Source organism: Collinsella sp. AF15-51, from assembly GCF_003462845.1.
In the GTDB taxonomy this organism is placed as follows: Bacteria; Actinomycetota; Coriobacteriia; order Coriobacteriales; family Coriobacteriaceae; genus Collinsella.
Genome location: NZ_QRYG01000002.1, coordinates 173015 through 230685, shown reverse-complemented (window position 1 = coordinate 230685; position 57671 = coordinate 173015). Strand labels below are relative to the sequence as shown.

The window sequence follows — 57671 nt, the reverse complement described above, 5'->3', positions numbered from 1 at the left end:
TGGGCCGGAGCCCAGGCGTTGATGCGCGACTACCTCGATTCCGTTTCGCTCGGCGACATCGTCGCTCACCGCCAGTTCCCGGCCGTCGATCCCAAGTTCGCCGACCGCGAAGCGTTTCCCGAGTACGCCACCTGCGCGTGCGCTTGCCGGGAGGAATAGCGCCGCATAAGGAGCATAGCCATGATTCAGGACCCCTTTCGTTCGATGATTCGTTCGGAAGGGGTCCTGCGTTATCGCGACCTTCCGTGGCGCCGCACACGCGATCCGTACATCATTTGGCTTTCTGAGGTCATGCTGCAGCAAACGCAGGTGCCGCGCGTGGAGGCGCGCATGCCGGTGTGGCTCGATCGTTTTCCGACTGTGCAGGCGCTTGCCCAGGCCGCGCCTTCCGATGTTTTGGACGCTTGGCAGGGGATGGGCTACAACCGACGCGCTCTGGCGCTCCACAAGGCCGCCCAGCGCGTTATAGAGGACTGGGACGGGGAGTTTCCGCACGAGACACGTGACTTGGTCGCTCTTCCTGGTATTGGCCCGGCAACGGCGCAGGGTATCCGGTCGTTTGCGTTTGATCTTCCGGGCGTGTATCTGGAGACCAACGTGCGCACGGTCTTTCTGCATCACTTCTTTCCCGATATGCCGGCTGTTCCCGATCGCGAGCTGGTGCCGCTGATCCAAGCCGCCTGTCCGGCGGCCCCCGGTGCGGCGACCGACGAGATCGCTCCCTTTGCCGTGCCGCTCGATGATGCCGACACGCCGCGCGCGTGGTATTACGCGTTGCTGGATTACGGCGCATATCTAAAAAAGACGTTGCCCAATCCGTCCAGGCGGTCGGCGGGCTATAGCCGTCAATCAAAGTTTGAGGGCTCACGTCGCCAAAAGCGCGCGCATATCGTGCGTATGTTGCTGGCAGCGCGCGATGGCCAGCCGGCGGGGATTACGCTTGCTGATACCGTGGTGGGCGTTAACGAGATGGAAGCGGCAGCCGGTCGCGGGCCGGTCGAGTGCGACTTGATCGCGGGTATTCTAGCTGACCTGGAGCGTGAGGGCTTTTGCCGAGCCGAGGGCGATCGCTGGCTGAGCATTTAGCCCGTGCAAATCTGAAGAACAGGATTGTAAGGTTTAGATTTTCGGCAGGGGGTACCATAAAATAAGGCCGCTCAAAGCCTATGGGCGGCATGTATTGAAGGGAAGTACACCTATGGATTTTGAGAGCTCCCAAACCAAGAAGAACCTTGAGACCGCTTTTGCCGGTGAGTCCCAGGCGCACACCAAGTATCGCTACTATGCATCCAAGGCTAAAAAGGACGGTTACGTTCAGATCTCGAATATCTTTGCCGAGACGGCGGGTAACGAGTCCGAGCACGCCAAACTGTGGTTTAAATATCTGCACGACGGCGCCGTTCCGGGCACTCTGGACAACCTGCGCGACGCCGCCGCGGGCGAGAACTACGAGTGGACCACGATGTATGACGAGTTTGCCAAGACCGCCGAGGAGGAGGGTTTTGCCGAGATCGCCGAGAAGTTCCGTGGCGTCGCCGCCGTCGAGAAGGCCCACGAGGAGCGCTACAACAAGCTCGTCGAGCGCATTGAGTCGGGCGAGGTGTTTGAGCGCGAGGGCGTAAAGGTGTGGAAGTGCCTGAACTGCGGACATCTGCACGTTGGTGCCGAGGCACCTGAGGTGTGCCCGGTGTGTAACCACCCCAAGGCGTACTTTGAGGAGCAGGTGGTGAACTACTAGCGCTTGGCGCTGGCTGCTGCGGAGCGCAGGGCGGGGAAATACCTTTCCCTCTCGCTCACGGCTCCGCAGGGTCGCGCGAGGCAAAGGTGTTTCCCTCGCCCTGCGCTCCGGCTTCGGGTCGTCGCGTGCTCGTTACTGAAAAGCTGATATTAAAGATTGTGTGCCGCCCCTTTTTGGGGCGGCACGTTTTGTGTGGGGTCTCGGTCTCCACAATTTTCGTCAAGCTTTTGGTTAGATTTTGGTTAGTTGGCGGGTTGGCGGAAGGGCAAAAGACCATTCGATAAAAAAGCTCAGAGAAAGTGCTGGTAGGGGAGTTGTTGAGGTTTTCGACAGCTTTTGTCAACAAGAAACTTTGCGGCTATTGCTACGGATTGCGTTGTCGCGGTCATGGCGGTGCGGGATGCTGGGCGTAAGCGTCGAATGCTCCGATTTTGGAGGCCAGCATGGATTTGTTTCTTGAGACTCCGCAGCAACAAGCTGAGCGCATGCTGCGTCAGCAGCAACGACTCATGGAGATGCAAATGCAAGGGGCGGCAGTCCAGCCCTTTGCGCAAAATGTCGTGCCCGCTGCTGTACCTGCAGCTGTGCCCGGGTGTGAATCGGCACCAGAGGCCTATTCCGTACAGCAAGATTCATATGCGCAGGAGCTCGCGTTCGACAAGCGTCGTGCGCGTCACCGTCGCTGGGCCCAGCGCCTGCGTACGCTGGCGATGATCGTGCTGATTCCGCTGGGGCTCGCGACAATCTTCTTGGCCTCATATGCCCTCACGTGCATTCTCAACGGCGCCTCGCCCAATGAGGTACTTCAGCACTTGGCAGCTCTTGGTCAGCGCTTGGGGGATGTCGCAGCAACTATCCGCGCCAGCTGGGAGAGCTAGCAGACCAGCACCCATAGCGCAAAGGTAACTTGTCTGCGCTCGATTGGACATGAGCTGCGTTTGACAGGGTAAGATTAATCGCGGTTTTTGATTGGTGCTCGATTGGGTTTGTTGGGCGGAGTTTATGTCTGCTATTGATATTGTGCTTGTTGTGATTGCCTTGGTGGCGGTGGGGGTTGCTGTGGCTTGCGCCCTGCAGCTTAAAGGTCTTCGTGCCGAGCTGCGGGAGCGTGGCGACAGCGACGCCGAGACGCTCGCGGCGCTCGAGCAGGCCAACAGTACACTCGATACCCTCAACGTCGCGTTGGCCGAAACCCGACGCACCGCAAACGCCATCGCGCAGCAGCAGACGACCGATGCGGCCGTGGAGCAGCAACGCTACCTGACCATCGCGCGTGAGTTCTCGCAGGCCGGCGACCGCATGGACGACCTGCGCCGCGAGACGGCCCAACAGCTTGGCGCCAACCGCGAAGGCATCGAGCACCGCTTGGACAAGGTGCGCGAGACGGTCGATGCCCAGCTGGGCGCCATCCGCAAGGACAACAACGCGCAGCTCGATCAGATGCGCGCGACGGTGGACGAGAAGCTCTCCCGCACGCTCAACGATCGTCTGTCGGCATCGTTTAAGCAGGTGAGCGACCAGCTCGAGGCCGTGTATAAGGGCCTGGGCGATATGCAATCTATCGCCACCGGCGTGGGCGACCTTAAACGCGTGCTGGGCAACGTGAAGGCGCGTGGCATTTTGGGCGAGGTGCAGCTGGGCGCGATCCTGGCGGACATCCTTACGCCCGACCAGTATCTGGAAAACGTCGCCACCAAGCCCGGCGCCTCGGAGCGCGTTGAGTTTGCCGTCAAGCTGCCGGTAGACGAGGGCGACCCCGTGCTGCTGCCAATCGACTCCAAATTCCCGGGCGATGCGTATGAGCATTTGCTCGACGCCCAGGAGTCGGGCGACGCGGAGGCCGTCGCCGCCGCGCGCAAGACGCTCGACACCATGGTGAAGCGCGAGGCAAAGGACATCTGCGAAAAGTACCTGAGCGTGCCCGCGACCACCAACTTTGGCATTCTGTTCGTTCCGTTTGAGGGCCTGTACGCCGAGATCGTCACGCGCCCTGGGCTTATCGAGACCCTGGGCCGCGACTATCACGTCAACGTTGCCGGTCCCAGCACCATGGCGGCCATCCTCAACAGCCTGCAGATGAGCTACCAGACGTTTAGGCTGCAAAAGCGCACCGACGACGTGCTGCGCGTGCTTTCCGCCGTCAAGGCCGAGCTGCCGCGCTATCAGGCGGCGCTGCGTCGCGCCCAACAGCAGATCGAGACCGCGGGAAAGACGGTCGAGGGCATCATCACCACGCGCACCAACGTTATGGAGCGCAAGCTCAAGGACATCGACGCCTTGGAGGATGCCGACGAGGCCGACGCGATCTTGGGACTCACGTCCGCGGGCCTGCCCGCAGACCAAGAAGACAAGGACTAGCCGTGCCTGACGGCGGGGCGTCTGCGCGAGCGCGGAGCGCGGGCGCTTTTCGTGTCGTACGTGCCTGAAGCGCGCTTTAGTGTGCAACAATGACGGTTCGCCCTATCAGACGCGAAAGGAAGCCTATGTCTCAGAAAAGCACCAGTCCGCTCAAGCGCTCCACCGTGCGCCGCACGTTGCAGCGTTTTTGGGATGTCACGCGCACGCAGCCGCTGATCGTCTTTCTCTCGGTATTCTCGTCGGCGGGCTATATCTTTTTGCTTACGTTTGCCAACACCTACGTGATGGCGCTTATCGTCGACCGCGTCCAGGCCGGCCCCGTGGCAGGCGACCAGGTGTTTGAGGTCTTTAGCCCCTATATTCTGGCGCTCGTGCTCGTTAACCTGGTAGGCCAGGTCCTCTCCAAGCTGCAGGACTACACCGTCTACAAGCTCGAGATTGCGGGCAACTATCACCTGGCGCGCTTGTGCTTCGACACGCTCTCCAATCAATCCATGACATTCCACACCAGTCGATTTGGCGGATCGCTTGTGAGCCAGACGAGCCGTTTTATGAGCGGCTACACGGGTTTGGTGGACGTGACGGTGTATTCGCTCATCCCCACTATCACCTCGGTTGTCTGCACGGTGGCGGCGCTCGCTCCGGTGGTGCCCGCATTTACCGTGATCCTGGTGGGCATCATGGTCGTCTACATCGCGTTTGTCTGGCTTATGTACAAGCGCATCATGCCGCTTTCGGCCGCGACGTCCGCCGCGCAGAACAAGCTCTCGGGCGTGCTCTCCGACGCGGTCACGAACATCTTGGCCGTCAAGACCTGCGGGCGCGAGGACTTTGAACGCGATCTGTTCGATGCCGCCGACCGTGCCGCGCGCGATGCCGAAACGGTATCGATGCACGCCATGATGCAGCGCAACTTTACGACCTCGGGCCTTATCGTCATCACCATGGCCGTGGTGAGTGTGTTCGTGGCGGGCGGCAACGCGTGGTTTGGCATCTCGGCCGGCTCGCTCGTCATGATCTTTACCTACACCTATAACCTCACCATGCGCCTGAACTACGTGAGTTCCATGATGCAGCGTATCAACCGCGCTTTGGGCGATGCGGCCGAGATGACGCGCGTGCTGGACGAGCCACGCTTGGTGGCAGACGACCCGGATGCCCCCGAGCTCAAGGTGAGCGAGGGCGCGATTGATTTTGAGCACCTGAGCTTTGCGTACCGTGACGCTGCGGCGGGCGAGAACGTGTTCGATGACCTGACACTTCATGTGGCGGCGGGCCAGCGCGTGGGCCTGGTGGGCAAATCGGGCTCGGGTAAGACGACGCTCACCAAGCTGCTGCTGCGCCTGGACGATGTCCAGGGCGGCCGCGTGCTCGTGGACGGTCAGGATGTCTCGCGCTGCACGCAGCAGAGCCTGCGCCGCCAGGTTGCCTACGTGCCGCAGGAAGCGCTGCTGTTCCATCGCTCCATTCGCGAGAATATCGCCTACGGACGTCCCGACGCCACCGACGAGCAGATCCGCGAGGCGGCTCGCTTGGCTAATGCGACCGAGTTTATCGACCGCCTACCCAACGGCTTTGACACCATGGTGGGCGAGCGCGGCGTCAAGCTTTCGGGCGGCCAACGCCAGCGCGTGGCCATCGCCCGCGCCATCCTCACCGACGCGCCGATTCTGGTGCTCGACGAGGCGACCTCTGCCCTTGACAGCGAGTCCGAGGCGCTGGTGCAGGAGGCGCTCGAGAACCTGATGCGCGGGCGCACCTCCATTGTGGTGGCGCACCGCCTGTCCACCGTGGCGGCGCTCGACCGCATTGTGGTGCTGGCCGATGGTGAGATTGTCGAGGACGGCACGCATGCGCAGCTCGTCGAGGCGGGTGGCGAGTACGCGAGCCTGTGGAGCCGTCAGACCGGCGCATTCTTGGAGGCGTAAGCGTCTCGGACGTGGGACAATTGTGCCTATAAGTTTATTGTGCCGTTGAGCCGAGGAGTCGTTATGCCACGCGAGACCAATGCCGCCAAGCGCGAGCGCGCCATCGAGGTGTGCGAGCGCCTCAACCGTCGCTATGGCCCAGTCGAGTGCTTTTTGGACCACGAGAATCCCTTCCGCCTGCTGATCGCGGTGCTACTCTCGGCGCAAACGACCGACGCGCAGGTCAACAAGGTGACGCCGCGGCTGTTTGCCCAGTGGCCCACGCCCGAGGCCATGGCCGGGGCGAGCGTGGCTGACGTGGCAGACACCATCAAGTCACTTGGCTTCTACAAGAGCAAAGCCAAGCATGCCGTCGAGGCCGCGCAGATGATCGTCGCCGACTATGGCGGCGAGGTGCCGGCCGACATGAAGGAGCTTGTAAAGCTGCCGGGCGTGGGACGCAAGACGGCGAACATCGTGCTCAACGTGGGGTATGGCATCGTGGAGGGCATTGCGGTGGACACGCACGTCAACCGCATTGCGCACCGCCTGATGTTGAGTCCCAAGACGCATGCCAAGGAGCCGCTCAAGACCGAGCAGGATCTGCTCAAGATTTTGCCGCACGAGTATTGGGAGTCGGTCAACCATCAGTGGATTACCTTTGGTCGCGAGATCTGCGACGCCCGCAAACCCAAGTGCGACGAGTGTCCGCTGGCAGATTTGTGCCCCAGCGTGCGCGTAGCGGGGTAGGGCGGAACGCATCTTCGTCTGGCGTTTTTTGCGGGGCCGGGTTTGCCCTTGAACCGGAGTTCTTTCCATGCGCTACCATGACAGACAATGTATTTGACGTACGACCCGTCGAGCTTGCCCCGGCGGGCTTTTGGCGTTGCGATGCCGGAGGAACAGCATGCTCATTCACCGTATAGCCGCGCAGCTCTACACTGCCGAGGCGCTGCAGACCGTCGAGGCCGGGCTCGATGCCGGCGAGGACGTGACGTTGGCCGTGTCGCAGTCGGGCCGCACGCTTATGGCCGCCGCCCAGTTTGCGCGCCGTCCGCGCCCGACGGTCTACATCGTGAGCGGCGAGGATGCCGCCGACCGTGCCGCACGCAGCTTGGCCGCCTATGTGGGCCTGGCACACGTGTGCCGCTTCCCCGAGCGCAAGGACTATCCGTGGCGCGAGCAGGCGCCCGACGATGCCGTGGTGGCGCAGCGCTGCGAGGCCCTGGGACGCATCGTGCGCGGCGACAACTGCATCATGGTCGCCTCGGCCCGCGCGTTGCTGCGTTGCGTGCCGCCAGTCGAGAGCCGCTACTGGGAGTCGACAACCTTTGCGGTGGGCGAGGAGATTCCCTTCGATGAGGTGCCGCAGCGCCTGGTGGGCATGGGCTATACCAATGCCGGTGCCGCCGACGCGCCCGGCCTGTTCCGCGTGCACGGTGATACCGTCGAGGTGTTCCCCGCGCAGGAGAAGGCACCCGTGCGCATTGAGTTCTTTGGCGACGAGATTGATCGCATCCGCCGCATGGTGAGTTCAACGGGCCAGACCATCGGCAACGAGGACAGCATCGAGATCTTCCCGTGCCGCGAGTTGGCGCTCACCGACGAGGCGGTCCATAACATGCATGTGGCGCTCTATCGCGCCAGCCAGAGCGATAGCAAGCTGGCGGCGCTGCTCGAGATGGTGGATGCGCGCATCGTCACGCCCGAGCTCGACCGCTTTTTGCCGGTGATGTACGGCCAGACCGTGAGCCCGCTGTCGCATGTGATCGGCAAGGCGCTCGTGGTGCTGTCCGAGCCGCGCTCGCTGTTCGATGATTGCCTGCGCGCCTACGAGGATATCGAGGCGCGTGCCGGCGAGGCGGGGGTCGACCGTCTGGACGGCCTGTACGTGCGTGCCCAGCAACTCGACTTTGGCTCCCAGCAACGCCTGAACTATGTGAGCCTCATCCGTGCCGGCGGTGCGGTGACGGCTGAGCTCAAGATTGAGCAGCCTGCCATCGCAGGCTCGGACAACCGTTTTATGACGCGCATCCAGGAGGTCGTGGGCAAGCGCTATGCCTGCGTGTTTGCCATCCCCGACCGCGGTGCGCGCGAGTCGATGGAGCTCACCTTTGGCGACGAGGGCGTTACCTTTGAGGAGTCGCTGACGGCCGCCCCCGAAAATGCCGGCGCTATCGGCGACCGCGTGCGCGTGGCAGCAGCGGATTCCGCCGACCGTGCCGCGCGCCAGGAGGCCCATGCTTCCATTCGCGAGCGCCGCGCCGACGCGCTCAACGCTCGCTCGCTCGAGGCGGGTGCCGCCCAGGCTGCCGCCGGTGCTGCCGTGCCCACTATCTCGCGCGGACGCGTGACCTTTGTCGATGCCGCCTTGCCGCAGGGCGTGGTGGTGCCCGATGCCAATTTGGCCGTGTTCTCGATCGCCGACCTTAACGCCCGCATGGATGCCAACCGCGCGCGTAGCCGCCGAAAGGTTGACATTACGCAGATCACCTTCCCGTTTAAGCCGGGCGACTACGTCGTGCATGCCACCCACGGCATCGCGCTCTTTAGCGAGATCGCGCGCCAGGAAGTGGGCGGCAAGGAGCGCGACTACTTTTTGTTGGAATACGCCGACGGCGACAAACTCTATGTGCCGCTGGAGCAGGTCGACCGCATCACGCGCTATGTCGGTCCCGACGGCGACAAGCCGCGCCTGACCAGGCTCAACACCGCCGACTGGACGCGTGCCACCAACAAGGCGCGCAAGAATGCCAAAAAGCTGGCGTTTGACCTGGTCGACCTGTATACGCGCCGCTCTTCGATTACCGGTATCGCCTGTCCGCCCGATACGCCCGAACAGATCGAGATGGAGGAGAGCTTCCCCTACGACGAGACGCGCGACCAGCTGGAGGCTATCGCCGACATAAAGGCCGACATGGAGGCACCCAAGCCCATGGACCGCCTGCTGTGCGGCGACGTGGGTTTCGGCAAGACCGAGGTCGCCCTGCGCGCAGCCTTTAAGTGCGTGGACTCCGGTCGCCAGGTCATGGTGCTCTGCCCCACGACCATTCTGGCCCAGCAGCACTACGAGACGTTCTTTGAGCGCTTTGCCCCGTTTGGCCTGGAGGTCGAGGTGCTCAGCCGCTTCCGTACGCCGGCGCAGCAAAAGCGCGCACTCAAGGCGTTTGCCGAGGGCACGATCGATGTGCTCATCGGCACGCACCGCCTGCTTTCGGCCGATGTGAACCCCAAGAACCTGGGCCTGGTGATCATTGACGAGGAGCAGCGCTTTGGCGTGCAGCACAAGGAGCAGCTCAAGAACCTGCGCGAGCAGATTGACGTGCTCACGCTTTCGGCCACGCCCATCCCGCGTACCATGCAGATGGCCACGAGCGGCGTGCGCGATATGAGCCTGATTACCACGCCGCCGACTGGGCGCCGCCCCGTGATCGTGCACGTGGGGGAGTACGACCCCGACGTGGTGAGCGCGGCGATTCGCCTGGAGGTGGGTCGCGGCGGACAGGTGTACTACGTGTCCAACCGCGTCAAGACCATCGATGACGCTGTGGCACGCGTGCACGAGGCCGCGCCCGAGGCGCGCGTGGGCGTGGCGCACGGCAAGATGAGCCCGCGCGAGGTCGAGGACGTGATGATCGAGTTCGCGACCAAAAAGATCGATGTGCTCATCGCCACGACCATCGTGGAGAGCGGCATCGACAACGCGACCGCCAACACGCTCATCATCGAGGACTCGCAGCGCCTGGGTCTGGCACAGCTCTACCAGCTCAAGGGCCGTGTGGGTCGCTCGGCCACGCAGGCCTACGCGTACTTTATGTTCCCGGGCGAGCTGCCGCTCACCGAGGAGGCCACGGCGCGCCTGACTGCACTTTCCGAGTTCCAGGACCTGGGCAGCGGCATGCGTATCGCCATGCGCGACCTGGAGATTCGCGGCGCCGGCTCGCTGATGGGCGCCGAGCAGCACGGCAACCTGTCGAGCGTGGGCTTTGACCTGTTTACGCAGATGTTGGGCCAGGCCGTGGCCGAGGCGCGCGGCGATGACGACGCCGGCGTGGAGGCGGCGAGCGTGGGCATTAACCTGCCGGCCGATTACTTCTTGTCCGAGGAGTACCTGCCGGCGGTGGACCAGCGCGTGCTCGTGTACCGCAAGCTCGCGGCGGCCGAGGACCTGGAGAGCATCGACGAGGTACAGGAAGAGACCGAGGCCGCGCACGGTGAGCTGCCGTTGGCGGGGCTCAACCTGTTCAACCGCGCGCGCATCCGCATTCGCGGCGAGCGCCTGGGGCTCGAGAGTGTCACGCTCAGCGGCGGACGCATCACTTTTTTGGGTGTCGACGTGCCCAAGAAGGTGGCCTTTGAGCTCAAGACCCGCTACGGTGCGGTGAACTTCCCCAAGAGCCGCAAGCTGTCGGTGCCCTACAAGGCGGGCGCCGGTGCGGGCAGCGGCCTGGGTCGCGGTCTCGACGCCAACGACGGCACCGGCCCCGTGGCCGCGGCGCTCATGCTGCTGCAGCAGCTGGGCGTCAGCGATGACGACTAATGGGTCGACGCTGCAAACACCCCATTTGGGCAATCTGGCCTCATCGAAAGGAAAGCATGTTCGGATACATCTATAAGAAAGATGTCGCCATTATCGCGGTTGCCCTGTGCCTTTGTCTGGGCGTGGGCAGCTTCTTCGATTATCAGATCTCGAGCGCGCTGTTCAACATCGGCAGCATGTACGGCCGCTTTATCGAGGCCGCCGGCGAGCTGCCGTTCGAGCTGACGGCGAGCGTCGCGGGCGTTATGCTCGTGCGCTCGGCACGTCCCGACTCCAGGGGGAGCAAATGGCTCGCCGTGCTTGGCATCCTCGTCAACATCGGCCTGGCCGGCTACGAGATCGTTTCGTCCCTGCGGGTTGGCGGCAAACTCATCGCGGTTCAGCTGGTTCTGACGTTTGCATTGGTCATTGCGGCCAACCTCATCGTCTATCGCCTCACGCGCGACACCGACCCCGATGAGCTCACGCGCTGGGCGTTGATGGTACTTGCCGTGTGGGTCGCTCAGGCCATTATCCTCAACGTGATCGTCAAGCCGCTGTGGTCGCGCCCGCGCATGCGCGTGATCGAGGTGACGCAGGGACTCGATTTTCAGCCGTGGTGGGTGATCGGCAATCCCGACAAATGGACTTATATCGCCGCCGGCGTGATCAAGGACGGCTTCAAGTCGTTTGCGAGCGGACACACGGCGCATGCGGCGATCGGCCTTATGCTCGCCGGGCTTCCCGCGGCAGCCTTTACGGAAAAACCTTCGCGTCGCCGTGTAATCTTTTGGGCGGCGGTTGTTGTTGCAGCGTTCGTCGCCTTTGGCCGCATCGTGATCGGAGCGCATTTTTTGAGCGATGTGAGCTGCGGCTTTGCCCTGGTGCTGGCGCTTGAGTGCCTTGCCGCGCGCATTGCCTATCCCAACGGCGTACAATAGCTCCGTTTGAATCATCTGGCCGATACCCGGTAAGAGAGGATTGCCATGCTCGCGTTTAACAACGATTATTCCCACGGCGCACATCCGGCAGTGCTGCAGGCGCTCGTCGACACCAATATGGAGCCGCAGCCCGGCTACGGTACCGATGCGCACACCGAGCGTGCCAAGCAGCTTATCCGCGAGGCCTGTCAGGCCCCCGATGCCGACGTGTTTTTTCTGGTGGGCGGCACGCAGGCCAACGCGACGGTGATTGACATGCTGCTTGCGCCCTACGAGGGCGTTGTTGCCGCCGAGACCGGCCACGTCGCCTGTCACGAGGCGGGCGCCATCGAGTTTGGCGGCCACAAGGTGCTCACCATCCCCGGCTACGAGGGCAAGATGCACGCCGAGGACCTCGAGAACTATATCCAGGTGTTCTACGAAAACGAGAGCTACGAGCACACGGTGTTCCCGGGTGCCGTGTACGTGAGCCTATCGACCGAGTACGGCACGCTGTACTCCAAGGCCGAGCTCGCGGCGATTCACGCGGTGTGCCAGAAGCGCGAGATTCCGCTGTTTGTGGACGGTGCTCGTCTGGCCTATGCACTGGCGGCCGATGAGTGCGACATTACCCTGCCCGAGCTGGCGCAGCTGTGCGATGTGTTCTACATCGGCGGCACCAAGTGCGGCGCGCTTTGCGGCGAGGCTGTGGTGTTCTGCGGCATGCACGCTCCGGCGCATCCCATTCCGCGTATTAAGCAGCACGGCGCGCTGTTGGCCAAGGGCCGCCTGACGGGCGTGCAGTTTGAGGCGCTCTTTACCGATGGCCTGTATTTTGAGATTGGTCGACAGGCGATTCAGACGGCCCAGGCGCTGCGCCGCGTGCTGCACGAGCGCGGCTACCAGTTCTTTTTGGAGACGCCCACAAACCAGCAGTTCGTGATTCTGCCCAACGAGGACATGGCCCGCATTCGCGAGCATGCGGCGATCGAGTACTGGGAAAAGTACGACGATACCCACACGGTGGTGCGCTTTTGCACCAGCTGGGCCACGACGCAGGAGGACATCGACGCGCTGGCGGCTGTCCTGTAGCCTGATGTAATGACGAGGGGCCGCCTTGCGCTGGGTTTGGCGCAAGGCGGCCTTTGTTTTTGAGAGAGAAGGGTTGTATGACCGAGATGTCCGAGCCGGCGATTCGCCTGGCGACGCCCGAAGACGCGCCGGCGTTGCTTGCCATCTATGAGCCGTATGTGCGCCAGACGGCGATTACCTGCGAATACGAGGTGCCGAGCGTTGAGGAGTTCGCCGGGCGCATCGAGCGTACGCTCAAGCGCTATCCGTATCTGGTGATGGAGCTGGACGGGCGTCCGGTAGGCTATGCCTATGCGAGTCCGCTCAACAGCCGCGAGGCATACGACTGGTCGGTCGAGACGTCGATTTACCTGGCACGCGACGTGCGCCACGGCGGGCTGGGCCGCAAGCTGCACGATGCGCTCAAGCAGTGCCTGATCGCGATGGGCATCACCAACATGTGCGCGCTCATCGCCGTGCCGCACGACAAGGACGACGAGTATCTAACGCACAACAGCCAGGACTTCCATGCCCATATGGGATATCGCTTGGTGGGTGCTTTCGACCGCTGTGCCCAAAAGTTCGGCCGCTGGTACGACATGTGCTGGATGGAGCTGGTCCTGGCCGAGCGCACCCCCAACCAGCCCAAACCAACCTGGTTCCCCGACCTTCCCGCCTAAAACCACCACGAAGGTGCCTGTCCCTTTGTGGTGGTTAGCCGATGGGCTCGGTGTATTTGGCGCGGTCGGTGCGTTGGATGCGCTTGGAGACATGGAGCGGACGGCCGTCGGTGTCGTAGACGTAGTCGGTGATCAGGATCAGCGCCTGCCCGCGCTCGACGTTGAGCAAAAATGCCTCGTTTTGCGACGCATAGCACACCTCAAAGGTCTTATGCCCCTGCGCCGGCGCGCGATGGAACTCCTGGCGCAGCGTGGCGTAGAGCGAACCGTTGATATCGCGATCGATGAGCGACCCAAAGCTTGGCGGCAAATAGGTGGTCTCCAGGCACAGTGGCGCATCGTCCAGGTAACGCAGGCGGACAAGTTTGACAAGCTTGCTGCCCACGCTAGCGTCAAAGAACTTGGCCACGCTGCCCATTGCTTTGGCAAAGCCCGAGTCCACCGTGCGCGTGGTGGGCTTCATACCCTGGCCTTCGACCTGCTTGGTATAGCTCGAAAACACCAGGTTGTTCTCGTGGAGCGCCGGTGTGTCGGCCACAAAGGCGCCGCGCCCGCGCTCGGTTCGAATCAGGCCCTCGTCAACAAGCACCTTAAGGGCATGGCGCACGGTGCTGCGCGACAGGCTCGATTCGTCCATGAGTTCCATCTCGGACGGCAGTTTATCTCCGCGGGCGTAGGTGCCGGCGGCAATGCGGTCGCGAAGCGTTGCCGCCAGACGCTCGTATTGGGTCAAGTTCTTTTTCGACGAAGTGCTCATGCGAACAACCTGTATCTAAACTGTATGCTTACAGAACCAAGCATGTATCCAACATGACAACAAAACCGCTGGTAATGGCTTGCCGAAAACTTTACCAGCAAAATTTCTAAGACAAATATAGCATACAACTAGTCGACATAACCAAAACATGTATGTAACTTGTATGCCATCGAGAGCATCAAACGAGAAGAAAGGCTGATGCACGATGACTACTCAGGAACAGGTTAAGGACGTCGTCTCCCAGGTTTTGGCTGACAAGGCAGACAAGGGCGGCATCAAGCGCGTCGTGTGGATTGGCGCCGGTGGATCCAACGGCGGCAACTATCCTGCCCAGTACTTTATGGAGCACGAGGCCACGCAGGTCGTGAGCTCCAGCTACACCAGCAACGAGTTCGTGCACGCCACGCCTGCCTACGTCAACGAGAACACCCTGGCCGTCGTCGTGTCCATGCGCGGCACCAAGGAGACCATCGTCGCCGCCCAGGTCGCCAAGAACCACGGCGCCAGCACCATCGCCATCTATGTTGACGAGTCCGGCCTCACCGAGGTCTGCGACTACAAGATCCAGTACGACAGCCTGGCCATCGACGAGTCCTGCATGGGCCGCACCAACTCCGCCGTCGTGACCATGATTGCTATGGAGCTTACGCAGCAGACCGAGGGCTATGCCGAGTACGAGGCCGCTATGGCCGCCTTCGACTTGGTCGACCCCATCTATCGCAAGGCTGTCGAGTACACCCGTCCGCTCGCTGCCAAGTGGGCCGAGCAGAACGCCGACAAGCCCTGCATCAACGTGATGGCTCAGGGCCCGCTCTTTGGTGCCGCCTACGTCTTTAGCATCTGCAACGTGCAGGAGATGCTGCAGATCGACTCCTGCACCATCAACACCTGCGACTTCTTCCACGGCCCCTTCGAGATCCTGGACAAGCGTACCTCGCTGTTCCAGCTCATCAGCGTCGGCCGCAGCCGCTGCAACGACGAGCGCGGCATTCGCTTTGTCAACCAGTACGGTGGTGAGCGCGTCTACCAGCTCGACGCCAAGGAGCTCGGCCTCAACGACATCAAGGACAGCGTGAGCGAGTACTTCAACCACCTGATCTTTGCCCCGATCCTCAACAACGTCTACATGCGTGCGCTCTCCGCCGTCACCCACAAGGACTACATGACGCGCCGTTACATGTGGAAGCTGGATTACTAAGGGATAGAGCGGCCTAACAGCCCAATACCCCTCATGAGTTGCGGTGGAATAGTTCCTGTTTGGGAGTGTGAAGCCTCTGTTTGAGAACTATTTCACCGCAACTGCTAGAGCGGCACTTGGGGACGTTCCCTTTCTGCCGGCAGTTAGGGATGTTCCTTTTGTGCCGGCAGTTGGGGACACTCCTTGTGTCGAGAGATTTCCCGTTCGCCGATTTGTGCCTTGAAAAATGTATATAACGACTATAACGTAGCATGAAACATATTGGAAATAATACTGAGGAGGCTGCGTTGAAGAGGAGCAATCTGGGCTATGTGCTGGTGCTGATCGCCGCGCTTATGTGGGGCAGCATCGGAATCTTTGTAAACGGCATCTCAGCCATGGGCGTTTCGTCCCAGAGCATGGCTGCCTTTCGCTTGTTGGTCGGAGCGCTTATCTTGGCGCCGGTCCTGATGTTTATGGGCTGCCGTCCGGGTGAGGGGTCTACCGTGGTTCAGGGTCCGCTGACCCTGTTCAAGGCAAGCCCTAAAGAGCTTGTTTCCTGCGCGCTTGTCGGTATCGTCGGTTTGGCTGCCGCCAACACCTGCTATTACGAGTGCATGCGCGAGGTGGGCATGTCCACGGCATCGGTGCTGCTCTACACGTCGCCGGTGTTTGGCGTCGCGCTCGGCCGCGTCCTTTATCGCGAGGACGTGACCCTCAACAAGCTCGTTGCCATTGTCTTTAACATCGTTGGCTGTGTGCTTGCGGTGACCAATGGCGACCTTTCCGGTTTTCATTTTTCGGTTTGGGGCGTCACGTCGGGCGTGATTGCAGGCCTTTGTGGTGCGTCGCTCGCGGTGTTTAGCCGGATAGCAACCAAGACGGTCCACCCGCTGGCTGTCACGTTTTGGGGCTTTGTTTTTGGCGGTGCGGTTATGGCAGCTATCGCGGCTCCGTGGCCGGATGTCGCCGCGGCAATGTCGCCACAGCTGCTGCTGCTGTTCCTTGGCTTTGGACTCATCCCCACAGCCGTGGCTTACATCTTATATATGCAGGGTCTGTCCATGGGGCTCGAGACGTCGAAAGTTCCCGTCGTAATGTCATTCGAGACAGTCGTCACCGTACTGCTGGGCATTGGTGTCTACGCCGAGCCCGCCGGCGCGATCAAAGTTCTGGGCATCGTTTTGGTGCTCGCGTCCATCGTGATTATGAACACCGACTTTTCCAAGCTGCGCAACAGTGTGTTTGTCGGTCATGTCGTTGAGAGCATGACCTTTAAGCCCAACGCGTGGTGGACGGAGAAATCGCAGGACATGGATCTCTTCCGCGAGCGCACGGGCATTGCGCTGGAGCCCACCGTGCAGGAAAGCCCCTGGTACTTCGTGCGATAGGGGGTTGCGCGCGGCGTCCGACCTGGGGTTATCCAGCCAGCGCCGGCCTACCCAAGACCATCGTTTCGATTGCGTTAAACCCGCCAACGGTCGTTTTTCACCCGCGAACGGTTTAAATACTAATTATCAATATCCGCAACGTATAAGACGTTATAATGACCATAACGAAAAGGAGGAGGCAAGATGAATCAGATCATTCTCGCATCTCATGGCGGCCTGGCCGCAGGCGCCAAAGACACGCTCGAGATGGTTCTCGGCGACGTGTCGAACGTCCACGTCGTGTCGCTTGCTCGTGACGACAAGGAGCCCATCACCAATAAGGTTGAGGCTATGATCGCCACGTTCAACGCGGACGACACCGTGTATGTGCTAACCGATATGCTCGGTAGCTCGGTCAACAACAACATGGTCGAGCTTTCCAAGAACGGCACGAAGTTCACGGTTGTCAGCGGTTTCAACATCCCGCTGGCGCTCACGCTTGCTATGAGCCCCGCCCCCGTCAAGGGCACCGAGCTCGCGGCCCTCATCAACGAGGCCCGCACCGGTCTGACCAACCCCAACGCACCGGTCGAGGTCGCCGCGGCTCCCGCCAAGAAGGCCAAGGCGTCCCGTCACAGCTCCGGTCCCGCCAAGATCGTCCTCGCACGTCTTGACTACCGTCTGCTGCACGGCCAGGTCGTCTTTACCTGGACCACCAAGGTCCAGGCCGAGCGCATCATCGTCGTCGACAACGCTGCCGCCAACGATGACATCAAGAAGGGCGCTCTTAAGCTGGCCAAGCCCCAGGGCGTGCGCCTGAACGTCTTCACCGTCGAGCGTGCCCTCGCCAAGATGGACAAGCTCAACACCCTTGGCGAGCGCGTCATGTTCGTCTTTGGCAACACGGCCGAGATGCTGCAGTTCTGCCAGGGCTACAAGCTCGACGCCATCAACCTGGGCGCCACCGCCAACCACGACGGTGCCGATCAGGTCGGCGGCAAGGACAGCTCCGTCTTCCTCGACGCCACCCAGAAGGCCGACGTCAACCAGCTGCTCGACATGGGCATCAAGCTCTATGTCCAGCAGACCCCTACGTATCAGAGCGTCGACATCGACGCCAAGCTGTAATCAACCAGGCTTTTGCCTGACTGAAAGGAGAAGGGTATGAATACGTTCATCAGTGCGGTGCTCGTCGGCCTCGTCGGCGTGTTCTGCATGTGGGACTCCCGCCTGCTCGGTCGTCTTAACTTCGAGCAGCCCCTCGTTGGCGCTACGCTCGTCGGTCTGCTGCTGGGCGATGTGCCCACCGGCCTTGCCGTCGGTGCCGCCGTCGAGCTCGTGTCCATGGGCCTGGTGCAGGTCGGCGCCGCCGTTCCGCCCGATATGGTCCTGGGCGGCATCGTGGCCGCTGCCTTCGCGTGCCTGACCGATGCTTCCGCCGAGACCGCCATGACGATCGCCATCCCGGTCGCCGTCCTGGGTCAGCTCCTCGGCATCGTGTTCCGTTCCATCATCGCCGCCCTCACCCATGTGGCCGATAGCGCGATTGATAACGGCAAGTTCAAGACCGCCTACCGTATGCACATCTGCGCCGGCTCCGGTCTGTACGCCATCATGTACTTCCTGCCGATCTTCCTGGCCGTCTTTGTCGGTACCGACCTGGTCCAAGCCATCGTCAACATGGTTCCCGAGTGGCTGTCCGTTGGTCTGAACGTCTCGACCAAGATCATGACCGCCTACGGTCTGGCCCTGCTGCTCACCATGATGATCAAGAAGGGTATGACCCCGTTCCTGTTCATCGGCTTCCTGCTCGCCGCCTACCTCAACCTGTCCGTCATCGCGGTCGCTCTGATCGGTGTGTGCCTGGCTATCGTCTTCATGGGCTTCAAGTTCAATGGCTCCCATGCAGCCGCCGGTGTCGATTCCGACTACGATCCGCTCGAAGACGACGAAGACTAAGGAGGAACACACTATGGCAACCGCAACCAAGGACGTGTCCCTGAACAAGAAGGTCAGCCAGTTCTTCTGGCGCTCCTGGGCCATCCAGGCCTCTTGGAACTACGAGCGTCAGATGAACATGGGCTTCCTCTACGGCATGGTCCCCACGCTCGATCGCCTCTATCCGGACGAGTCCGACCCCAAGCAGCTCGCTGCTAAGAAAGAGGCTTACCACCGTCACATGGCGTTCTACAACTGCACCCCGCAGACGAGCGCTTTCATCCTGGGCCTCGCCGCCTCCATGGAGGAGGAGTACGCCAAGGATCCCGAGAACTTCGATCCCGATTCGATCAACGCGGTCAAGACCTCCCTCATGGGTCCGCTTTCCGGTATTGGTGACTCCTTCTTCCAGGGCACCATCCGCGTCATCGCCTTTGGTCTGGGCGTCCAGCTGGCTCAGCAGGGCTCCATCATGGGTCCGATCCTGGCCATGCTCATCTCCATCGTGCCCTCCGTGCTGATCACGTGGTTCGCTGCCAAGATCGGCTACCAGGGCGGCCACGAGTACCTGAGCAAGCTCCAGGGTGGCGACCTCATGGAGAAGCTCATGTATGTCTGCGGCATCGTGGGTCTTATGTCCGTGGGCGGCATGATCGCTACGCTGATCGGCGCCACCACCCCGCTGCAGTTCGCTGAGGGTACCGTCGTGATCCAGGACATCCTGGACGGCATGATGCCCCAGATGATCTCCCTTGGCCTCACCGGCCTTATGTACTGGCTCATCAAGAAGAACGTCAACACCGGTTGGCTTCTCGTGATCGCCATCGTGGGCGGCATCGCCCTCTCCGCGGCCGGCATCCTGGCCTAGTCGCGACCAAGCGCCTAACCGCTTTCCCCCGGGGGCCTGCCTGGCATCCCATACCCCAGGCAGGCGTCCATCCCTAAATGTGACAAAGGGACAGTTCCTTTGCCACATCCTCAACGGGCCGGCGACTCGGTCCAAACCACGGTAACCCTGCGAGCGTCCGGCAATGTGGCGCCGCAACAAATCGAAAGGAATGTGTCAGATGTACGAGATCGACCTTAACCTCCCTAAGCAGATCGTCGCTGACGTCCTGTCCAACCACGAGATTCACAGCGTCGCTTTCGTCGGCTGCGGTGCTTCCATGTCCGACCTTTACCCCGCCAAGTACTTCCTGGCCAACAACACGGACAAGCTGAACGTTCAGATCTTCACCGCTAACGAGTTCAACTACGACACGCCTTCCTGGGTCAACGAGCACACCTTCGTGATCACCTGCTCCCTCGGTGGCTCCACGCCCGAGACCGTCGAGGCCAACAAGACCGCCAAGAAGCACAACTGCCCGGTCGTCTCCCTCACCAACAAGGCTGGCTCCGCTCTGACCGTCGACGCCGACCACGTCATCGTCCACGGCTTCCACGCCAACTACGCTGCCAAGTGCGAGAAGCCCGGCTATGCCATCGCTCTTGCTCTCGAGATCCTTCAGCAGACCGAGGGCTATGACCACTACGAGGACATGATCACCGGCCTCACCAACGTTTTCGATCTCTGCGAGAACGCCGCTCAGCACTGCAAGAAGCTCGCCAAGAAGTTCGCCGAGGACTTCAAGGACGACAAGATGATCTACTTCATGGCCTCCGGTGCCTCCGAGAAGATGGCTTATTCTCACGCCGCCTTCCTGTTCACCGAGATGCAGTGGATCGACGCCGCCGCCTACAACACCGGCGAGTACTTCCACGGCCCGTTCGAGGTTTCCACCGAGGGTAAGCCCTACGTCTTCTTCATGTCCGATGGTGCTACCCGTCCGATGGACGCTCGCGCCCTCACCTTCCTTGAGCGCATGGGCGCCAAGGTCGCTCTGATCGACTCCAAGGACTACGGCCTGGCTGACGCCGTGCCAGCGAGCGTCGTCACCTACTTCAACCCGCTGCTGCACCTCGCCGTTATGCGCGAGTACGGCAACCAGATCGCCGAGGCCCGTCAGCACCCGCTGACCATGCGTCGCTACATGTGGAAGCTTTCCTACTAATCACAAGTAAGTAGACCTTACGGGTTGATTGAGAGGGGATGGGGTTTTCGCCCCATCCCCTTTTTTGCTTTGGGGAGGGCGTGTCTGTCGCGTCGCAAAACACCAGATAAAACCTACCAAAATAAACCTGTCCCTTTTTGGCAGGTGGGAGGAGATGCGTATGATCAAGGCAGTGCTGTTTGATATGGACGGCGTGCTGGTCGATACCGAGTGGTTCTACAACCGTCGCCGCGTGGCCTTTATGGAAGAGAAGGGGTTCCATTTTGACGAGATCCCCGATCTTTCGGGGTCTAACGAGCCTGCCATTTGGAAGTCGCTGGTGCCCGACGATATTGAGCTGCGCGAGCGTCTGCGCGTGGAGTACAAGCAGGTCTACAGCCCGGTTCACCCCGTTCCGTATGCCGAGCTGCTCAACGAGCAGACGGAGCCGGTGATGCGCGAGCTGCACGAGCGCGGCGTGAAGTGCGCCATCGCAAGCTCGTCCTATCGTGAGCTCATTGACGAGCTGGTTGAGATTGCCGGTATCGCCGACGTGCTGGACTACACCATCAGCGGTCACGAGTGCAGTGCGTTTAAGCCCGACCCCGAGATCTACCTGCGTGCCATGAAGGCGCTGGGAGTTGACCCCGCCGAGTGCCTGGTTATCGAGGACTCGCCTTTGGGTATCGAGGCCGGCAAGCGCTCCGGCGCCCGCGTCCTGGCACTGCGTCCGCATGAGGGCGTCAACCTGGACCAGTCCGCCGCCGACGTCGTCATCGACAACCTGAGCGACATTTTGGCCGCTCTGTAGTGTCAATCCACCGCGAGAAGCACTGGTTCACGCGTCATTTGCTGCAGATTGGCTTAATTTGGCATCAATTTAGATCCGTTTGGCTTCGATTCGGGCTAAGTGAGTAGACTTTTTGGCGCAGGCCGAGCACAAAGCGTTTCTGACTTAGTAAAACCGCAGGTCACAGAGGTGGCTGCTATTGGCTGTGCTCGGGAGGTCGCGAAAAGTCTACTCACTTAGAATTTGGGCCTTTGGTTGTGGGGTCACCGGTCCCGTTTTGGTTGTCGAGAGAGGGTGAATTGAGGCGCCCTCTGTCGCTCCATGCTACAATCGCCGACATACCCCACAACTACATCTGCCTTCGAAGGGAGCCTACGTGGCGAACGCCATCGATCAGCTCACGGACCGCGTGCTCGTGCTCGGCCGCCTTACCATCGTCCGCCGCGCTATTACCGCTGTGGCGGTCACCATTTCTGCCGTTCTCCAGACATTTCTGATCCAGGCGTTCATTCGGCCCGCCGACTTGCTTCCGAGCGGCCTTACCGGCGTCGCGGTCCTGCTCGATCGCGTTACCTCGCTCGGTGGCGTTCACATCGACATCTCGCTCGGTATGCTCGCGCTCAACATCCCCGTGGCGCTCCTATGCTGGAGCGGCATTAGCAAGCGCTTCGTCATCTTCTCGATGATGCAGGTCGTGCTTTCGTCGCTGTTCCTCAACATCTTTCATTTTGCCCCGTTTTTGGGCGACAAGATCATGCTCATCATTTTTGGCGGCGTGGTCTCGGGTCTGGGCGCTGCCATCGCGCTTAAGTCCGGCGCATCTACCGGCGGCACCGACTTTATCGCGCTGTGGGTCTCCAACCACACGGGCAAGACCATCTGGGGCGTCATCTTTGGTTTTAACTGCTTTATCCTGGCGATCTTTGGGCTTATGTTTGGCTGGGACAATGCGGCGTACTCCATCGTGTTCCAATTTATTTCGACCAAGACCATCGACAGCTTCTATCATCGCTACGACCGCGTGACGCTGCAGATCACGACGCGCAAGGCAGACGAGGTCATGACCGCCTATGTTGACCATTTTCAGCACGGCATTAGTTGCGCCGAGGTCATCGGCGGATATAGCCGCGAAAAGATGTACCTGCTGCACGCCGTTGTCTCGACCTACGAGAGCCAGGACATTATCAAGCTGGTGTGCGACATTGATCCCGGTGCCGTGATCAACGTGTTCCACACGCTCAGCTTTGTGGGCGGCTGGTGGGGTGGTCATGTCGACGAGCCCATGCCCACGGCCGTTCCCGATCCCGACAAGCCCGCGCGCATAGCGAGTCGTCAGGCGCGCCTTAGCGAGCAGGACATCTTGCAGCAGGACGACGGCAAGTAGGGTTTTGGCTTTTTGCCGGTCAAGCGCAGCCCATCCGAATGAGCCCCCCGAAAGCCCCGTTGCTTTCGAGGGGCTCTCGTTTGACCAGATAAAACCTACCAAAATAGACCTGTCGCTTTTTGGTAGGCAGGGTGTATCGTTTTATCGTTATGATGTAACATAGAGCTAGACGTTATATACGTATTAGTTATTTCGATATTTCGATAAGAGTGATTAGATATGCCTGCACCCAAAAATGCACCGCTTTACCAGCAGATTTACGACGAAATCAAGGACGCGATCGAGAAAGGTGTTTATGCACCCAAGGAGCGTATTCCGTCCGAGCTTGAGCTTGCCGAGCAGTACGAGGTGAGCCGTATTACGGTGCGCCGCGCCGTCGAAGAGCTATGCTCCGATGGCTACCTGGTTAAGCAGCAGGGCCGCGGTACCTTTGTTTCCACGCCGCACATCAATCGCCAGTTCCACGCCTCGACGCTGCAGACGTTTACCGCACTGTGTGCCAGCAACGGCATGAAGGCCGGTGCACATGTGGTCGATTGCCAGATCGTTCCGGCGCGCCAAAACGAGATGGAGTTCTTTGGCCTGCAGAAGGATGCGCTGCTGCTGCATATTAAGCGCGTGCGTACGGCCGACGGCGAACCCATCTTTGAGGAGAACATCTTTGTGCCGTTTGACGCCTACCGTGAGCTGTTGACGGCCGATCTTGAGGACAAGTCGATTTTTGCCGAGGTCGAGCGTGTTGGCGGAACCCCGATTGTCTCGGTTGGCTACCGCACGGTCGAGGCCGTTCGAGCTAACGCCGAGCAGGCGGCCGAGCTGGGCATTGCTCCGCACGATCCGCTGCTCAACCTGCGTGCCGGCTTTATCGGTCCCAATGGCGAGCCGGTCCTGATGGGTAAGCAGTACTACGTGGGCAGCCGCTACGTCATGGTGATGTAGCTCTAGTTGCGCGGTTTTCCAAACCGCGCAACGGCTCGACGCTGCAAGCCCGCCAGAGCGGCAATCTGCAGAATGAGCGTGGAAAATCTCCCGTTTTTGGCTCGGTTACGGCCTCAAAGTGGGAGATTATCCACGCTCATCCGGAAAGTGTCCAAAAATCCACGCTCGTTCCTTTCGGATTGCGCCGCCCGTGGCCGGCAGCCGTGCGCCACCGGTCCGCGTGGCGGCGTATAATCGGCGGCAGATGACTTGGACGTTAGGAAACCATGACCGATAGCATGCAGCAGATGGCGCTCGACACGCTCGGCGCCTATTTTGGCTACACCTCGTTTCGCCCGGGGCAGGACCGCATGGTCGATGCGAGCCTTGCCGGCCGCGATGCACTCGGCGTTATGCCCACAGGTGCCGGCAAGTCCATTTGCTACCAGGTGCCCGCGCTCATGCTGCCCGGCATCACCTTTGTGGTGAGTCCGTTGCTCTCCCTTATGGAGGACCAGACCCGTGCGTTGCTCGCGGCGGGCGCGCGACCCAGCTATCTCAACTCCAGCCTTACTCCGGCCCAGCAAAACACCGTGCTCAAGCGGGCACGCGAGGGCCGCTACCAGCTTATGTACGTGGCGCCCGAGCGCCTGCTCGAGCCGCGCTTTTTGGCCTTTGCGCAGGAAGCTGCGGCCGAAGGCGGCATCGGCGTGCCGCTCGTGGCCATTGACGAGGCCCACTGCGTGAGCCAGTGGGGCCAGGATTTCCGCCCCGCCTATCTGCAGATTCGCGAGTTCATCGATTCCCTGCCGCAGCGACCCATCGTGGCGGCCTTTACCGCCACGGCGACCGAGCGCGTGCGTGCGGACATTCAGCAGATGCTCGGCCTGCAAAATCCCGCGACCGTGGTGACGGGCTTCGATCGCAAGAACCTCTACTTTGGCTGTGAGGAGATGGGCGACAAGGCTAAGACCACGTGGGTGCGCGACTATGTGATCGCGCATTCGAGCGAGAGCGGCATCGTGTATTGCTCGACCCGCAAGACGGTCGATGCGCTGGCAGGCGATCTTGCCGAAGCGCTGGGCCCCAGCGGCATTCGCGTTGGCCGCTACCATGCCGGCATGGGCAATGACGCCCGCCGCCAAAGCCAGCGCGCCTTTATCGACGACGATATCCAGGTGATGGTTGCCACCAACGCCTTTGGCATGGGCATCGACAAGCCCAACGTGCGCTACGTGATTCACAACAACGTGCCCGAGAGTATCGAGGCCTACTACCAGGAGGCGGGCCGCGCCGGCCGCGATGGCGATCCGGCAAGCTGCCACCTGCTGTGGAACGGCAACGATTTCCGTATGCGCCGCTTTTTGATCGACCGCGGTGATGCTGCCGACGAGGCGCTCGACGACGAGCAGCGCGCGTGGGCGCTCCAGAACCGTTACCGCCTGCTCAGCCAGATGGAAGGCTACTGCAACACCACCGGCTGCCTGCGCGAATACATGCTGCGCTACTTTGGCGACGAGGCCGCGGCCGAGCATGCGACAGCCGCCGCGGGCGGCACCGCCACGGACGAAGCCGAGGGCTGCGGCAACTGCAGCAACTGCCTCACGCAGTTCGAGGTCGAGGACGTCACCGATATGGCCCGCGCTGCCGTGCGCTATGTGGCCACGCGACCCATGCGCTTTGGCAAGTCGCTCATTGCCGATGTGCTTCACGGCGGCAACACCGAGCGCATTCGCCAGATGCATCTGGACGAGGACCGCGGCTACGGTGAGCTGTCGAGCGAATCGGTCGGGCGCATCAAGGACATCATCGGCCAGCTGTGCGGCCGCGGTTATTTGGCCACCTCGCAGGGGCAATACCCGGTCGTGGGTCTGGGACCGCGTGCCGGCGAGGTCGAGGACGAGGCGTTTGCCTTTACCGTTAAGCGCCGCGCGTCCAAGCGCAAGGCCTCGGCACGCGCCCGCCGTGCGGTGGATCTGCTGCGCGAGGAGGCCGAGCTGGATCAGCGCCCGCGCGTTGGCGACGATGCCGAGCTGTTCGAGCGCCTGCGCGCCCTGCGCAAGGAAATCTCGACCGAGCTCGAGATGGCGCCGTACATGGTCTTTTCCGACAAGGCCCTGCGCGGCCTGTGCCGGCTGCGCCCGCAGACGCGCGACGAGCTTATCCAGGTCAACGGCATCGGCGAGAAAAAGGCCGACGCCTTTGGCGAGCAGTTTATGGCGGCGATTGAAGAGTTTGAGTCCGAGCATGCGCGGGATGGAGCGTAACGATGGCAACCGACGATAAAACCGACCGCGCTGGCGTATCCGCCGTGCCGCTGTACCAGCAGGTCATGGACGACCTGAAGGGCGAGATCGCGCGCGGCGTGTACGCGGCCGGCTCGCGCATTCCTTCCGAGATGGAGCTCGCGAAGTCCTACGGCGTGGGGCGCATCACCGTACGCCGTGCCATCGAGGAGCTGTCGCGCGCGGGCTACCTCAACCGCCAGCAGGGGAGGGGCACCTTTGTATGCGCTCCCAAGCTCAAGCGCAAGATTCGCCAGAAGGGCGACGTCCAGAGCTTTACTGAGGGTTGTGCTGCCAACGACATGGTGCCCGGAGCGCGCCTGGTATCGCGCACGGTGGTCGCGGCGACGCACGAGGATGCGGCGTTCTTTGGCGTGGAGCCCGGCTGCGAGCTTATCGTGGTCGAGCGCGTGCGCACGGCCGACGGCATCCCCGTCATGCTTGAGAACAACGCCTTTGTGCTCGCCGACCATCCCTACTTGCAGACGCTGGCCGATAAGGACCTCACCGATAACTCAATCTTTGCGCTCGTTGCCGAGCACTCGGGCCGCGCGCCGCTCAAGTCCGACCCCTGCACCGTGGAGATTGCGCTTGCCGATGCTCAGGCGGCCCCGCTGCTGGAGGTGCCGGTCGGCGAGCCGCTCTTCTATATGGAGGCGTACTTTACCGATGCGGACGAGCAGCCCTTGCTGCTCGGGCGCCAGAAGATAGTGGGCTCGCGCTACGTCTTCGACATCTAACGTCCACAGATAGAACAACATAGAACAAATTTGCTGAGATGCCTTCACGGGCGTTGTTACACGTGCTATAAATAGAACAACATAGAACGACCGCAGGTACGGGCTGTCGCCGTTCAAAGCCGCCCCACAAGGAGGAACATCAGGATGAACGCACATGATCTGATTCAGGAAATTATCGAGCGCAAGGGCAAGATTGAGAACGTCTTTTGGATCGCCTGCGGCGGTTCGATGATCGACCTGATGCCGGCCAACGAGCTGCTCAAGCGCGAGGCCACCACGTTTACCTCGACGGTCTACACGGCGCGCGAGTTTTGCCTGATGGCCCCCAAGAGCCTAGGGCCGAAGTCGCTCGTTATTGCCTGCAGCCACAGCGGCAGCACGCAGGAGGTCGTCGACGGCTGCGAGATGGCACTGGCCGCCGGCGCCGAGGTCGTCGCCCTCACCGACTGCGAGGGCTCCAAGATCGATAACGGCAAGTGGACTACCTGGGTCTACCCCTGGGGCGAGGGCGTGTCGCAGGCCGAGGTGCCGCAGGGCATCGGCGCCCTGATCGCCGCCGAGCTGCTCGACCAGCAGGAAGGCTACGAGGCGCTCGCCGACATGTACGAGGGCCTTAAGCAGATGGACGCGCTGCTGCCCGCCGCCCGCGAGAAGGTCAACGCCGAGCTGGGCGCCCGCTTTGCCGAGCTCTGCCAGCAGCACAAGTTCTTCTATATCCTGGGGTCCGGCCCCAACTTTAGCCAGACCTACGCCATGGCCATCTGCTCGCTCATGGAGATGCAATGGCAGCACTGCTGCTACATCCACTCCGGCGAGTACTTCCACGGCCCGTTCGAGGCCACCGAGCCCGGCGTGTTCTACTTTGTGCAGCTCGGATCGGGTGAGTGCCGCCCCATGGAGGAGCGCGCCCTTGCGTTCCTCAACACGCACACCGACACGATTATGGTGCTCGATGCGCTCGAGTACGGCGTGGGCGAGGTACCTGCCAGCGTGCGTTCGTTCCTAGAGCCGATCTTCTTCTACGCGATGAGCTGCGAGCTGCGTGCCGCCCGCGGCAAGGTGTTCGACCACAGCCCCGAGGTTCGTCGCTACATGGGCATCGAGCAGTACTAAGTAACGGGAAAACCATTCACCTTCGATTCGCAAGGGCGCTGCGTGAGTCAAAAAAGTGGGCCGCGCCGGGGATTTCCGGCGCGGCCCGCTTAGTATCGCGCTTAGATTCGCAAGGTTGCGGTAGCCAGCGGCCTACTTTGCGTCGTAGGCCTCGGCGTCCCACCAGTCGAGCTGGGCGATGTTGTCGCGGATGTGCCGGCAGCTCTTGTGGAAGCCCTCGAGCTCGTACTCGGACAGGTCGAGCGTGTAGACCTCCTCGACGCCCTCGGCACCGATCACGCACGGCAGGGAGGTAAAGATGCCCTCCTCGCCATACTGGCCGGTCATGAGCGTGGAAGCGGAAAGCACGGCGTGCTCGTTGTGCAGCACGGCGGCGCAGACGCGCGCGGCGGAGTTGGCGACGGCGTATTCGGTGCACTGCTTGCCCTGGTAGGTCACATAGCCGCCCTTACGCGCGAGCTCCTCGACCTCCATGTGGTCAAAGGCGTACTTGTCGGGGTTCTCGGCCTGAAGCTCGTTGAGGTTTTTGCCGGCGATGGTTGCGGCCTTAAAGGCGGCAAGCTGGCTAAAGCCGTGCTCGCCGATCATGTAGGCGTCGACGGACTTGGGGCTCACGCCGACCTTCTTGGAGATCTCGGTGCGCAGGCGGGCGGAGTCCAGGCCGCAGCCCGAGCCGATGATCTTCTTGGGATCGTAGCCGGTCAGGTGCCACAGCTCGGTGCACACGACGTCGCAGGGGTTGGAGATGCTCACGAAGATGCCGTCAAAGCCGGCGTCGACGATGCGCTTGGCAAAGGTGCGGGCGGCGTCGGTGGTAAAGAACAGCTCGCCGTCGCGGTTGCCGGCGGCCAGCGCGACCTTGCCGGCGGCGTTGACGATGACGTCGCAGCAAGCCAGCTCCTCGTAGTGGTCGTAGCAGTTGACGATTTTGGTGTTATACGGGACAAACGAAAGGGAGTCGCGCAGGTCCTGGACCTCGGACGTCACCTTGGCCTCGTTGATATCGCATAGGTACAGCTCATCGGCAATGCCTTGCATAAGCAGGCTGTTGGCGACATGTGCTCCTACGTGGCCCTGGCCGACCACACCGATCTTACGCGTCTGGTACATATATGTATCCTTTCGGCCGAGTTTTTCGCGTCGAACCATTGTAGCGTCCTGCTGCCACTTTGCTAAGCTAAAGTGCCGTAGATTTTTGGGACATGCTTTAATCTCTACTTTTGGAGTGATTTGGGCCGCTGACGGCATCGCTGGACGATGTGCTCGCGCGGATGGGGCCGGTCGTTGTACCATAGCTGCAACTGACTCGTAAGGAGCTTCCATGCCCATTCGCATTCCCGACGCCCTCCCTGCCGCCGCGCAGCTCGAGAGCGAGAACATCTTTGTCATGACCGAGTACCGCGCGCTGCACCAGGACATCCGTCCGCTGCGCGTGCTCATCCTCAACCTCATGCCCACCAAGATCGCCACCGAGACGCAGATCATGCGCAAGCTCTCCAACACACCGCTCCAGGTGGAGGTGGACCTGCTGCGCACCAAAACGCACGAGGCCACGCACGTGAGCGCCGGCCACCTGGAGACGTTCTACCGCACGTTCGACGACATTCGCGACATCCACTACGACGGCCTGATCATCACGGGCGCGCCCGTGGAACAGATGCCGTTCGAAGAGGTCGACTACTGGCCCGAGCTCTGCCAGATCATGGACTGGTCCACCACGCACGTGCACTCTACGCTGCATATTTGCTGGGGCGCACAGGCCGGTCTGTACCATCATTACGGTATCCAGAAGCACGACCTGCCGGCAAAGGCGAGCGGCGTGTTCGAGCATTATCTGGTGAAGCCGCAAAGCCCGCTGGTCCGCGGTTTCGATGACCGTTTCTATGCCGTGCATTCGCGCAACACCGATGTGCGCCGCGAGGACGTGGAAGCCGAGCCGCAGCTCGAGGTCGTGGCCGTGTCTGACGAGGTAGGCCTGTACATCGTCAAGTCGACCGACAGCCGTCGCTTCTTTGTATTTGGCCACCCCGAGTACGATACCGACACGCTGCGCCTGGAGTACGAGCGCGACGTGAAGCGCGGGCTCAACCCTCAGGTGCCGGCGCATTACTTCCCGGGCGACGACCCCACCGCCGAGCCGCGCAACGTCTGGCGCAGCCAAGCTCAGCTGCTCTACACCAACTGGCTCAACTACTACGTCTACCAGACCACGCCCTACGACCTGGCCCGCGCCGGCGAGGAGCACTAGGCTGTCGGGAGGGACGCTGGCATTTAGGCGCTGACGATGTTGGGCAGCGGCAGATCGTGGGCGTCGGTGGGAACGTGGTCGACGCGCTGCTCGTCAAAGGCGATGCCGACGATTTGGCATGTGGGCGAGAGTATGGGCAGGTAGCGGTCGTAGCAGCCGCCGCCGTAGCCCAGGCGCGCGCCGGCGCGGTCGAAAGCCACGAGCGGCACGACAACCATGTCGAGAGCCTTGGCAGGCACGATGGGGAAGCGGTCGCTGTCGACGTCCGTGGCTGCGAAGGCCCGCGTAGGGTGGGCGATAAACGGGGCCGCGGGTGCGTCGCCGGCGGCGGCCGTTCTCATGCACATACGCTGGCCGCAGGCAGCAGCTTCGGTTGCCGAGAGCATGCACGGATAGGCTACGCGCCAGCCACACGCGACGGCCGCGGCGGCAAACGCGGCGGGATTGACTTCGGAACCCATCGCGGCATAGACGGCAACGGTGTGCGGTGCCGCGGCACCCAAGCGATCCATCAGCTCAACAAGCCGCGCGCATACAACAGCAGACTTCGCCGCTCGAACATCCAAATCAAGAGCATTGCGTCGGGCAATCACCGTCCGCCGCAACTTAGCCCTATCCATCCCAGCCTCATCTCCCCAACCTGCCAAAAAGGGACAGGTTTATTTTGGCAGGTTTTATCTGGGCAAACGCGACGGATTCACCCCAAACCGCCACAAAGGCGCCTGTCTCTTTGTGGCGGTTTGGCTCCCGCTTGGCTTTGTTGCGCAACAAGGGCTGCATTTTTGGGTTTACCTTCATGGCGGAAGGAATGAACCGAAAGGAGCCCGCCATGTTTTGTCGCTCGTGTGGCATGCCGCTTGTCGACGACGCCCTCTTTTGCCCCGTATGCGGCGCACCCGTAGCACCCGACCAGGTCGCGGCCACGCAGCAACCCCAGCCTGCCACGCAGCAATACGTGCCCGCGCGACGCAAGCGTTCCAAGAAGCCCCTCATCGCCCTTGCCGCGGTGCTTGCCGTGGCGGCGGGTGTCGGCGGGGGAGCGCTGTTCTACTTCACCCAGATTGCGACCACCCCAATTGACGAAAAGACCTTCCCGGATAGCGGCATGCGTGCGCTTGTCTCGACCAAGTACGACACTAACGGTGACGGCCGCATCTCACGCGACGAGGCCAAGGCGGTGACGTCGGTCGAGCTGGACGGCATCGCATCGACGCAGGGCCTGGGCAAGACATTCCCCAATATCGTTACAGTGGAGTCCGGCGACGACAAACTCGTCAACCTGGACCTCTCGGGTTGCGGTGACCTCAAGACCGTCGAGCTTAACTCGGCGAGTAGCGTCACCGTCGTTAACCTGGACGGTTGCGACAACATCGAGAAGCTCGACCTCAAAAATGCCGAAAACCTTAAAAGCGTCGATCTTTCGGGCAAAAAGAAGCTTGCCACGTTGGCATTGCCGCAGGATACGAAGGTTAGCGGCATTAAGGACACACAGCTTGACGAGCTGTGGTTGCCGATGTCCTACGAGGGTACCGATAAATCGGACCAGTACGGCGATATCTACGAGATCGAGCGTGACGAGAACGGTTACGTTACGGGCTTCACGTCTGCCGTCAAGCAAGGTGGCGGCGTAAGCTACAGTGTCGAGCACGATGAGTCGCATCGTATCTCTGAGATTGAGGAAGACCTGGCGGGCGGTTACGAGAACGTCAACACGTTTACGTACGACGCCGACGGTAACGTCACGCGCATCGACTGCGATGCCGACATTAGCGATTCGTCGAGCGCCACGACGTTTACCTACGACGCGGACGGAAACCTGATCAACAAGACGACCCATGCGGGTTACGGCGAGAGCGCGAGCACGTATATTTATCAGGACGGCAACATGGTGACCAACACCGATACCAGCCCGGCCAATCCTCGGACGGTCGTGTATTCGTACGGATACGACAAGGATCGCGTGACGTCCTTTACGCTGGACTGTCAGGGCGACACCGTGGGCACCAGGTGGACGATCACCGCTGGCTACGAGTATGACAAGGACGGCAACATTTCGCGTATCTCGCCTGTGGCGTATGACTCGCACGGCAACGACTACGGCTCGCTGAACTCGTATGCCGCGGTGGATTATTCGTACAACGATGGCAAGCTCGACAGGATCGATTCCGAGCGCGGCGACTATGCGGAGTTCTACTACGACGACCACGGCAATCTGACGTCGGTCGACGAGTATGCCGGCCGCGGTTCGGATGCCGAGTTTGAGTTTGAGCACGAGGTCGAGTACCAGCGCTACTTCTGCAGCAAGCACGAGAAGAACAAGCCGGAGGAGTGGATTCGCCTGGATGCAGGGTACGACGTCGACCAGGGTAGCTGGAGCAATGACTCCGATTATGGTTGTGAGTGCTTTGCAACCATGTACAAGCTCGATCCGCTGGCGGCCAGACTGAACCCGTTTCTTAAGTAGCAGCTCGCCCGCAAACCACCCAAAGGGGACAGACACCTTTGGGTGGTTTTTGCTGAAGGGCGGGACCGGGCGGACCGAAGTCAGACCGCCTGCCCGGTCCGCGGCAAAAGAAAAAGGTAGATTTTTAGGCATGTCCTAAAAATCTACCTTTGTGCGTTAGCCCAGCAGGTCGACTACGTTGAAGCCGGCGTTGCTCTTGGCGATGACGTCGCGGCCGCCAAAGACGCAGGTCGGCGACTCAGCTGCGATACGCGTCACGTCGGCGCCGAGCGAGCGCAGCTCATCGGGCGTGGCGGCGAGCATCTGGGCGCGGCGCTTTTCGCGCGCGTTGGGATCGAGTCCGGCCAGGTAGGTCGTGTTGCGGCGCTTGGTGAGCGCGTAGGGCTTCACCGGCGCGTCCATGCCGCTCACGCAGCTCACGATAAATCCCTCAAAGGCGGCCTCGTCGGGCTCAAAGCTGCCGAGCCATTCGCCTGCGCGCGCCACGCGCTCAATCGAGGGATCGATCGCCGGGTCGCGGTAGGTGTAAAACGCCGTTTGACGCTCGCCAGCCGCGCGGAATCCGCAACCGTATGCGCCGCCCTTCACACGGATCTCATTCCACAGGTAGTCGTAGGAGAGCGCGTTGGCGGCAACCGCCCAGGCGCCCGTCACGTCGAGCCCCAAGCGACGCGGGTCGCACGCGCTTGCCGCAAAGCAGATGTCGCTGGGGATGACAAAAGCCTCGTGGCGGTCGCGCGGCGCCGGCACTACGAGCGCGTTGCGGCCGGCATCGGCGCCGTCGCCCGCGCCCAGCCCCAGGTCGCCCGCGGCATCCCAGTACGCGTCAAAGTCCTCATCGCTGCCGGTAAAGCTCGCCATGCAGCCATCGGCCACAAAGATGCGGTCTGTCAGCGCGGCAAGCTTGGCGCGCAGGTCGTCCAGTCGCTCGTCAAAGTGCTCGAGCAGATCGCGCAGGAACAGGTAGAAGTCCACGCCCGAAAGCTGCTCACGCACCACGGCCGAAGGCGAGCTGTAGCTCATCGCGCGGCCGAGCGCCGCCGAGTGGCCGTTGTTGATAAAGCCCTGCTCAAGCCCAATGCGAATCTGCGTGAGCACGTCGCGCACGCGGTCGGCGTCGGCATCGAGCAATAGCGTGCTCGACCACACCTCGCGCGGCAGGCTCGCCAGCGCGTCGATCTTTTCGGACAGGGCGCCGGCGCTCACCAGCAGGTAGGGGCGCACGCCGTCCACGTCGGGCTGGGTCATGACCTCGGTCGTAAAGCTCAAAAAGCCCAGCTTGCCGGCGAGCAGGTTGTCGAGCTCCTCAGCCGAATGCTCGCGCGTGGGCAGCTGCTTGAGCAGGCGGCAGAGCAGCGTCACGTAGGGCAGGTCCTCAAATGCGACGCAGCTCAGGTCGAAGTACTGCATGACGTAGGCCAGGCGGTTGGTGGGAATGCCGTGGCGCAGACAGGGGATGGGCGCGGTCGTGTCCACAACGAGCGGCGGCTCGGGGCGCGCCTCGCCAATGTCGGACACGCGCAGGCGCGGCAGCGTGGCCTTGGCCTCGGGCGTGTCCTCGGCCTCCTGCGCGGCACGCAGCGTGGCTGTGCGCTCGACCACATCGGCAAGCTCGGCATCGGTCATGGCGTCACGCTTGGCTGCCAGCTCGGCGGCCTCGGCACCCTCTGCGCCCTCGGCGGCGTCCACCGGCACCAGCTCGACCAGTGCCATGTGGTCGTTCTCCAGCACGAGCTCGCGCAGCAGGTCCTCAAAATAGCTGCCGTCCAGCTCGCCGCGTAGCTCCTCGTACACCGGGCCATACTTGAGCGCCAGCGTCGCAGCGTCGTCATCGTAGAGCCATGTGCTCAGCGCGTCGCACGCAATGGCCACGCCGTCGGCGATACCGTAGTCGCGCTGGCGCAGGTCGTACTCGTTGCTGCTGATGATGGCTTCCAGGCGCTCGCGCGGAATGCCGTGCTCGCACAGGTCGTGGCAGACGTCCTGGAACACGCGGCGCAGCTCGCGCGCCACGCCGGGCTGCGCGTTTTGCAGCATGATGAGCTCGTAGGGCTGCAGGTTTTCGGCCGCGGTGTAGCTCACCACGTTGCCGCCCAGGCCGGCGGCCAGAATGGCCTTCTTAACCGGTGCTTCGTTGGAGCCCAGCAGTGCCTCGAAAAGGATATCCGCCGCGATCGTGCGCTTGCGGTCGAGCGCGCTGCCCAGCACCAGACCCAGGCCCACCAAGGCGTTCTCGGGCGTGGTGGCCATCTCGACGCGCTTATACTCGCAGGTCACAGGCTCCTGCACGTCCAGCGGATTGGGCGCCAGCGTGGACGGGTCCTCGCCGGCGGCAACGGTAGCGTCCATGCGGCGGCTCGCAGCGCTCGGTTGCGACAGATAACGCTCGTCCAAAAACGCCAGCGCGCGGTCCACATCTAGGTCGCCGTAGAGCGTTATATAAGAGTTGGAAGGATTGTAGTGGCGCGCGTGCGTATCCAGGAACTGCTCGTAGGTGAGCGCGGGAATCGCGCGCGGGTCGCCGCCGCTCTCATGCGCATAGGCGGTGTCGGGATAGAGCGCGGCGTTGACGGCGTCGTCCAGCACGCTCATGGGGTCGGACAACGCGCCCTTCATTTCGTTGAACACCACGCCGTTATAGCGCAGCGTGCCCTCGCGCAGGCTCGCGGAGCTGCCGTCGCCCTCGCCCTCGACGCCCTCCGGCAGGTCCAGCTCGTAGTGCCAGCCCTCCTGCTCAAAAATGGTGGGCTTGGTATAGATGGCCGGGTTGAACACCGCGTCCAGGTACACGTCCATCAGGTTGTACAGGTCCTGCTCGTTGGTGGTGGCAACGGGGTAGATGGTCTTGTCGGGGTAGGTCATGGCGTTGAGGAACGTCTGCATGGAGCTCTTGATCAGGTCGACAAACGGCTCCTTGACGGGAAACTTGGCCGATCCACACAGCACCGAGTGCTCAAGAATATGGAACACGCCGGTGGAATCGGCCGGCGGCGTCTTAAAGCCAATGGCAAAGGCCTTGTTTTCGTCGTCGCACGCCAGATGCAGCAGGCGAGCGCCCGAGGCGGTGTGGCGCAGCACGTAGGCGTCCGAGTCGAGCTCGGGCACGGTCTCGCAGCGCTCGACGGCAAAGCCATGGCAGGTGGTGTCGGGCACCAGCAGCGCGGCGGCAGCGGCGCGCGGGTCGGTTGAGGTGGTGGGCATATGCAGTCTCCTTTGACGCCCCAGCGGGGGCGAATCGAGTCGAATCCTCGAGAGTATACCCATATGGGGCCTTCGACCAATCTGCCGGATGAGCGTGGATTTTCTGGCACACGAGCGTGGAAATTCGGACGTCTGCCGCATGAGCGTGGATTTTCGGACGAAATCGGCCGCCAAAAGCCCAAAAACCGTCCAAATATCCACGCTCGCGCGTCAAGTACGTATCTCTCACCTTACATTCATCTCTACGACGAGGGATGAATGTGAGACAGGTAGAAGATAAAAATCAATCGGCTTATCGGATGCATATACCGCCATCAGATTGAAGCTGTATGCGGAAATGGATGGACTCTACACCGCTTACGCAAAATAACCCCTCGTTTGCTAAAACATTATAGGAAATGGCGTGGAGTGCTAAAAAGTTCTAATACAATATAAGTCATTTATCTATAGGCTGCTGATTCCTTGTAAAGGTATGGTTGATATGGTTGAGGCAAATAGCGTTATCCCCCTGTACAAACAGATTGTTCGTGCGCTTTCTGATTCAATCGCCAACGGCACGTACCGCCCGGGAGATAAGCTTCCGACCGAGGCGGAGCTTATCGAGCAATTTGGCGTGAGCCGAATAACGGTTCGCTCCGCAATTAAAGAAATGGAAGATGCTGGGCTTGTTGAGAGGGCCCGCGGCAAGGGCACGTTCGTTTCGTCGGACACGCAGATGTATGCCGCGGACGACCGTGAGAGCTTTACCCATTCGTGCCAGCTTGCGGGCAAACAGGCGTCTACCAGGGTTCTCGAAATGGGCTGGGACTTCCCAAGTCTGCGAGACGCGAAGTTCCTGGGCGTAGACGATATCCAAAAGGTATTGCGTAGCCGTCGTCTGCGCCTTGTGGATGGCAAGCCCACGATGCTGGAAACCAATAGCTATTCCGCTGCGCTTTCTTTTTTGGAGCATGAGCCCCTCGATGATTCGCTGATGGCGGTACTCGATCGCCAGGGGATCAAGATGGGTCCCAACACGCGTACGCTCGAGGTCTGCTATGCGAGCGAGCTCGAGGCGGCATGCCTTAACGTGGAGCTGGACTCTTCGCTGCTTCTGTTTGTCGATAGACGTTATGCCCCAAGTGGCGAGCCGCTTTTCATCTCCCGTCAGGTGTACTGCACCGAGCGACTGAAGTTCTATTTGTAAATTAGCGATAGATTGGTCGATTTACCGACCAATTGTTACCGTTCGCGGATTTGGAAAATAGACACACCACGTAGGGTAGATTGCTAATATACTTTGTTATGACAATATAGTACGTCCTATTGGTATTGGAGAACTATGAATAAGATATTGCTAGCGAGTCATGGTTATCTCGCCCAAGGCATGAAAAGCTCTCTGGAGATTCTGATGGGCACCAACGACCGAATCGAGTGCCTGTGCGCCTATGTCGATGACGATTCAAGGGACGTCGCGGCGTTGATTGATGCATGGATGGAGACGAGGGACCCTGCCGACTCTTGGTTTGTCGTGACTGACATCTTTGGCGGCTCTGTAAACAACGAATTCATTCAGAGGCAGACCGACGGATCGTTTACGTTAATCGCTGGAATGAACTTGCCGCTGCTGGTGGAAATGGTTACACAGCTGGACTCCCTGGATGCGGACAAGGCCAAAGCCGCGGTCGAGGGATCGCGTTCGTTTATTCAGCTTTGCGAGGCGGCGGACATGCTTGCCGGCGCCGAGGAAGAAGAGTTCTAGTTAGTTCTGGTTCGAGCCCTAGCTAGGGGCCACACCTGTCATTCCCTTTATCACGTGCGGAGATGATAACGATGATTAAGCTTACGAGAGTTGATTACCGACTGATTCACGGCCAAGTTGCCATGTCCTGGACTCACGCTTTGGATGTAGATTGCATCTTGCTTGCCAGCGATGCTGTGGCAAAAGACGACATGAGGAAGGCGGCCTTGAGGCTCGCCCGCCCCAACGGCGTTAAACTCGTCATCAAGGATGTTGACGCTGCTATCGAGGCGCTCAACAGCGGCGTTACCGACAAGTATTCGCTGTTTATCATCACTGAGACGATTGAAGATGTCTATCGTCTCGCTAAGGGTTGCAAAGACATCAAAGAGATCAATCTGGGCGGAACCCGAAAGACCCCTGAGACCACGCTTCATCCGACCCCTGCGATCTTTGCGACCGAGAAAGATGCCGAGCATATCCAAGAGCTCCTGGGCGATGGCGTGGCCATCGAAATCCGTCAGGTCCCCAATGACGCTAAGGTGTTTGCCAAGGACGTTTTCTAGCCGGAAACACGTTGATGCTCGGCATTTATTGAACCAATGCTCTATGCCTATGCCCGTCGATTATTTGATCGGCGGGCTTTTTATTAAAGAAAAATCAAAAAAGTCTGAAATAGTACTTGCATAGTTAGTTATATAAAGTATTATAACGTCATGGGATGAATGAAGGGTTCATCCAAGTGAGTTAGGAGTAAGGGATGTTCAATTTCGATGAGTCTCGTTACGAGAAGGTTGTGAGCGATGCCCTCGCTCTCCGTCCTCAGATTGAGGCTGCCGTGGACGAGGTCTGCGAGCAGGGTTATTCCAACATCTTCTTCATCGGCTGCGGCGGCACCTGGGCCCACACGCTCCCGATGAAGTATTGGGTCGAGACCACCACGGCCGACGTCGATGTCCACTGCGAGATCGCCGCAGAGTTCCTCGCCTGCCCGCCCAAGACCTTCAACAAGGATTCTGTCTGCGTCTTCTCCACCCGTACCGGCACCACCCCCGAGATCATTGAGGCTGCCAAGTTCTGCCAGGAGCAGGGCGCCCGCACGCTGATGTATGTCTCCAACGACAACACCCCGGCCACCGAGTACGCCGATTACAAGTTCTTCAGCTTCGCCGAGGACGACGTTCTGTGCGAGGCCATCTACACCTACCAGATCACGCTGGTCGCCCGCTTCCTCAAGAACGCCGGCGCCTTCCCCAAGTACGACACCTTCATGGAAGAGTTCGGCAACATCGCTCCGTACCTCATCAAGGCCAAGGACGCTCAGGACGAGCGCTGCGCCGCCATGGCCGAGGACTTCAAGGACACCGATTACCACATGGTGATTGGCTCCGGCATGCTCTGGGGTGAGGCCTACGACTACGCCATGTGCATCCTCGAGGAGATGCAGTGGATCAAGACCAAGTCCATCCACGCCGCCGAGTTCTTCCACGGCACCATCGAGCTGTGCGAGGAAGGCACGAGCCTCATCATGCTCTACGGCGAGGACGACACCCGTAAGCTCATGGACCGCGTGGACAACTTCACTCACATGCTCGCCGACGAGAAGGGCGTCAACGTCCGCGTGAACAAGTTTGACACCGCCGAGGTCGAGCTGCCGTTCAGCGACCCCGAGTTCCGCAAGATCGTCTCCCCGATGGTCACCTACACCATCACCGAGCGTCTGAGCTGCCATCTCGAGCACGTCCGTAACCACCCGCTCACCACGCGTCGTTACTATCACCAGATGAACTACTAATCCTCTCAAATTGCTGCGGTTGTCTGCAGGCGAGCTGCGCAGAATGCCTCGCCTGCAGACCTGTTTCTGGGGTTGATCGAAATGGTTGTCCAGTATCTTCTAGTTGCACTGGTCGCATTTATTGCGTCCATGGACGAGCAATTATTTGGCATTACGATGCTTGGTCGTCCGCTGTTTACGAGCCTGTTTGTCGGCTTGATCCTTGGCGATGTCCAGTAGGGCGTTATCGTCGGCGCTGCTTTGGAGTCCATGTTCATGGGCGCCATCATGGTCGGCGCGGCGGTCCCTCCCGAGGTCTATGCCTCCGGCGTGCTTGGCTGCGCGTTTGCCGTCATTACGGGTACGGGCACGGCAACTGCCGTCGCGCTCGCCCTTCCCGTCTCCGTCTTCCTTCAGGTGTGGCGCAACTTCTGCTACGCCGTTCCGGGTGCCTTTGCCTGCAAGAAGATTGAGACCGCTCTGGCAAATCGCGATCTTGCCAAGGCGAATCTGTACCATCTGACCATCGTGCCGCTGTCGATTGGCATTCCGTCTGCACTGCTGGTGTTTGGCTCGCTGTTCTTTGGTGCCGACCTCATCAACAATGCGCTCAACGCGATTCCGCAGTTTGTGATGGACGGCCTCAACGTTGCATCCGGCGTCATGGTCTGCATCGGCTTCGCACTTCTTATCAGGACCATGGGCGATAACAAGCTCCTTCCCTGGCTGTTCCTGGGCTTCATTATGGTCATCTATCTCAAGATGGACGTGGTCGGCGTCGCCGCAGCTGCCATTTGCGTCGCGCTGCTCCTGGCCTTCCGCGAGGGCTCGTCCGGTCCGCAGACGGTTGCTGCAGATGAAGAGGAGGACTTCTAATGGCTATCCAGAACACCGACCTCAAAGAGGCCAAGAAGGACGCGATTATGACTCCCGATATGTATCGGAGCATGTTCCTTCGCCAGTTTACGAGCCAGTGCTCGCAGTCGTACGACAAGATGATGGCAATGGGCTTCATGTACACCATTCAGAAGCCCCTGCGAAAGATCTATCCCAACGACGACGATTACTATGCGGCGCTCGATCGCCATACCGAGTTCTTTAACATCACGCCTCATGTGCTTCCGTTTGTAGCCGGCCTAACGGTTTCGATGGAAGAGCAGGCGGCTGCCGATAAGAACTTCGACACGTCCTCGATTAACGCCATGAAGGTCGGCCTCATGGGACCGCTTTCCGGCATCGGCGATTCGTTCTACTGGGGTACGTTCCGCGTGGTTGCCGCCGGCATTGGTATTGGCATCGCTTCGACGGGCAACCCGCTCGGCCCCATCGTGTACGCGCTCATCTACTCCGTGATTAACTTTGCAACGCGTATCGTCGCCGCCCATCTGGGTTACGACTTGGGAACCAAGTTTTTGCAGCAGTCCGAAGAGAGCAACCTTATGTCTCGCATGACGCATACTGCCGGTGTCCTCGGAATGACCGTTATCGGCGCCATGATTGCGGCACAGGTCTCGCTGTCCACGGCTTTGACCTTTGACGTGGGTGGTTCGGAGATTGTCCTGCAGGATCTGTTCGATTCGATCTTCCCCGGTCTGCTGCCCTTGCTGGCAACGTTCGCTTGCGTTGCCCTCTATAAAAAGGGCGTCAAGACCATTTGGATCATCTTGGGCATCTTCGCAATCTGCATCATCGGAACGGGCTTGGGAGTGTTCGCGGCGGCGTAATGTTGACTGCTATGCTCGCGCGTTGGATAACTAACTGACCGTTTGAAAACGGGGCTCGGCGTAAGGCCGGCCCCGTTTTTTGTTTGAGGGATTTTCCGACCGTCCAATAATCCACGCTCATGCATCACTCACGTATCTCTCATCTCTCGTCTCTCATTTGTCACTAACACGAGAGATAGCTGAAAGATGAGAGATAAATATGAGAGATAACTGAGCAGCAAAGAGACAAGCAATCATGGTATTGTCTCAATACCGATTGTTTCTACCAGCAAAAACATATTTAAATGAAACAGATGGCAGACATCTTATCTTCCATCTCTCACTCATCTCTTATATGAGAGATAGCAGTAATATGAGAGATAATTACGAAAGATAACTGAGAGATGAAGGAAATCTATTCGCGGCATTCTTCGCAGAACCGAGCGAAAGGACGTGCAGATGAACGAAAACGAACTGACCGGTCTGCTCGAGTCTTTAAGGCGCATGGGCTCGGACGATCTTAACGTCGAGGTCAAGGAGAGCGCCACGACACTTTCCCGCGACGTATGGGAAACGGTTAGCGCATTCGCGAATACCGCTGGCGGAATTATCGTGCTCGGCGTGAGCGAGCGCGCGGGTTTTGTCCCAGTTGCAAACTTTGAGACTGAGAAAGTGCTCAACCAATTCGTGGCGGGCATGGGCGATGCCGGCGGTCGCGGAAAGCTGGCCAATCCGCCCAAATACACCATTGAGCGCGTGGAGCTCCAGGGCACCGTGGTTCTGGTCATCACGATTGAGGAGCTCGACCCGTCGAGCAAGCCTTGCTATGTCATAGAGCGGGGCGCTCAAGGTGGCAGCTACAAGCGCATCGATGACAAAGACGTGCCGCTTTCGTCGACCGAGGTTTTGGCGCTGTCGTCATACGAACGGACGAGCCCTAGCGATCGCGATGCGGTGCCCGGCACGAGTGTGGGCGATCTCGACGAGTCGCTGGTCGACCGCACGATAGAGCGTGCCTATTCGTTGACGCCTCGAGCGATGCGCGGTGCGGCGGACAAGAAGACAAAGATGGAGCGTCTGAATTTCCTCGACTTCCAGGGCAATGTTACCAAGGCCGGCCTCCTTGCCGCGGGCGTTTACCCTCAGCAGTTCTATCCCAAGCTCTTCATTGATGTGGCTGTCCACGTGGGAACTCAAAAGGGAGCTGCGGGGCCACTAAGGTTTATGGACCGCACAGTCTGCGAGGGCACCCTAGGCGAGATGATTTCGGATGCCGTCGCAGCTGTCGCCAAAAACCTGCGCCGCATCTCGACCGTCCAAGGCGTCTCGCGTGTCGACTCGCTGGAGATTCCCGAGGAGGTTCTGCGCGAGGCAATCGCCAACGCCGTAATCCATCGAGAATACGGGGATCGGTTCTGTGGACAATCGATTGCCGTCGACGTCTTTGACGATCGTGTCGAGGTGACGAATCCTGGCGGCCTTTACGGGGGAAAGACTCGCGAGAACTTGTTTGACGGCAGCTCCCGATGCCGTAACGCGACGCTGGTGAAGCTCATGTCGATTGTCCCGCTTCCGGATGGCGCAGGTTCGCCGGCTGAGGGCAATGGCTCGGGCATCCCGATGATGATCGATGCCATGCGCGCGCATGGTCTGGCCGAGCCCCTGTTCTGCCCGGGGTTCGATCGGTTCAAGGTCGTACTTTACCGTTCAAAGATCGAGCCGGTCGATCATGGCGGGGGCTTAATTGTGACGGCACTCAAACACTACGGCGAGCTGGGGACGCGTGAGCTGGCAGAACGCACGGGGCTTACAATTTCCCAGGTTAGGTCGCGCGTCAACGCGCTCATTGCTCAAGGCGAGCTTGAGCCCACGGCGCCGGCGACGAGCCGCAACCGCAAGTATCGACTGTCAGAGCGCGTGGAATAAATGCGTTAGTGGACGAGGCAACCCAATAATCGACCCTCAATTGGCGCCCACTAAGGTAAAGCGGTTGTTGCTCAGTCGACGGTGATGCTAAAGACTCGGCTTACGCCGGCATGGCCCCGAACCCGTCCATCAGGAACAGCCTAAGAACCAGCTTGATGACATATCCCGGTTTGACTTCTGCCGCGTCAAAGACGTGGCGCTCGGCGAGCTCACTGCAGTATGCATAGATGTCACGGATAAGGTCCGCGCCCGAAAGCGTAAACATGTAGCCTACGTCCGAAAGCGCATTGGGCGCGGCGGGCAACTTGGCTATGCGGCAAAAGGTCAACAGGTCGGGCGCCATAGCGTCCTGGTAGCCAAGATGGCTGCCGTCTTCTTGTGCGGCGAGTTCTAGCTGGCGTACTCGATCCAGCGCCGCCGCTAGCACAAAGCTCGGCGTAGGCGCGTTGACGTCCCGAGTGGTCGCCACGAGCCTGCCCGCCGCCTGCGTGACAAGCCAGGCGACCTCGCGCTGGCAGCGCACGGCCTTGCGCGTAACCGGCTTGATGGACGAAGAAGAAACGCTCCCCTTAGGTGGATTCGAAGCAGCCATAAGACCCTCCCATGAACAATCCGGCCCAACAAGCCCGGATGAAACACGTGCTACATCAGTATACAGGGGAGTGGGATGGAAAAAACGGAGTCGACAGCGTGAACTGCCGGCTCCGGATTGCTTGCCTTAGAGGCCGTACACTTCGACCATGGCTTCGCCAATGCGATGGGGCACGCCGGTGACGCTTGCGAACTGCCCGACGGGCGCTGGATGACGAAGCAATCGTTCTGGTTCAACAAGGGCTATCTGGAGCACATCCTGGGGCTGTAGCGTTTTGGGATTGTTTAACGATCGAGCTCCTGCTCCTCAATGCCTCGATGTCATCTCTATAAATAAACCCCCTCACCGAGCTGCTTGTGGAACTCGGCGTGATGGTCGCGTGCCCAAGTAAAGAGTGCCTGGTCAAAGTCGGTGCGCGTGGCCGGGACGCCAAAGACGCCGGCAACTTCGACACGCACAAACTCCAGTGCCGGCAGCTTGTTGATGGCGGTGAGGGCAAACGGGGACGTGGGTTCTTCGAACAGATAGTGGCTGCCTTGCAGCGCGTCGCAACTGGTGCACGTGTTGCCGAGCGACGGGGCTTTGGAGGCTCGTGCGCCTACGGGTTTGTAGCCACAGCGCTTAGAAAGATAGTCGCGGATCTCGCCCGGGACGCAGCCAAGAGCGGGAACAATGGCGAGCGCGTTGGCATTGGCCGTGTCGATGGTAATGTGCCCGGCTTCGTTGGGCGCGTTCGCAATGGCGATGCCCTTGCCGTCATCGGTTCGATAGGGAATACCGAAGGCCGCGACCGAGGTCTCTTCGTGGCATTTCCAGCACTCGCGCTTGCCCAGTACTAGATATATATACGGCGCTGAGGGGTCGGATCGGTCAACACCGGGCAGCCACTCGGCAAAGGGCTCGGTGTTGACGCCGCTGGGTACATACCAGATCTTCTTGGTCCGGTCCCATTTGGCGCCCAGCGCCTTGGCTTCTTCTTTGTGCGAAAAGGGGACATCGAGCTCGGTGCGCATGGCGGCTCCTTGGTGCTGCAGGTGCAAGTGGCTCAAGGATACCGCAGGGCGCAGACATCGCGGCGTTTTGCTGAGAAGTTGCGGTGTGGACTGATTGGTTATGCCGATGGATAGATCGGCAAGTAGATGGTCGGCTTTTGGCCAGTTGGGCGGTTGGAGCAGCTTGCGGCGCAGTTTTGTGCCTGGCTATTGTTGATGTTGGGGTATTGAATTTGTTTGGCAGCCATTCGTCAGGTGAATTGATGCTACGTTGCGATGACGGTTGGAACTGCCAGCGGATTTGGCGACATAAAACAAAACAGCCCAGAGGACATAGCCTCTGAGCTGCGAACATTTGGTGGGCGTTAGAAGATTTGAACTTCTGACCTCTTCCGTGTCAGGGAAGCGCTCTCCCCCTGAGCTAAACGCCCGATCAAGGGTGCGCAAGCGCGCAAGGGATAATATAACGGAGCCTGAACTCGGTGGCAAGAACATTTTTTAAAAATCGCTTACATTGTGGAATTCGGGGGTCTTGTCATATCCATTTCAAAAGAGCCTGCTGCCGCGATTTGGCTGTCGCATAATGCAAGGCCATTGCGGTATCGAGCTATGGAAAGACGCCTGCGGAATTGTCCTACCGATAAGCGGACAAGCCTTCGGCTGGTGCCTTCGCCGTGGTAAGGTAAGCCGAATTGCTTCCAGACTGTTTCGGGGGAGTGGAATGAGCGAAGAGTGTGTCGAGCAGGTCGAAGGCGCAGGGGCTTCGGTGCCGATGACCGATATTTCGAACATTGATGTGCCCGAGGGCACCGACGAGCTCAGCCGCAACACCCGTCGCGCATGGCGCGACCGCCTGAACAGCGCTTCGACGCGCAAGATGATCACGGGCGTCTTGGCTACGCTGGTGGGCGGTTCGTTTTGGGGCTTCTCGGGCACCAGCGCGAGCTTTCTGTTCGATACCTACCACGTCGACACCTTGTGGCTTATGAGCGTGCGTCAGATTCTCGCCGGTCTACTCTTTATGGCCGTGGTTGTTACGCGCGACCGCGAGCGCCTGATTAAGCTCTGGACCACACCCGCCGATCGCAAGCAGCTGCTGCTCTTTACCGCCTTTGGTCTGCTGTTCAACCAGTTTTGCTATCTTTCGGCCGTGCGCCTGACGAACGCCGGAACCGCGACGGTGCTCCAGTGCCTGCAGCTCGTTATCATCATGGGCTACACCTGCGTGACCGATCGCCGCATGCCGCGTACTCGCGAAGTCATCGGCATTGGCCTGGCTCTGGGTGGAACCTTTTTAATCGCCACCGGCGGCGACCCTACCAGTCTGAATATCTCGCCGCTTGGCCTGGCAGCGGGTCTTATGTGTGCGGTCAGCGCCACGTGTATGGCGGTGATTCCCGCTAAGATCCTGCCCGAATACGGCAGCCCCATCGTCACGGGCTCGGCAATGCTCACGGCGGGCGTGGTCTCGTGTGTCTTCGTGCAGCCCTGGGCGCATATGCCGGCGCTCGACGCTGCCGGCGTCGAGGCGCTCGCGGTGTTCGTGGTTATCGGCTCGTTTTTTGCTTACATGCTCTATATGCAGGGCGTTAAGGACATCGGCTCGGTGCGTGCGAGCCTCATCGGAACTGTGGAGCCGGTTTCGGCGACCATCACCAGCGCCGTTATGCTGGGTACGGTGTTTTTGCCGACCGACCTTATCGGCTTTGCCATGATCATCGTGATGATGTTCCTCACGGCGTAGCTGGCGCCGCCGCCAAGACGGAAAAGGTGTTGTGCCGCATTTTCGCCAATTGATGTCCGTGTCTGGAGTTTAGCTGTCGATGCCCAAAATGCCATAAACTAGTAACGTTATGGACTTTTTCATTGCGACTCAATTGCGAGGATTTCTTTATGGCTGGTAATCACTTTAAGGACAGCGATAGCGGCCGTCCTGCAGTTCCGCCGCGTCCGAACGGGGCTGGTAAGGCCGGCACGCCGGGCGGCGCTGGACAGGGCGGTTCCGGTAAGCGCGTGTCCCCGGGCGAGACGGCGATGTTTACCGCTCTGTACGAGCAGTCTCAAAAGGCAAAAAAGACCGGCCGTGCAAGAGGGAATGTCTTTGCGGGCGGTGCAACCTCCGCGTCGCAGCCGAGCGGGGCTCCTTCGGTACCTGCGAACAACGCAGGTGCTGCCAACGCCGCAAATGCCGCCGGCAACGTTAATACCGGCAAGGGCGCCAACAATACTCCCTCTGCCGGTGGCGCGGGGCTTACGGGTAACCTTGGCACGATTTACACCGGTGCCTCCGAGACTGGCACGTTCGCCCGCCTGGATGATAGCGGTGCCGAGTTTGCGGGCTCGGGTTCCAAGGAAGATTATTACGATTTTGGCTTGAACTACGGTAGCGACGCTTCGTCGAGTTCGACCTCTGACGGTCTGGTCCGTCATCGCCATCGCAAGGGCGAACGCAAAAAGCGTCACACCGGCGCCATTATTGCCGCTGTAGTCGCGGTGCTTCTCGTTGCGCTTGGCGCAAGCGGCTTTATGCTGCTTAACTCGGCAAAGACCGTAAAGAGCGAAGCGAAGGAGGCCGTCGAGATTGTCGGTGGCCTTAAGGACAAGGTCACGTCGGGCGATTTTTCGACGCTGCCTGACGACGCGAAGAAGATCGATGAGCTTTGCGACAGCATGAAGGCGGAGACCTCGAGCCCGCTGTGGACAGCGGCTTCGTTTATCCCGGTGTATGGCAGCGACATCAATGCGGCCCGCACCATGATCGACGCCCTGTCCGATGTCTCGAGCAATGCGCTGGTTCCCATGGCCGATAACCTTTCGCAGGCCACGCCCGGCAAGCTGTTTCAGGACGGCATGATTAACGTGTCCGCGCTGCAGGCCGTTGCCGATTCGCTTTCCAGCAGCTCGAAGGTGTTCAAGAGCGCCAACGAGAAGATCCAGGGCATTGGCGATACTCATATTTCCCAGGTGACCGAGCTGGTCGATAAGGCCAAGGACGGCTTTGCCACCCTCAACGGCGCGGTTGACGCGGCGGAGAAGGTCGCCCCCGTCCTTCCGCAGATGCTCGGCGCCAACGGCCAGACGCGCAACTACCTTGTGTACGCCATGAACAACGTCGAGATTCGTGCCTGCGGCGGCTTTGGCGGTTCGCAGGGCCTGATTTCGGTCACCGACGGCCAGATGTCGATCGGCGAGTTTGTTCCCCGCATTGGACTCAGCGAGGACGAGGCGGTCGAGAGCGTCGACGAAGAGGATGAGGCGTTGTTCGGCAACCACAGTAACCTGTACAACTCGGGCAATACCTATTCGCCCGATTGGCCCCGCAACTCGCAGCGTGTCGCAGCCCTGTGGAAATCTCAATATGGCCAGGACGTTGACGGCGTCGTGGGCATTGACCCGGTGTTCCTGCAGTATCTGCTGGGCCTGGTCGGTAATGTGTCGCTGCCCGACGGAACGGTTGTCGACGGCACCAACGCCGCAAAGGTCCTCATGCACGATGTGTACTGGAACTATCCGGTCGAGGAGTCGGACGGCATCTTTGCATCCGTCGCCAGCGCTGCCTTCGACAAGATCCTTGGCGGTATCGGCGATGTCGATGTTACGAAGCTTGTCAGCGCCGTTGAGCGCGGTGCCGAAGAGGGCCGCCTGATCGCGTGGATGAAAAACGATGATGAGCAGAATGCCATCAAAGAGACGGGCATTGACGCTTCGCTGCCCGATCCGGATGATCCGAGTGCCGATCCCGTTGCCGGCGTTTACTTTAACAACCTGAGCTTCTCCAAGCTCGACTGGTATCTGAACGCCGACACGCAGATTGGCCAGGGCGTCAAGAACGGTGACGGCACGTGCTCCTATCGCATCACCGTTACCCTGACGAACATCATGACGCAGGAGGAGGCTGGCAAGCTGCCCAACTACGTTGCGGCGAGCGCACCCGATGCCGCGCGTGACGACGAACGCCTGAATGTCTCACTGTTTGCCCCGACGGGCGGCAACATCAGTGACCTTACGGTTGAGGGCACCCAGTTTGGTCTTGGCGCCGCTACGTGGCATGGAATCCCCTTCTATTCGGGCACCGTTGACCTGCATGCTGGCGAGACGACGACGATCACATATACGCTGACCACGTCGGCCGAGGCGGGGGACAAGCCGCTTACGCTGCGTCAGACTCCTACATGCCAGGCGGCTCGCGACAGCGCGTCGGCGTAGGATTTTTCTGGTAGCGCAGATAATCGAGTACCATTTTGGGGCGGACAGGCAATCTGTTCGCCCCTATTTTGTAAGGAGAGCGCATGAAGTACTTTGGCACCGACGGCTTTCGCGGTGAGGCCAACGTTGGGCTGACGGTAGAGCACGCTTATAAGATTGGCCGTTTTGTGGGCTGGTATTACGGCGCCAACCGCGAGCGCAAGGCGCGCGTCATCGTGGGCAAGGACACACGTCGCTCGAGTTATATGTTCGAGGCGGCGCTGGTGAGTGGCCTGGTCGCGAGCGGTGCGGACGCCTATATGCTGCACGTGATCCCCACGCCGGGCGTAGCGCATCAGACCGTGGAAGGCTGCTTCGATTGCGGCATCATGATCAGCGCGAGCCACAACCCGTTTTGCGATAACGGCATTAAGCTCGTCAACAGCGACGGTTTTAAGATGGACGAGGACGTACTGGAGCTCATCGAGGACTACATCGATGGCAAGAGCGAGGTGCCGCTGGCCACGGGCAACTACATCGGCGCCACGGTGGACTACATGCAGGGCCGCAACCGCTACATTGCCTCGCTCATCGCCAGCGCGAACTTTTCGCTGCAGGGCGTCAAGATCGGTATCGACTGCGCCAACGGCTCGGCTTCCTCGGTGGCCAAGCCGGTGTTTGACGCGCTCGGTGCCGACGTGCGCGTGATCAACGCCGCGCCCGATGGCTTTAACATCAACGTCGACTGCGGCTCCACGCATATGGAGCGCCTGCAGCGCCACGTGGTGGAGCAAGGCCTGGACGTGGGTTTTGCCTATGACGGCGATGCCGACCGCTGCCTGGCCGTGGATGAGCGCGGTCGCGTGGTAGACGGCGACCAGATCCTGTACGTGTGCGGCGTGTATCTGAACAAGCACGGTCGCCTTTCGGGCGGTACCGTGGTGCCGACGATCGCCAGCAACTTTGGTCTGGTCAAGTCGCTGGAGCTTGCCGGACTGAGCGCCGTGACCAGCGGCGTGGGCGACCGTCACGTGTATGCCAAGATGCGCGAGGGCGGCTACAGCCTGGGCGGCGAGCAGACGGGCCATACGATCTTTGGCGATATCGAGCGCACGGGCGACGGCATTATGACCTCGCTGCGCGTGATGGAAGTGATTCGTGCCGAGCGCGAGACGCTCTCGCAGCTCACGGCTCCGTGCAAGCTGCTGCCGCAGGCGCAGGTTGCCGTGCGCGTAGCGGATAAGGACGCCGCGCTCGAGAACATGGGCGTGCAGAACGCCATCGCCGAGGCCGAGACTGCGCTGGCAGGCGAGGGCCGCGTGCTCGTGCGCAAGAGCGGAACCGAGTCGGTTATCCGCGTGCTGGCCGAGGCGCCCGACCAAGCATCCGCCGATGCCGCCATGAAGCGCATCGCAAGTGCTTTGGAAGCTCTTTAGTTACGCGGTTTTACCAAACCGCGTAACTGCTCGACGCTGCAAACGACTCTAAGCGGCAATCTGACGTTCAATTACAAGGGCGCGACCAGAAGGTCAGCGCCCTTTCATTTCACGTTATCTTGCTCGCTTGGGGTCGTTTTCTCTGACGTTGCCAAGACATTAGCGTCAACGAGCTACTCATTGGGGACAGTCTTTGCCGATTGGCCGGTTTGCTGGCCGGATGGGCAAGGACTGTCCCCAACTGCCGGCAGAAAAGGAACGTCCCTAACTGCCGGCCTTCAAGGCCTTACAGCTGGTAGAGCGTGGTGAACTTGTCCTGCAGGTAGCTGCAGTAGTAGCGGGCGTCAAAGGCCATGCCGCACGCGCCCTTGATGAGCTCCGGCGCGTCCTTGGCGCGGCCCCACTGCCAAATGTGCCCGCCGAGCCAGGCGCGGACGGGCGCCAGGTCGCCGCTCGCACAGGCGCCGTTAAGGTCGACACCGTCGCGGCACATGGCCGGCACAAACATGGCGTCGTAGGCGCTACCCAGTGCATACGTGGGGAAGTAGCCAAACGAGCCGCCGCTCCAGTGCGTATCCTGCAGGCAGCCGTGCGTGTCGTCGGGAACGGGAATGCCCAGGTACTCGTTCATAAAGCGGTTCCAAAGCGCGGGGATGTCCTTGGCCGTGGCCTCGCCGGCAAACAGCATGCGCTCGATCTGGTAGCGCACCATAATATGCAGCGGATAGGTGAGCTCGTCGGCCTCGGTGCGGATCAACGACGGCTGCGCGATGTTCACGGCGCGGTAGAGCGTGTCCTCGTCGACGTCGCCGTAGACCTCGGGTGCGTGGCGGCGCAGCACCTCGAGCAGCGGTCCCATAAAGGCGCGGCTGCGACCCACGGTGTTCTCGAAGAAGCGGCTCTGGCTCTCGTGGATGCCCATGGAGGTGCCACCCTCAAGACAGGTGCGCGCATAGGCAGGATTGACGCCCAGCTCATACATGGCGTGTCCCGCCTCGTGGATGATGCTGTAGACGTTGGAGATGCAGTCGTCTTCGTAGATGTGCGTGGCGATGCGCGCGTCGCCCACCGAGAAGCCCTCGCTAAACGGGTGCTCGGTAAAGGCAAGCGTGGTGTCGTCCAGGTTCAGGCCGACGAGTTTCATGAGGTCGAAGCTCATGGCGCGCTGGGCGGCCTCGGGCACGCGGGCGTGCAAGAAGTCGGCAGCGGGCTGCTGGCCGCGCTCGCCAATGGCATGCACAAGCGGCACGACCGTGGCCTTGACCTCGTCACAAAACGCGTCGAAGCTCTGGGCGGAAAGGCCGCGCTCGTACTGGTCGAGCCACACATCGTAGGGGTCGCGCTTGGGGTCCATGAGCTCGGCCTGATGCTTAAGTTGGGCGACGATTCTATCCACATAGGGCTCAAAGCTCGCCCAGTCGTTGGCCGCCTTGGCCTTGTGCCACACGGCGTCGGCCTCGCAGGTGAGCCTGGTCCAGGCCTCGGCCTCCTCGGTGGGGATAACGCTCGCCTCGCGCTGGTCGCGGCCGAGCACGCGGATCTCGTCGAGCAGCTGCGGGTCGTCTACATGTCCGCCCGCGACGGTCTCTCGTGCCAGCGAGCGCACAAGTTCGACAGACTTTTTGCTGGTCAGGAGCTTATGATGCTCGCCGGCGAGGGTACCCATGGCGTCGGCGCGCGCTGCGGCGCCGTTGGCGGGAGCAATGGTCGCACCGTCAAACTCGGCAATCTTGAGCAGGTACTCGCGGGTCCACAGTTTGCCTTCGAGCTTGCGGAATTTTTTGACGGCCTTATCGACCTTCATGCCTTTGGGCGTCTTGCCCACTGCGGGCTTGGCCTTCTTATCGTGCTTCTTACCCATACCATATCCTTGATCTCGCAGACCGGACGCCACGGGTGGGCGTTCGGCCAGTTTGCACAGCCACCTGCCTTGTACCCAGTGCGGACAAAACGGAACGCGGCGATATGCTCGCAGAATGTGTTATCCTGTAGCCCAATGCGTTGACGGAGAGGGTTTTGCCCGCCGCGTCGCCGGCAAGAGAGGGAAGGTCATGGGCTGCAAGCCTTCCTGCGGTGACAAGGGCCAAGCGTTCACTCCCGAGCAGCGACCTCAACGGGCACGCGGCCAGCGGCGGCGAAGCCCCAGTAGGGAAGCCGTGAGCCTCGCGATAAGGGGCGCAGAGTGGGCACGGCGGGCCAGACATCCGCCGCGTCAAACAAGGTGGTACCGCGGAATTCAACCGTCCTTGGGCAATGCACATGCCCGAGGGCGGTTTTTTGTTACCGAACCGGGCCGCGTTTTCGCAACGTCAGGCGGCGGTAGTCGCCTCGGCAAGCGGGGAGCGCGAGAGACGAAAGGGAAGACATGAGTCTGATTGATGATCTGGTCAAACTCGAGGAAGAGGCCAAGGAGCTCGTCGCAGGCGCCGACGACGCCGAGAAGCTCGAGGCCGCGCGCGTCGCGCTGCTCGGCCGCAAGGGCCGCATCACCGGCCTGATGCGCATGATGGGCAAGCTCGCTCCCGAGGATCGCCCCGTCATGGGCAAGCGCGCCAACGAGATGCGTCAGCTGATCGAGGGCATGCTCGACGAGCGCACCACCGAGATGAAGGCCGCCGCCCTTAAACACGCACTCGAGCACGATGCCGTCGACATCACGCTGCCGGGCATCCGTCCGCAGATCGGTCACCAGCACCTGATCAAGCAGATTATCGAGGAGGCCGAGGACATCTTCTGCGGTATTGGCTATACCGTCGAGTCTGGTCCCATGGTCGACACCTCCTACTACAACTTCACCGCGCTCAACGCCCCCATGGATCACCCGAGCCGCTCGGCCCGCGATACCTTCTACGTGGTCGACAACAACCCCGGCAGCGTCGCGCACCCCGAGGCTCACGCCCACGGCGAGTCCGACGTGCTGCTGCGCACCCAGACCTCGGGCGTGCAGATCCACACCATGGAGTCGCAAAAGCCGCCCATCTACATGATCTGCCCGGGCACCGTCTACCGTCCCGACACGGCCGATGCCTGCCACCTGCCGCAGTTCAACCAGATCGAGGGCCTGGTCGTCGACGAGGGCATCACCTTTGGCGACCTGAAGGGCACGCTCGACTACTTTGTTAAGTGCATGTTTGGCGAGGATCGCAAGACGCGTTACCGCCCGCATTTCTTCCCCTTCACCGAGCCCAGCTGCGAGGTGGACGTGAGCTGCCACGTGTGCGGCGGCAAGGGCTGCAACTTCTGCAAGCATAGCGGCTGGATCGAGATCCTGGGCTGCGGCATGGTCGACCCCAACGTCCTGATCAACTGCGGCATCGACCCCGAGAAGTACACCGGCTTCGCCTTTGGCATTGGCGCCGAGCGCGTCGCGGCCCTGCGCTACGACCTGCCCGACCTGCGAACGCTCATGACGGGCGATATGCGCTTCTTAAATCAGTTCTAGGCCCGGCGGCTTTCCCAAGCACCGCACCTTGCCTTTCAACCGTCGGTTGCGTACCTAAGTACGCGGCCCTCCTCTTTCAAGGCAATCTGCGGCACTTGGAAAACCCGTCTCCGTTGCAGTTTTTTGGCTCAAAGCCGCATTTATGAAAGGAGACCAGTTAGATGCGCGTTTCTTACGACTGGCTCAAGACCATGATCGATATTCCGGAGGATCCTAAGACCCTTTCGGACGAATATATCCGTACCGGCACCGAGGTCGAGGCGATCGACACCGTGGGCGAGTCCTTCGACCATGTAGTGACCGCCAAGGTGCTCACCAAGACCCCGCACCCCGATAGCGACCATATGTATGTGTGCTCGGTCGACGTGGGCGACAAGAACCTCGACGCCGACGGCAACCCCGCTCCGCTGCAGATTGTCTGCGGCGCGCAGAACTTTGAGGCCGGCGACCACATCGTCACGGCCATGATCGGTGCCGAGCTGCCCGGCGACATCAAGATCAAGAAGAGCAAGCTGCGCGGCGTCGTGTCCATGGGCATGAACTGCTCCGCGCGCGAGCTCGGTCTGGGCGGCGACCACTCTGGCATCATGATCCTGCCCGAGGATACGCCCTGCGGCATGCCGTTTGCCGAGTATGTGGGCTCGAGCGACACCGTGCTCGACTGCGAGATCACGCCCAACCGTCCCGATTGCCTGTCCATGATCGGCATGGCCCGCGAGACCGGCGCCATCTTCGACCGCGATTTCCACGTTGAGCTGCCCGCCATCAAGGCGGAGACCGGCCGCGCGACCGACGACGAGCTTTCCGTCGAGATCGCCGACGAGGGCCTGTGCGACCGCTACGTCGCCCGCATCGTGCGTAACGTGAAGGTCGGCCCGTCGCCCGACTGGATGGTCAAGCGCCTCAACGCCCTGGGCGTGCGCCCGCACAACAACATCGTCGACATCACCAACTACGTGATGATGCTCACCGGTCAGCCGCTGCATGCCTTTGACCTGTCTACCTTTGCCGAGCGCGACGGCCACCGCCGCGTGGTGGTTCGCGCCGCCCAGCAGGACGAGAAGTTTACGACGCTCGATGGCGAGGAGCGCGTGCTCGACGCCGGCATGGGCCTCATCACCGACGGCGAGCGCCCCGTGGCGCTGGCCGGCGTTATGGGCGGCATGGATTCCGAGATCGAGGACGACACCGTCGACGTGATGGTCGAGAGCGCCTGCTTTAACGCCGGCCGCACCTCGCACACCAGCCGCGATCTGTCGCTGATCTCCGACGCCTCCATTCGCTTTGAGCGCCAGGTCGACGAGACCGGCTGCGTGGATGTCGCCAACGTTACCTGCGCGCTCATCGAGGAGATCGCCGGCGGCGAGGTTGCTCCCGGCTATGTCGACGTTTTCCCCGCGCCCAAGACCATCGACAGCATTAAGCTGCGCCTGGCCCGCGTGCACGCCATCTGCGGTGCCGACATCGAGCCCGACTTTATCGAGCGTTCGCTCACCCGCCTGGGCTGCACCGTCGAGCGTGACGGCGAGGACTTTATGGTCACTCCGCCGAGCTTCCGCCCCGACCTGCCGCGCGAGATCGATCTGATCGAGGAGGTCCTGCGCCTGTGGGGCATGGGCCGCGTGACGGCGACCATCCCGGCTGCCAAGAACCACATCGGCGGCCTGACCCGCGAGCAGAAGCTCACCCGTAAGGTCGGTGAGATCCTGCGCGCCTGCGGCCTCAACGAGACCACGACTTTTGGCTTTGCCGCCCCGGGCGACCTGGAGAAGATCGGTATGTCCACCGAGGGCCGCGGTTGCCCCGTGGTGCTCATGAACCCGCTGGTGGCCGAGCAGACCGAGATGCGTCGTTCGCTGCTGCCGGGCCTGCTGCAGTCCGTGGCCTACAACGAGGCGCACGGTACGCCCAACGTGCACCTGTACGAGGTCGGCAGCCTGTTCCACGGTCGCGAGAACGCCAGCCTGCCCAAGGAGACCAAGTCCGTCGCGGGTGTGCTCTCGGGCCAGTGGAGCGAGCAGTCTTGGAACATGAAGTACCGTAAACTGCGTTTCTTCTTTGGCAAGGGTATCGTCGAGGAGCTGCTCGCCCAGCTGCGCATCGAGAAGGTTCGCTTCCGTCCCGTCGAGGGCGAGGGCTATGCCTTTTTGCAGCCGGGTCGTGCGGCCGAGGTTCTGTCCGGCGGCACCGTGCTGGGTTGGGTCGGCGAGATCCACCCCGAGGCGCGCGAGGCCTGCGGCATCGACGAGGTTGTCGTTGCCTTTGAGCTTGACCTGGACAAGCTGATCAAGGGCGCCCGCAACCAGGAGAACTACCGCGAGTTCTCGCAGTACCCGGCCGTTGAGCACGACCTTGCCATTGTGGTCGACAATGCCGTGACCTGCGAGGATCTTGAGCGCCGTATTACCAGCGCCGGCGGCAAGCTGCTCGAGGGCGTGCGCCTGTTCGATGTCTACCGCGATCCGGTTCGTATCGGCAAGGGCAAGAAGTCCATGGCCTTTGCGCTCACGTATCGCTCGGACGACCACACGCTTACTAGCGAAGAGGTCGAGAAGGCGCACCAGAAGATCGTCACCAAGGTGTGCAAGGGCGTAAACGGCGAGGTCCGCGGCTAGGACCGCTTGCGTCTGTGACGAATGTATTACAAAACGGCGCACTGCTTTGTTGGCAGTGTGCCGTTTTGCTATGATACCCGGCGGCGTGTTACGAATCTAACAATACGTAACACTGGCAAGGTTATTCAAGCGGCGCTGCAATTCCGTGCGCCGACAACCGGGAGGCGCTATGCACATTCCAGATAATTATTTGTCCCCGCAGACCGATGCCGTTATGGCGGTGGCGATGGTGCCCGTATGGGTTCACTGCATCAAAAAGGTGCGCGCCACGCTCGATCGCGAGCATATGGCGTTCCTGGGCATCTGCGCCGCATTCTCCTTCTTGCTCATGATGTTCAACGTGCCGCTGCCCGGCGGCACCACTGGTCACGCCGTCGGCGGCGCACTCATCGCGCTGCTGCTGGGCCCCGAGGCCGCGGCTATCGCTGTCTCGGTCGCGCTGGCGCTGCAGGCGCTGCTGTTTGGCGACGGCGGCGTTCTGTCGTTTGGCGCCAACTGCTTTAACATGGCCTTTGTGCTGCCGTTTGTCGCTGCTATCGTGTTCCGTGCGCTCAACAGCCGTCTGCACGACAAGAGCTGGGGCACCTCGGTTTCTGCCATCGTGAGCGGTTGGGTCGGCCTGTGCCTGGCGGCCCTGTGCGCGGCAATCGAGTTTGGTATTCAGCCGATGCTCTTCACCAACGCTTCGGGCGCCCCTCTGTACTGCCCCTTCCCGCTGTCCGTGGCTATTCCGGCCATGTTGATCCCGCATATGCTGGTTGCCGGCGTGATCGAGGGCGTGGCGACGGCCGCCATCTACGGCTTCATTAAGAAGACGGCGCCGAGCATTATCGTCGGCCCCGAAGCCGCCGATGGCCAGCTTGCCGCCGATGGTACCGCCAAGAAGACTTCCCTGATTCCCACGCTCATTCTGGTCGCCGTGCTTGTCGTGGCCACGCCGCTGGGCCTGTTGGCCACAGGTGACGCATGGGGCGAGTGGGACGCCGAGGGCGCCGCGACCGCCGTTCAGGAGGCTGGCGACGACAGCCTGCAGGCTTCGGTCGGCCTCGATACCCCGACCTTTGCCGATGCCCTGCCCACGGGCGATTATCTGCAGGCCTATTCCGAGGAGCAAGGCCTTGGCTTTGCCGGCCAGGCCGCGATGTATATTCTTTCGGGCGTGATTGGCGTGGCGGTGCTCACCATCGCGTTCCGACTGGTTTCGCTGACGGTTAAGGAAAGCGGTGCTCATGGCAATAGCCGAGCTGCCTAGTTGGCTTGCGGCCGAGGAGCGTTACGAGCCCGCGGAGGCTCGGCATCGTGTGATGCAAAAGAATGTCCTGCATCTGGCGAGCCTGCTTGAGCGGGTTCGCCTGGGTGGAGGCGCGCACGAGGGCGGGTCGATGGTCGACCGCGCCCTTTCTTGCGTTTCGGCTCCGGTGCGCCTGGTAGGGATGTTCGTTTACGTCTTGTGCGTGTGCCTGACGCAGAGCCCGCTATACCTGATGCTAATGGCGGCGACCGCGTTGGTGCTGGTCGCGGTGCGCCCTGTACGCGGGCTGCGCGCTACCTTTGTGCCGGCGTTGGCTGCCGCGGGGTTTGCCGTGGTTTTGGCGCTGCCTGCCCTGCTGCTGGGTGCTTCCGCCACGGGCGCCATGCTCAAGATTGCACTCAAGACGTTCATTAACGTGTCGCTGGT

45 protein-coding genes, 1 tRNA gene and 1 pseudogene (2 of these 47 running past the window's edge) are annotated in these 57671 nt (G+C 60.9%); 39 read left to right on the top strand and 8 right to left on the bottom strand.

What is annotated here, in order from left to right:
• The 11 genes from DWW51_RS02125 to DWW51_RS02075 all read left to right on the top strand — a co-directional run.
• On the top strand, nt 1–159 hold the final stretch of the coding sequence (locus DWW51_RS02125) for an Rrf2 family transcriptional regulator (protein WP_117773298.1). It extends 327 nt beyond the left edge of the window; 159 of the gene's 486 nt are visible here — the last part of the coding sequence; its start codon lies off the left edge, out of view; it ends in the stop codon at nt 157–159.
• Nucleotides 160–180: 21 nt separating this feature from the next.
• Nucleotides 181–1086: an adenine glycosylase gene (locus DWW51_RS02120; protein ID WP_117773296.1), complete on the top strand. Its 906-nt coding sequence runs from the start codon at nt 181–183 to the stop codon at nt 1084–1086.
• 112 nt (nt 1087–1198) lie between these two features.
• On the top strand, nt 1199–1738 hold the full coding sequence (rbr, locus tag DWW51_RS02115; protein ID WP_117646627.1) for a rubrerythrin: 540 nt from the start codon (nt 1199–1201) through the stop codon (nt 1736–1738).
• A 443-nt stretch (nt 1739–2181) separates the two neighbouring features.
• Nucleotides 2182–2616, top strand: coding sequence for a hypothetical protein (locus DWW51_RS02110; RefSeq protein ID WP_117773294.1), 435 nt, complete (start codon nt 2182–2184; stop codon nt 2614–2616).
• A gap of 124 nt (nt 2617–2740) precedes the next feature.
• On the top strand, nt 2741–4096 hold the full coding sequence (locus tag DWW51_RS02105; protein ID WP_117773292.1) for a DNA recombination protein RmuC: 1356 nt from the start codon (nt 2741–2743) through the stop codon (nt 4094–4096).
• A gap of 125 nt (nt 4097–4221) precedes the next feature.
• On the top strand, nt 4222–6024 hold the full coding sequence (locus DWW51_RS02100) for an ABC transporter ATP-binding protein (RefSeq protein WP_117773290.1): 1803 nt from the start codon (nt 4222–4224) through the stop codon (nt 6022–6024).
• 63 nt (nt 6025–6087) lie between these two features.
• Nucleotides 6088–6753, top strand: a complete 666-nt coding sequence (gene nth, locus DWW51_RS02095; protein WP_035136768.1) for an endonuclease III — start codon at nt 6088–6090, stop codon at nt 6751–6753.
• Nucleotides 6754–6910: 157 nt separating this feature from the next.
• Nucleotides 6911–10543: a transcription-repair coupling factor gene (mfd, locus tag DWW51_RS02090; RefSeq protein ID WP_117773288.1), complete on the top strand. Its 3633-nt coding sequence runs from the start codon at nt 6911–6913 to the stop codon at nt 10541–10543.
• A 56-nt stretch (nt 10544–10599) separates the two neighbouring features.
• Nucleotides 10600–11463 (top strand): phosphatase PAP2 family protein, encoded by an 864-nt coding sequence (locus DWW51_RS02085; protein WP_118387427.1) that lies wholly within the window; start codon nt 10600–10602, stop codon nt 11461–11463.
• A gap of 45 nt (nt 11464–11508) precedes the next feature.
• On the top strand, nt 11509–12534 hold the full coding sequence (locus tag DWW51_RS02080; protein WP_117773284.1) for a low specificity L-threonine aldolase: 1026 nt from the start codon (nt 11509–11511) through the stop codon (nt 12532–12534).
• A gap of 77 nt (nt 12535–12611) precedes the next feature.
• Nucleotides 12612–13193: a GNAT family N-acetyltransferase gene (locus DWW51_RS02075; RefSeq protein WP_117773282.1), complete on the top strand. Its 582-nt coding sequence runs from the start codon at nt 12612–12614 to the stop codon at nt 13191–13193.
• Between the two features lie 34 nt (nt 13194–13227).
• Here the strand turns inward: DWW51_RS02075 and DWW51_RS02070 are convergent, their stop codons facing one another.
• Complete coding sequence (locus DWW51_RS02070) at nt 13228–13950, bottom strand: GntR family transcriptional regulator (RefSeq protein WP_117773280.1); 723 nt, start codon at nt 13948–13950, stop codon at nt 13228–13230.
• A 205-nt stretch (nt 13951–14155) separates the two neighbouring features.
• Here DWW51_RS02070 and DWW51_RS02065 point away from each other — a divergent pair, with 205 nt between their 5' ends.
• From DWW51_RS02065 to DWW51_RS02010, 12 genes are all read left to right on the top strand, one after another.
• Complete coding sequence (locus DWW51_RS02065; protein ID WP_117564961.1) at nt 14156–15148, top strand: SIS domain-containing protein; 993 nt, start codon at nt 14156–14158, stop codon at nt 15146–15148.
• A gap of 287 nt (nt 15149–15435) precedes the next feature.
• Entirely contained in the window at nt 15436–16518 is a 1083-nt protein-coding gene (locus DWW51_RS02060) for a DMT family transporter (protein ID WP_117778793.1), read from the top strand.
• A gap of 183 nt (nt 16519–16701) precedes the next feature.
• Nucleotides 16702–17625, top strand: a complete 924-nt coding sequence (locus tag DWW51_RS02055) for a PTS mannose/fructose/sorbose transporter subunit IIAB (protein ID WP_117773278.1) — start codon at nt 16702–16704, stop codon at nt 17623–17625.
• A 36-nt stretch (nt 17626–17661) separates the two neighbouring features.
• A complete protein-coding gene (locus DWW51_RS02050) occupies nt 17662–18456 on the top strand; it encodes a PTS sugar transporter subunit IIC (RefSeq protein WP_117629035.1) in 795 nt (264 codons plus the stop codon).
• 13 nt (nt 18457–18469) lie between these two features.
• Nucleotides 18470–19303, top strand: a complete 834-nt coding sequence (locus tag DWW51_RS02045) for a PTS system mannose/fructose/sorbose family transporter subunit IID (RefSeq protein ID WP_117640939.1) — start codon at nt 18470–18472, stop codon at nt 19301–19303.
• 199 nt (nt 19304–19502) lie between these two features.
• Nucleotides 19503–20486 (top strand): SIS domain-containing protein, encoded by a 984-nt coding sequence (locus DWW51_RS02040; protein ID WP_226814256.1) that lies wholly within the window; start codon nt 19503–19505, stop codon nt 20484–20486.
• Nucleotides 20487–20646: 160 nt separating this feature from the next.
• Nucleotides 20647–21276 carry an HAD family phosphatase gene (locus DWW51_RS02035; RefSeq protein ID WP_158565245.1) on the top strand — a complete coding sequence of 210 codons (630 nt, stop codon included), beginning with the start codon at nt 20647–20649 and terminating at the stop codon, nt 21274–21276.
• 355 nt (nt 21277–21631) lie between these two features.
• Complete coding sequence (locus tag DWW51_RS02030; RefSeq protein ID WP_117773276.1) at nt 21632–22639, top strand: YitT family protein; 1008 nt, start codon at nt 21632–21634, stop codon at nt 22637–22639.
• Nucleotides 22640–22858: 219 nt separating this feature from the next.
• Nucleotides 22859–23578, top strand: coding sequence for a GntR family transcriptional regulator (locus DWW51_RS02025; protein WP_117773274.1), 720 nt, complete (start codon nt 22859–22861; stop codon nt 23576–23578).
• 266 nt (nt 23579–23844) lie between these two features.
• On the top strand, nt 23845–25824 hold the full coding sequence (locus tag DWW51_RS02020; protein ID WP_117773272.1) for an ATP-dependent DNA helicase RecQ: 1980 nt from the start codon (nt 23845–23847) through the stop codon (nt 25822–25824).
• A gap of 2 nt (nt 25825–25826) precedes the next feature.
• Nucleotides 25827–26582, top strand: a complete 756-nt coding sequence (locus DWW51_RS02015; RefSeq protein WP_117773270.1) for a GntR family transcriptional regulator — start codon at nt 25827–25829, stop codon at nt 26580–26582.
• Nucleotides 26583–26726: 144 nt separating this feature from the next.
• A complete protein-coding gene (locus tag DWW51_RS02010) occupies nt 26727–27695 on the top strand; it encodes an SIS domain-containing protein (RefSeq protein ID WP_117773269.1) in 969 nt (322 codons plus the stop codon).
• 132 nt (nt 27696–27827) lie between these two features.
• Here DWW51_RS02010 and DWW51_RS02005 read toward each other — a convergent pair whose 3' ends face one another.
• Nucleotides 27828–28805 carry an L-lactate dehydrogenase gene (locus DWW51_RS02005; RefSeq protein ID WP_117773267.1) on the bottom strand — a complete coding sequence of 326 codons (978 nt, stop codon included), beginning with the start codon at nt 28803–28805 and terminating at the stop codon, nt 27828–27830.
• A gap of 211 nt (nt 28806–29016) precedes the next feature.
• Between DWW51_RS02005 and metA the strand changes: the two genes are divergently transcribed.
• On the top strand, nt 29017–29943 hold the full coding sequence (metA, locus tag DWW51_RS02000; protein ID WP_117773265.1) for a homoserine O-succinyltransferase: 927 nt from the start codon (nt 29017–29019) through the stop codon (nt 29941–29943).
• Between the two features lie 23 nt (nt 29944–29966).
• Here the strand turns inward: metA and DWW51_RS01995 are convergent, their stop codons facing one another.
• Nucleotides 29967–30563, bottom strand: a complete 597-nt coding sequence (locus DWW51_RS01995; RefSeq protein WP_117773263.1) for a 5-formyltetrahydrofolate cyclo-ligase — start codon at nt 30561–30563, stop codon at nt 29967–29969.
• Between the two features lie 209 nt (nt 30564–30772).
• Here DWW51_RS01995 and DWW51_RS01990 point away from each other — a divergent pair, with 209 nt between their 5' ends.
• Entirely contained in the window at nt 30773–32407 is a 1635-nt protein-coding gene (locus DWW51_RS01990) for a zinc-ribbon domain-containing protein (protein ID WP_197032138.1), read from the top strand.
• Between the two features lie 156 nt (nt 32408–32563).
• Here DWW51_RS01990 and DWW51_RS01985 read toward each other — a convergent pair whose 3' ends face one another.
• Nucleotides 32564–35608 (bottom strand): insulinase family protein, encoded by a 3045-nt coding sequence (locus DWW51_RS01985; protein ID WP_117773259.1) that lies wholly within the window; start codon nt 35606–35608, stop codon nt 32564–32566.
• A gap of 481 nt (nt 35609–36089) precedes the next feature.
• Between DWW51_RS01985 and DWW51_RS01980 the strand changes: the two genes are divergently transcribed.
• The 7 genes and pseudogenes from DWW51_RS01980 to DWW51_RS01950 all read left to right on the top strand — a co-directional run bounded on the left by DWW51_RS01980 (nt 36090) and on the right by DWW51_RS01950 (nt 42731).
• Nucleotides 36090–36794 carry a GntR family transcriptional regulator gene (locus DWW51_RS01980; RefSeq protein ID WP_117773257.1) on the top strand — a complete coding sequence of 235 codons (705 nt, stop codon included), beginning with the start codon at nt 36090–36092 and terminating at the stop codon, nt 36792–36794.
• A gap of 135 nt (nt 36795–36929) precedes the next feature.
• Nucleotides 36930–37349 (top strand): PTS sugar transporter subunit IIA, encoded by a 420-nt coding sequence (locus DWW51_RS01975; protein ID WP_117629024.1) that lies wholly within the window; start codon nt 36930–36932, stop codon nt 37347–37349.
• A 71-nt stretch (nt 37350–37420) separates the two neighbouring features.
• On the top strand, nt 37421–37894 hold the full coding sequence (locus DWW51_RS01970) for a PTS sugar transporter subunit IIB (protein WP_117634363.1): 474 nt from the start codon (nt 37421–37423) through the stop codon (nt 37892–37894).
• Nucleotides 37895–38088: 194 nt separating this feature from the next.
• The gene (locus DWW51_RS01965) at nt 38089–39123 is read left to right on the top strand and encodes an SIS domain-containing protein (protein ID WP_117773255.1); all 1035 of its coding nucleotides are present in this window, start codon (nt 38089–38091) and stop codon (nt 39121–39123) included.
• 81 nt (nt 39124–39204) lie between these two features.
• Nucleotides 39205–39978: pseudogene (locus DWW51_RS01960) on the top strand (PTS mannose/fructose/sorbose/N-acetylgalactosamine transporter subunit IIC).
• Nucleotides 39978–40826: a PTS system mannose/fructose/sorbose family transporter subunit IID gene (locus DWW51_RS01955; protein WP_197032137.1), complete on the top strand. Its 849-nt coding sequence runs from the start codon at nt 39978–39980 to the stop codon at nt 40824–40826. The pseudogene DWW51_RS01960 and the gene DWW51_RS01955 overlap by 1 nt, the downstream one beginning before the upstream one ends.
• A 438-nt stretch (nt 40827–41264) precedes the next feature.
• Complete coding sequence (locus DWW51_RS01950; protein WP_117773253.1) at nt 41265–42731, top strand: ATP-binding protein; 1467 nt, start codon at nt 41265–41267, stop codon at nt 42729–42731.
• 100 nt (nt 42732–42831) lie between these two features.
• On the opposite strand, the gene DWW51_RS01945 is transcribed toward DWW51_RS01950, so the two are convergent.
• From DWW51_RS01945 to DWW51_RS01935, 3 genes are all read right to left on the bottom strand, one after another.
• Nucleotides 42832–43323: a hypothetical protein gene (locus tag DWW51_RS01945; protein WP_117773251.1), complete on the bottom strand. Its 492-nt coding sequence runs from the start codon at nt 43321–43323 to the stop codon at nt 42832–42834.
• Nucleotides 43324–43649: 326 nt separating this feature from the next.
• Nucleotides 43650–44336, bottom strand: coding sequence for a DUF5710 domain-containing protein (locus DWW51_RS01940; protein WP_117773249.1), 687 nt, complete (start codon nt 44334–44336; stop codon nt 43650–43652).
• Between the two features lie 335 nt (nt 44337–44671).
• Nucleotides 44672–44746, bottom strand: a tRNA-Val gene (locus DWW51_RS01935).
• 290 nt (nt 44747–45036) lie between these two features.
• On the opposite strand from DWW51_RS01935, the gene DWW51_RS01930 reads away from it, so the two are divergent.
• From DWW51_RS01930 to glmM, 3 genes are all read left to right on the top strand, one after another.
• Nucleotides 45037–46059 (top strand): DMT family transporter, encoded by a 1023-nt coding sequence (locus DWW51_RS01930; protein WP_197032136.1) that lies wholly within the window; start codon nt 45037–45039, stop codon nt 46057–46059.
• 149 nt (nt 46060–46208) lie between these two features.
• Nucleotides 46209–48521 (top strand): DUF4012 domain-containing protein, encoded by a 2313-nt coding sequence (locus DWW51_RS01925; protein WP_117773247.1) that lies wholly within the window; start codon nt 46209–46211, stop codon nt 48519–48521.
• A gap of 83 nt (nt 48522–48604) precedes the next feature.
• Nucleotides 48605–49936 carry a phosphoglucosamine mutase gene (gene glmM / locus DWW51_RS01920; RefSeq protein ID WP_117773245.1) on the top strand — a complete coding sequence of 444 codons (1332 nt, stop codon included), beginning with the start codon at nt 48605–48607 and terminating at the stop codon, nt 49934–49936.
• A gap of 286 nt (nt 49937–50222) precedes the next feature.
• Here the strand turns inward: glmM and DWW51_RS01915 are convergent, their stop codons facing one another.
• A complete protein-coding gene (locus tag DWW51_RS01915; protein ID WP_117773243.1) occupies nt 50223–51797 on the bottom strand; it encodes a carboxypeptidase M32 in 1575 nt (524 codons plus the stop codon).
• A 504-nt stretch (nt 51798–52301) separates the two neighbouring features.
• Between DWW51_RS01915 and pheS the strand changes: the two genes are divergently transcribed.
• The 4 genes from pheS to DWW51_RS01895 form a co-directional block, all read left to right on the top strand.
• Nucleotides 52302–53378 carry a phenylalanine--tRNA ligase subunit alpha gene (gene pheS, locus DWW51_RS01910; protein ID WP_117773241.1) on the top strand — a complete coding sequence of 359 codons (1077 nt, stop codon included), beginning with the start codon at nt 52302–52304 and terminating at the stop codon, nt 53376–53378.
• A 161-nt stretch (nt 53379–53539) separates the two neighbouring features.
• On the top strand, nt 53540–55993 hold the full coding sequence (gene pheT, locus DWW51_RS01905) for a phenylalanine--tRNA ligase subunit beta (RefSeq protein WP_117773239.1): 2454 nt from the start codon (nt 53540–53542) through the stop codon (nt 55991–55993).
• 169 nt (nt 55994–56162) lie between these two features.
• Complete coding sequence (gene cbiM, locus DWW51_RS01900) at nt 56163–57245, top strand: cobalt transporter CbiM (protein WP_117757543.1); 1083 nt, start codon at nt 56163–56165, stop codon at nt 57243–57245.
• Nucleotides 57223–57671, top strand: the 5' portion of a protein-coding gene (locus tag DWW51_RS01895) for an energy-coupling factor transporter transmembrane protein EcfT (protein ID WP_117773237.1). Its footprint extends 388 nt past the window's final position; the window shows 449 of its 837 coding nt (coding positions 1–449); it begins with the start codon at nt 57223–57225; its stop codon lies off the right edge, out of view. Before cbiM ends, DWW51_RS01895 begins: the two co-directional genes overlap by 23 nt.

Bases quoted from the DNA above. Each gene is read 5' to 3' on its own strand.
- DWW51_RS01940 (WP_117773249.1), bottom strand. From the start codon at position 44,336: ATGCGCACCGAGCTCGATGTCCCCTTTTCGCACAAAGAAGAAGCCAAG.
- DWW51_RS01955 (WP_197032137.1), top strand. From the start codon at position 39,978: ATGGCTATCCAGAACACCGACCTCAAAGAGGCCAAGAAGGACGCGATT.
- DWW51_RS01945 (WP_117773251.1), bottom strand. From the start codon at position 43,323: ATGGCTGCTTCGAATCCACCTAAGGGGAGCGTTTCTTCTTCGTCCATC.
- pheT (WP_117773239.1), top strand. From the start codon at position 53,540: ATGCGCGTTTCTTACGACTGGCTCAAGACCATGATCGATATTCCGGAG.
- DWW51_RS02025 (WP_117773274.1), top strand. From the start codon at position 22,859: ATGCCTGCACCCAAAAATGCACCGCTTTACCAGCAGATTTACGACGAA.
- DWW51_RS02120 (WP_117773296.1), top strand. From the start codon at position 181: ATGATTCAGGACCCCTTTCGTTCGATGATTCGTTCGGAAGGGGTCCTG.
- DWW51_RS01950 (WP_117773253.1), top strand. From the start codon at position 41,265: ATGAACGAAAACGAACTGACCGGTCTGCTCGAGTCTTTAAGGCGCATG.
- nth (WP_035136768.1), top strand. From the start codon at position 6,088: ATGCCACGCGAGACCAATGCCGCCAAGCGCGAGCGCGCCATCGAGGTG.
- DWW51_RS01965 (WP_117773255.1), top strand. From the start codon at position 38,089: ATGTTCAATTTCGATGAGTCTCGTTACGAGAAGGTTGTGAGCGATGCC.
- DWW51_RS01990 (WP_197032138.1), top strand. From the start codon at position 30,773: ATGTTTTGTCGCTCGTGTGGCATGCCGCTTGTCGACGACGCCCTCTTT.
- DWW51_RS01915 (WP_117773243.1), bottom strand. From the start codon at position 51,797: ATGGGTAAGAAGCACGATAAGAAGGCCAAGCCCGCAGTGGGCAAGACG.
- pheS (WP_117773241.1), top strand. From the start codon at position 52,302: ATGAGTCTGATTGATGATCTGGTCAAACTCGAGGAAGAGGCCAAGGAG.
- cbiM (WP_117757543.1), top strand. From the start codon at position 56,163: ATGCACATTCCAGATAATTATTTGTCCCCGCAGACCGATGCCGTTATG.
- DWW51_RS02075 (WP_117773282.1), top strand. From the start codon at position 12,612: ATGACCGAGATGTCCGAGCCGGCGATTCGCCTGGCGACGCCCGAAGAC.
- DWW51_RS02035 (WP_158565245.1), top strand. From the start codon at position 20,647: ATGATCAAGGCAGTGCTGTTTGATATGGACGGCGTGCTGGTCGATACC.
- DWW51_RS02085 (WP_118387427.1), top strand. From the start codon at position 10,600: ATGTTCGGATACATCTATAAGAAAGATGTCGCCATTATCGCGGTTGCC.
- DWW51_RS02105 (WP_117773292.1), top strand. From the start codon at position 2,741: ATGTCTGCTATTGATATTGTGCTTGTTGTGATTGCCTTGGTGGCGGTG.
- DWW51_RS02020 (WP_117773272.1), top strand. From the start codon at position 23,845: ATGACCGATAGCATGCAGCAGATGGCGCTCGACACGCTCGGCGCCTAT.
- DWW51_RS01930 (WP_197032136.1), top strand. From the start codon at position 45,037: ATGAGCGAAGAGTGTGTCGAGCAGGTCGAAGGCGCAGGGGCTTCGGTG.
- DWW51_RS02040 (WP_226814256.1), top strand. From the start codon at position 19,503: ATGTACGAGATCGACCTTAACCTCCCTAAGCAGATCGTCGCTGACGTC.
- DWW51_RS02110 (WP_117773294.1), top strand. From the start codon at position 2,182: ATGGATTTGTTTCTTGAGACTCCGCAGCAACAAGCTGAGCGCATGCTG.
- DWW51_RS02010 (WP_117773269.1), top strand. From the start codon at position 26,727: ATGAACGCACATGATCTGATTCAGGAAATTATCGAGCGCAAGGGCAAG.
- DWW51_RS01995 (WP_117773263.1), bottom strand. From the start codon at position 30,563: ATGGATAGGGCTAAGTTGCGGCGGACGGTGATTGCCCGACGCAATGCT.
- mfd (WP_117773288.1), top strand. From the start codon at position 6,911: ATGCTCATTCACCGTATAGCCGCGCAGCTCTACACTGCCGAGGCGCTG.
- DWW51_RS02005 (WP_117773267.1), bottom strand. From the start codon at position 28,805: ATGTACCAGACGCGTAAGATCGGTGTGGTCGGCCAGGGCCACGTAGGA.
- DWW51_RS02050 (WP_117629035.1), top strand. From the start codon at position 17,662: ATGAATACGTTCATCAGTGCGGTGCTCGTCGGCCTCGTCGGCGTGTTC.
- DWW51_RS02015 (WP_117773270.1), top strand. From the start codon at position 25,827: ATGGCAACCGACGATAAAACCGACCGCGCTGGCGTATCCGCCGTGCCG.
- DWW51_RS01985 (WP_117773259.1), bottom strand. From the start codon at position 35,608: ATGCCCACCACCTCAACCGACCCGCGCGCCGCTGCCGCCGCGCTGCTG.
- glmM (WP_117773245.1), top strand. From the start codon at position 48,605: ATGAAGTACTTTGGCACCGACGGCTTTCGCGGTGAGGCCAACGTTGGG.
- DWW51_RS02070 (WP_117773280.1), bottom strand. From the start codon at position 13,950: ATGAGCACTTCGTCGAAAAAGAACTTGACCCAATACGAGCGTCTGGCG.
- DWW51_RS02080 (WP_117773284.1), top strand. From the start codon at position 11,509: ATGCTCGCGTTTAACAACGATTATTCCCACGGCGCACATCCGGCAGTG.
- metA (WP_117773265.1), top strand. From the start codon at position 29,017: ATGCCCATTCGCATTCCCGACGCCCTCCCTGCCGCCGCGCAGCTCGAG.
- DWW51_RS02065 (WP_117564961.1), top strand. From the start codon at position 14,156: ATGACTACTCAGGAACAGGTTAAGGACGTCGTCTCCCAGGTTTTGGCT.
- DWW51_RS01970 (WP_117634363.1), top strand. From the start codon at position 37,421: ATGATTAAGCTTACGAGAGTTGATTACCGACTGATTCACGGCCAAGTT.
- DWW51_RS01975 (WP_117629024.1), top strand. From the start codon at position 36,930: ATGAATAAGATATTGCTAGCGAGTCATGGTTATCTCGCCCAAGGCATG.
- DWW51_RS02100 (WP_117773290.1), top strand. From the start codon at position 4,222: ATGTCTCAGAAAAGCACCAGTCCGCTCAAGCGCTCCACCGTGCGCCGC.
- DWW51_RS02045 (WP_117640939.1), top strand. From the start codon at position 18,470: ATGGCAACCGCAACCAAGGACGTGTCCCTGAACAAGAAGGTCAGCCAG.
- DWW51_RS02055 (WP_117773278.1), top strand. From the start codon at position 16,702: ATGAATCAGATCATTCTCGCATCTCATGGCGGCCTGGCCGCAGGCGCC.
- DWW51_RS01980 (WP_117773257.1), top strand. From the start codon at position 36,090: ATGGTTGAGGCAAATAGCGTTATCCCCCTGTACAAACAGATTGTTCGT.
- rbr (WP_117646627.1), top strand. From the start codon at position 1,199: ATGGATTTTGAGAGCTCCCAAACCAAGAAGAACCTTGAGACCGCTTTT.
- DWW51_RS01925 (WP_117773247.1), top strand. From the start codon at position 46,209: ATGGCTGGTAATCACTTTAAGGACAGCGATAGCGGCCGTCCTGCAGTT.